This is a genomic window from Capnocytophaga periodontitidis, assembly GCF_016126015.1.
In the GTDB taxonomy this organism is placed as follows: Bacteria; Bacteroidota; Bacteroidia; order Flavobacteriales; family Flavobacteriaceae; genus Capnocytophaga; species Capnocytophaga periodontitidis.
This window is the reverse complement of the sequence record NZ_JAEFDB010000001.1, coordinates 629,488-687,158: the sequence shown is the minus strand read 5'-3', so window position 1 is coordinate 687,158 and position 57,671 is coordinate 629,488. Positions and strand designations below refer to the sequence as shown.

General features: G+C 37.6%; 44 protein-coding genes and 1 pseudogene (2 of these 45 only partly in view). 11 read left to right on the top strand and 34 right to left on the bottom strand.

The features are described 5' to 3' along the window. The 8 genes from rpsA to I7X29_RS03320 all read right to left on the bottom strand — a co-directional run. A protein-coding gene (gene rpsA, locus I7X29_RS03355) for a 30S ribosomal protein S1 (RefSeq protein ID WP_198466073.1) crosses the window boundary here: on the bottom strand, nucleotides 1–1,238 show its 5' portion. 523 nt of this gene lie to the left of the window's left edge; only the first 1,238 of its 1,761 coding nucleotides appear in the window; its start codon is at nucleotides 1,236–1,238; its stop codon lies beyond the left edge, outside the window. 208 nt (nucleotides 1,239–1,446) lie between these two features. After that, nucleotides 1,447–2,286, bottom strand: coding sequence for a leucine-rich repeat protein (locus I7X29_RS03350; protein WP_198472820.1), 840 nt, complete (start codon nucleotides 2,284–2,286; stop codon nucleotides 1,447–1,449). A 78-nt stretch (nucleotides 2,287–2,364) separates the two neighbouring features. Next, nucleotides 2,365–2,904: a DUF4136 domain-containing protein gene (locus tag I7X29_RS03345; protein ID WP_198472819.1), complete on the bottom strand. Its 540-nt coding sequence runs from the start codon at nucleotides 2,902–2,904 to the stop codon at nucleotides 2,365–2,367. Nucleotides 2,905–3,080: 176 nt separating this feature from the next. Next, complete coding sequence (locus I7X29_RS03340) at nucleotides 3,081–3,431, bottom strand: heavy-metal-associated domain-containing protein (protein WP_198466070.1); 351 nt, start codon at nucleotides 3,429–3,431, stop codon at nucleotides 3,081–3,083. Nucleotide 3,432: 1 nt separating this feature from the next. Further along, nucleotides 3,433–5,688, bottom strand: a complete 2,256-nt coding sequence (locus tag I7X29_RS03335; RefSeq protein ID WP_198472818.1) for a TonB-dependent receptor — start codon at nucleotides 5,686–5,688, stop codon at nucleotides 3,433–3,435. 88 nt (nucleotides 5,689–5,776) lie between these two features. Next, a complete protein-coding gene (locus I7X29_RS03330; protein WP_198472817.1) occupies nucleotides 5,777–6,241 on the bottom strand; it encodes an HYC_CC_PP family protein in 465 nt (154 codons plus the stop codon). Nucleotides 6,242–6,373: 132 nt separating this feature from the next. After that, a complete protein-coding gene (yidC, locus tag I7X29_RS03325; RefSeq protein WP_198472816.1) occupies nucleotides 6,374–8,203 on the bottom strand; it encodes a membrane protein insertase YidC in 1,830 nt (609 codons plus the stop codon). A 21-nt stretch (nucleotides 8,204–8,224) separates the two neighbouring features. Next, nucleotides 8,225–9,844 (bottom strand): CTP synthase, encoded by a 1,620-nt coding sequence (locus I7X29_RS03320; RefSeq protein ID WP_088594149.1) that lies wholly within the window; start codon nucleotides 9,842–9,844, stop codon nucleotides 8,225–8,227. A 180-nt stretch (nucleotides 9,845–10,024) separates the two neighbouring features. Here I7X29_RS03320 and I7X29_RS03315 point away from each other — a divergent pair, with 180 nt between their 5' ends. Then, nucleotides 10,025–10,840 (top strand): M48 family metallopeptidase, encoded by an 816-nt coding sequence (locus I7X29_RS03315; protein ID WP_088594150.1) that lies wholly within the window; start codon nucleotides 10,025–10,027, stop codon nucleotides 10,838–10,840. 74 nt (nucleotides 10,841–10,914) lie between these two features. Then, complete coding sequence (locus I7X29_RS03310; protein WP_198466066.1) at nucleotides 10,915–11,742, top strand: purine-nucleoside phosphorylase; 828 nt, start codon at nucleotides 10,915–10,917, stop codon at nucleotides 11,740–11,742. A gap of 67 nt (nucleotides 11,743–11,809) precedes the next feature. Here the strand turns inward: I7X29_RS03310 and I7X29_RS03305 are convergent, their stop codons facing one another. Next, nucleotides 11,810–12,226, bottom strand: coding sequence for an acyl-CoA thioesterase (locus I7X29_RS03305; protein WP_198472815.1), 417 nt, complete (start codon nucleotides 12,224–12,226; stop codon nucleotides 11,810–11,812). 201 nt (nucleotides 12,227–12,427) lie between these two features. On the opposite strand from I7X29_RS03305, the gene dnaA reads away from it, so the two are divergent. After that, on the top strand, nucleotides 12,428–13,849 hold the full coding sequence (gene dnaA / locus I7X29_RS03300) for a chromosomal replication initiator protein DnaA (RefSeq protein WP_198472814.1): 1,422 nt from the start codon (nucleotides 12,428–12,430) through the stop codon (nucleotides 13,847–13,849). Continuing rightward, complete coding sequence (locus I7X29_RS03295) at nucleotides 13,849–15,021, top strand: alanine dehydrogenase (protein ID WP_198472813.1); 1,173 nt, start codon at nucleotides 13,849–13,851, stop codon at nucleotides 15,019–15,021. The genes dnaA and I7X29_RS03295 overlap by 1 nt, the downstream gene beginning before the upstream one ends. A 214-nt stretch (nucleotides 15,022–15,235) precedes the next feature. Here the strand turns inward: I7X29_RS03295 and recQ are convergent, their stop codons facing one another. From recQ to I7X29_RS03280, 3 genes are all read right to left on the bottom strand, one after another. Then, entirely contained in the window at nucleotides 15,236–17,425 is a 2,190-nt protein-coding gene (recQ, locus tag I7X29_RS03290; protein WP_009413644.1) for a DNA helicase RecQ, read from the bottom strand. 361 nt (nucleotides 17,426–17,786) lie between these two features. Next, nucleotides 17,787–18,230, bottom strand: coding sequence for a GDSL-type esterase/lipase family protein (locus I7X29_RS03285; RefSeq protein ID WP_198472812.1), 444 nt, complete (start codon nucleotides 18,228–18,230; stop codon nucleotides 17,787–17,789). Between the two features lie 80 nt (nucleotides 18,231–18,310). After that, nucleotides 18,311–18,904, bottom strand: coding sequence for a master DNA invertase Mpi family serine-type recombinase (locus I7X29_RS03280; RefSeq protein ID WP_198472811.1), 594 nt, complete (start codon nucleotides 18,902–18,904; stop codon nucleotides 18,311–18,313). A gap of 133 nt (nucleotides 18,905–19,037) precedes the next feature. On the opposite strand from I7X29_RS03280, the pseudogene I7X29_RS15305 reads away from it, so the two are divergent. Together I7X29_RS15305 and I7X29_RS03275 are read left to right on the top strand one after the other, a co-directional pair. Further along, a pseudogene (locus tag I7X29_RS15305) lies at nucleotides 19,038–19,421 on the top strand (Eco57I restriction-modification methylase domain-containing protein); the annotation flags it as partial. 63 nt (nucleotides 19,422–19,484) lie between these two features. After that, nucleotides 19,485–20,243 carry a TaqI-like C-terminal specificity domain-containing protein gene (locus tag I7X29_RS03275; RefSeq protein WP_317191523.1) on the top strand — a complete coding sequence of 253 codons (759 nt, stop codon included), beginning with the start codon at nucleotides 19,485–19,487 and terminating at the stop codon, nucleotides 20,241–20,243. Nucleotides 20,244–20,264: 21 nt separating this feature from the next. Here the strand turns inward: I7X29_RS03275 and I7X29_RS03270 are convergent, their stop codons facing one another. The 18 genes from I7X29_RS03270 to I7X29_RS03185 all read right to left on the bottom strand — a co-directional run bounded on the left by I7X29_RS03270 (nucleotide 20,265) and on the right by I7X29_RS03185 (nucleotide 44,710). Further along, entirely contained in the window at nucleotides 20,265–23,534 is a 3,270-nt protein-coding gene (locus I7X29_RS03270; protein WP_198472809.1) for an Eco57I restriction-modification methylase domain-containing protein, read from the bottom strand. Nucleotide 23,535: 1 nt separating this feature from the next. Further along, complete coding sequence (locus tag I7X29_RS03265; protein WP_198472808.1) at nucleotides 23,536–26,835, bottom strand: helicase-related protein; 3,300 nt, start codon at nucleotides 26,833–26,835, stop codon at nucleotides 23,536–23,538. Nucleotides 26,836–27,137: 302 nt separating this feature from the next. Continuing rightward, nucleotides 27,138–27,758 carry a recombination mediator RecR gene (recR, locus tag I7X29_RS03260; RefSeq protein ID WP_198472807.1) on the bottom strand — a complete coding sequence of 207 codons (621 nt, stop codon included), beginning with the start codon at nucleotides 27,756–27,758 and terminating at the stop codon, nucleotides 27,138–27,140. Nucleotides 27,759–27,773: 15 nt separating this feature from the next. Further along, nucleotides 27,774–28,241 (bottom strand): low molecular weight protein-tyrosine-phosphatase, encoded by a 468-nt coding sequence (locus I7X29_RS03255; protein ID WP_198466058.1) that lies wholly within the window; start codon nucleotides 28,239–28,241, stop codon nucleotides 27,774–27,776. 89 nt (nucleotides 28,242–28,330) lie between these two features. Continuing rightward, entirely contained in the window at nucleotides 28,331–28,915 is a 585-nt protein-coding gene (gene nadD, locus I7X29_RS03250; RefSeq protein WP_198466057.1) for a nicotinate (nicotinamide) nucleotide adenylyltransferase, read from the bottom strand. Beyond that, a complete protein-coding gene (gene gmk / locus I7X29_RS03245) occupies nucleotides 28,912–29,478 on the bottom strand; it encodes a guanylate kinase (protein ID WP_198466056.1) in 567 nt (188 codons plus the stop codon). Before gmk ends, nadD begins: the two co-directional genes overlap by 4 nt. 31 nt (nucleotides 29,479–29,509) lie before the next feature. Next, nucleotides 29,510–30,364, bottom strand: coding sequence for a YicC/YloC family endoribonuclease (locus I7X29_RS03240; RefSeq protein WP_009413655.1), 855 nt, complete (start codon nucleotides 30,362–30,364; stop codon nucleotides 29,510–29,512). A gap of 5 nt (nucleotides 30,365–30,369) precedes the next feature. Then, the gene (locus tag I7X29_RS03235; RefSeq protein ID WP_198472806.1) at nucleotides 30,370–31,323 is read right to left on the bottom strand and encodes a transketolase family protein; all 954 of its coding nucleotides are present in this window, start codon (nucleotides 31,321–31,323) and stop codon (nucleotides 30,370–30,372) included. Between the two features lie 71 nt (nucleotides 31,324–31,394). Beyond that, complete coding sequence (gene rimM / locus I7X29_RS03230; RefSeq protein ID WP_198472805.1) at nucleotides 31,395–31,925, bottom strand: ribosome maturation factor RimM; 531 nt, start codon at nucleotides 31,923–31,925, stop codon at nucleotides 31,395–31,397. A gap of 9 nt (nucleotides 31,926–31,934) precedes the next feature. Continuing rightward, complete coding sequence (locus I7X29_RS03225; RefSeq protein ID WP_002678283.1) at nucleotides 31,935–32,468, bottom strand: 30S ribosomal protein S16; 534 nt, start codon at nucleotides 32,466–32,468, stop codon at nucleotides 31,935–31,937. Nucleotides 32,469–32,565: 97 nt separating this feature from the next. Beyond that, on the bottom strand, nucleotides 32,566–35,082 hold the full coding sequence (locus I7X29_RS03220; protein ID WP_198472804.1) for a TonB-dependent receptor: 2,517 nt from the start codon (nucleotides 35,080–35,082) through the stop codon (nucleotides 32,566–32,568). Nucleotides 35,083–35,157: 75 nt separating this feature from the next. Next, nucleotides 35,158–37,329, bottom strand: a complete 2,172-nt coding sequence (locus I7X29_RS03215; protein WP_198472803.1) for an endonuclease MutS2 — start codon at nucleotides 37,327–37,329, stop codon at nucleotides 35,158–35,160. Beyond that, the gene (locus I7X29_RS03210) at nucleotides 37,330–37,926 is read right to left on the bottom strand and encodes a lipoprotein signal peptidase (RefSeq protein WP_009413660.1); all 597 of its coding nucleotides are present in this window, start codon (nucleotides 37,924–37,926) and stop codon (nucleotides 37,330–37,332) included. It lies immediately after the preceding gene. 9 nt (nucleotides 37,927–37,935) lie between these two features. Next, entirely contained in the window at nucleotides 37,936–38,958 is a 1,023-nt protein-coding gene (hemE, locus tag I7X29_RS03205) for a uroporphyrinogen decarboxylase (protein WP_198472802.1), read from the bottom strand. 217 nt (nucleotides 38,959–39,175) lie between these two features. After that, on the bottom strand, nucleotides 39,176–39,925 hold the full coding sequence (gene tpiA / locus I7X29_RS03200; RefSeq protein ID WP_198472801.1) for a triose-phosphate isomerase: 750 nt from the start codon (nucleotides 39,923–39,925) through the stop codon (nucleotides 39,176–39,178). A 31-nt stretch (nucleotides 39,926–39,956) separates the two neighbouring features. Beyond that, nucleotides 39,957–41,048 (bottom strand): redox-regulated ATPase YchF, encoded by a 1,092-nt coding sequence (gene ychF, locus I7X29_RS03195; RefSeq protein WP_198472800.1) that lies wholly within the window; start codon nucleotides 41,046–41,048, stop codon nucleotides 39,957–39,959. Nucleotides 41,049–41,109: 61 nt separating this feature from the next. Then, the gene (locus tag I7X29_RS03190; RefSeq protein ID WP_198472799.1) at nucleotides 41,110–42,501 is read right to left on the bottom strand and encodes an MATE family efflux transporter; all 1,392 of its coding nucleotides are present in this window, start codon (nucleotides 42,499–42,501) and stop codon (nucleotides 41,110–41,112) included. Nucleotides 42,502–42,574: 73 nt separating this feature from the next. Then, complete coding sequence (locus tag I7X29_RS03185; RefSeq protein ID WP_198472798.1) at nucleotides 42,575–44,710, bottom strand: S46 family peptidase; 2,136 nt, start codon at nucleotides 44,708–44,710, stop codon at nucleotides 42,575–42,577. 259 nt (nucleotides 44,711–44,969) lie between these two features. Here I7X29_RS03185 and gldA point away from each other — a divergent pair, with 259 nt between their 5' ends. Next, a complete protein-coding gene (gene gldA / locus I7X29_RS03180) occupies nucleotides 44,970–45,869 on the top strand; it encodes a gliding motility-associated ABC transporter ATP-binding subunit GldA (RefSeq protein WP_198472797.1) in 900 nt (299 codons plus the stop codon). A 27-nt stretch (nucleotides 45,870–45,896) separates the two neighbouring features. Here gldA and I7X29_RS03175 read toward each other — a convergent pair whose 3' ends face one another. Further along, nucleotides 45,897–47,486 (bottom strand): peptide chain release factor 3, encoded by a 1,590-nt coding sequence (locus I7X29_RS03175; protein ID WP_198472796.1) that lies wholly within the window; start codon nucleotides 47,484–47,486, stop codon nucleotides 45,897–45,899. A 177-nt stretch (nucleotides 47,487–47,663) separates the two neighbouring features. Between I7X29_RS03175 and I7X29_RS03170 the strand changes: the two genes are divergently transcribed. The 4 genes from I7X29_RS03170 to I7X29_RS03155 all read left to right on the top strand — a co-directional run bounded on the left by I7X29_RS03170 (nucleotide 47,664) and on the right by I7X29_RS03155 (nucleotide 53,480). Beyond that, a complete protein-coding gene (locus I7X29_RS03170; RefSeq protein WP_198472795.1) occupies nucleotides 47,664–48,107 on the top strand; it encodes a hypothetical protein in 444 nt (147 codons plus the stop codon). Between the two features lie 135 nt (nucleotides 48,108–48,242). After that, complete coding sequence (locus tag I7X29_RS03165) at nucleotides 48,243–49,688, top strand: SWIM zinc finger family protein (RefSeq protein WP_198472794.1); 1,446 nt, start codon at nucleotides 48,243–48,245, stop codon at nucleotides 49,686–49,688. A gap of 120 nt (nucleotides 49,689–49,808) precedes the next feature. After that, nucleotides 49,809–51,638 (top strand): HEAT repeat domain-containing protein, encoded by a 1,830-nt coding sequence (locus I7X29_RS03160; RefSeq protein WP_198472793.1) that lies wholly within the window; start codon nucleotides 49,809–49,811, stop codon nucleotides 51,636–51,638. 9 nt (nucleotides 51,639–51,647) lie between these two features. Beyond that, nucleotides 51,648–53,480: a HEAT repeat domain-containing protein gene (locus I7X29_RS03155; protein WP_198472792.1), complete on the top strand. Its 1,833-nt coding sequence runs from the start codon at nucleotides 51,648–51,650 to the stop codon at nucleotides 53,478–53,480. A gap of 31 nt (nucleotides 53,481–53,511) precedes the next feature. Here I7X29_RS03155 and uvrA read toward each other — a convergent pair whose 3' ends face one another. From uvrA to I7X29_RS03140, 3 genes are all read right to left on the bottom strand, one after another. Continuing rightward, nucleotides 53,512–56,349, bottom strand: a complete 2,838-nt coding sequence (uvrA, locus tag I7X29_RS03150; RefSeq protein ID WP_198472791.1) for an excinuclease ABC subunit UvrA — start codon at nucleotides 56,347–56,349, stop codon at nucleotides 53,512–53,514. Between the two features lie 136 nt (nucleotides 56,350–56,485). Next, the gene (locus I7X29_RS03145; RefSeq protein ID WP_198472790.1) at nucleotides 56,486–57,457 is read right to left on the bottom strand and encodes a hypothetical protein; all 972 of its coding nucleotides are present in this window, start codon (nucleotides 57,455–57,457) and stop codon (nucleotides 56,486–56,488) included. Nucleotides 57,458–57,503: 46 nt separating this feature from the next. Beyond that, nucleotides 57,504–57,671: the 3' portion of a hypothetical protein gene (locus I7X29_RS03140; RefSeq protein WP_198472789.1), read on the bottom strand. 78 nt of this gene lie beyond the right edge of the window; the window shows 168 of its 246 coding nt (coding positions 79–246); its start codon lies beyond the right edge, outside the window; it ends in the stop codon at nucleotides 57,504–57,506.

Here is a 57,671-nt window from a genome sequence, read left to right as displayed (position 1 = left end):
TCGATACCTTCTTCGAGTTCTACGAATACACCAAAATTAGTGAAATTGCGAACAGTACCTGTATGTTTAGAACCTACTGGATATTTTTCAGTAATGTTAATCCAAGGGTCTGGGGTAAGTTGTTTGATACCCAAAGACATTTTGCGCTCGTTGCGGTCGAGAGTCAAGATAACAGCTTCTACTTCGTCGCCGAGTTTTACGAAATCTTGAGCAGAACGCAAGTGAGTACTCCAAGACATTTCAGAAACGTGTATAAGACCTTCTACACCATCAGCAATTTCTACGAAAGCACCGTAGTCGGCAATTACCACTACTTTACCTTTTACTTTATCGCCTACTTTAAGGTCATCAGCAAGAGCGTCCCAAGGGTGTTTGCTAAGCTGTTTTAGACCTAATTGGATACGTGATTTGTTGTCGTCGAAATCGAGGATTACTACGTTCAATTTTTGATCTACAGAAACCACTTCGCTTGGGTGGTTGATGCGAGCCCAAGAAAGGTCGGTGATGTGAATCAATCCATCTACGCCACCAAGGTCTACAAATACGCCATAAGAAGTGATGTTTTTCACAACACCTTCGAGTACTTGACCTTTTTCGAGTTGGCTGATGATTTCTTTCTTTTGTTCTTCAATATCTGCTTCGATGAGCGCTTTGTGAGAAACCACTACGTTTTTGAACTCGTGATTTACTTTCACAATCTTGAATTCCATTGTTTTGTTTACGAATTGCTCGTAATCGCGGATAGGTTTCACATCGATTTGTGAACCAGGGAGGAATGCTTCGATGCCAAATACATCTACAATCATACCGCCTTTGGTACGGCTTTTTACGAAACCATTTACGATTTCGCCGTTTTCGTGTGCTAAGTTGATTCTATCCCAAGCCTTAAGCGTACGTGCTTTGCGGTGAGAAAGTACTAACTGACCGTTTTTATCTTCGCGGATATCAATAAGTACTTCTACTTTGTCACCTACTTTGAGGTTAGGGTTGTAGCGGAACTCGTTGAGAGAGATAACGCCTTCAGATTTAGCGTTGATGTCGATAATTGCCTCTCTGTCGGTAATACGAGTTACAACACCTTCTACTACTTCATTGTCTTGAGTGTCAACGAAATTGTTTTTAACCAATTCTTCGAAGTTTTTTAATTGGTCTTCTTGTACGCTGTCAATACCTTCTTGGTATTTTTCCCAGTTGAAGTTTTGTAAAAATTCTTCTGGATTTTGAGTGTTTTCAGCCATTTGCTGATGATAAAATTTGTATTTCCTGATAGTAATTAGAGTATTATATAAGAGGATTACTATAGGAAAGAGTTAAACTTAATTGATAAAATAAATACTCTATCTCCCCTAAAATCGTGGCAAATGTAGTGATAATCTTCTAAATAGCCAAAAGTTTTTGTAAGAATATTTCTGTGTAACTTTTTATATATCTGATAATCAGTATATTTTATTTTATAAGGTGTACATATTTTCTCCAATTTTCACTATTGCGATACAAACTTATATCACTTGTGGCAACATAAATAGCTTGTAGTTTTTCGTCGTTGTAGGAAAAGTCACCTTCTAATCGTGGAGGTATTTCACTTTCAATACTTATAGACTCAATACAATTTTTACCAAAGAGGAATTCACCTATAAAGCTCACACGGCTTGGGAAGCTAAGGTGGCGCAATTGGTCACAATCTTCAAAGGCGGCTTTTTGTATGGTAGTGAGCTGTCCATTGAAGTTTACTTTGCTGAGTTTGTTGCAATTGTAGAAAGCATCTCTGCCTATGGTTGTAACATTTCTCAAAATGGGATCGGCTTGCATATCTATAGCAGTAACTTGAGTGTCAAACCATTTTAGTAAAGTTTTACCATCCTCACTGAGAAGATATTGTTGGGTAATTTTCTTCTCGGTATGAACAGAAGGAGTTACTTGTATGGGAAAAAATATAATGGGTGGAGGGGTAGTTGTAGAAGGATTATTGAAAAATGTGTTATTTACACGTTTTTTAGGATCTCCACCATACACATTTTCTCCTGCACTTCCTTCTTTAAATAACAAAAGAAAAGGGTTATATAAAGGGATCAAAGATAGCCATCCACTTTCACCTATATCGTGACTACGCTTTGCTGATTGTGCAAAATAGAAGATGAAAAGAGGAATAAAAAAGATTAGCGAAAATGAACTGTCAAAATCGAATACTTCATTTAAAAATTTAAAAATTATATAGAAAATGATAAGGGAGAGTCCAAATTCAGTACGCCTAATACGTCCATCAAAAGAAAAAGGGTTTTTAAACATAGGTTACAAATTACGAATTACTATATGAAAAATTAAAACTTTGTCGGGGTCATTAGACTCTGACAAAGTTAGTGATTGTTATTTTTTATTTGCTGAAGGTGGATATTGTTCTAATATCTTGTTTACAAAATTTTTGATAGCCTCTTCCTTCTTATCCATCGATTGTGGCAAATAGCCTGTGCCTTTTCCTTGCCATACCAATTCACGCTTCTTTGCATCAATAATCTCAATGTAAAGAGTACCCTCAGTATTTCGGCTTACATTATAAGTGGCGCCTCCCCAAAATGGCCCCCAGCCCATTCCCCAGCCCCAATAATAAGGACTGTTGTCATACACATCTACATTCTCTCGGTCACGAGTGAAGATATTTACTAAAAAATCAGGGTTCTCAGAAAGTGTTAGCCCTTTAGCAGTAAGATTTTGCTCTATAGCACGTAAAATACGTTTCTTATCCAAGTCGGATATTTGTACTTTATCAATACCTTCCTTAAAAAAAGCAAAAGATTTCATAGCTGAAAAATCGGCTTGACGATCATAATCAGTAGCTACATAAATGCTCGCACAAGAAGTAAGCCCCAAAGCTACTGCTAACATTAGTAGAATAGTTATCTTTTTCATTTTGTTGTGATTTAGTGTTTCTTTCTTAACAGCAAAATCTATACCGAAATGAGACTATCTAAAAAAGTGATGTTGTAGAAGTGATTTATAAATCCCCTCTACAACATCACTAAAAGTATCTGATTATCAGTATACCATAATCATATTTTCAAAAAACTTTTTAGGCTACCCAAATTTTAAGGTAATCTTTCGTATAAACAGCAGTGGTGTAAGTTTTTGTACACTTCATCGTCAGCGCGTTCTTTACCAGCGTCGTGTCCTACTTTGGCAATAGCTTTCTGCACATCACTTTCACTGCATTTGCGCTCGTCAAAAATAAGGGTCATATTGCCGCTCTTGATATTCCAATTAGCGCTCTTTACGCCCTTTACGCTATAAGCCGCTTTTTCTATACGCGCCTTACACTGTTCACAGTTGCCTCCTACAGCAAACTCTACTTTTTTACTTTTGTTAGGTGCTTGTTGTGCACTTGTGATAGTGAGTCCAAAAAAGCTCAAAGCTATCCATAATAAAATACGTGTTTTCATCTTATAATAATTTAAATCTTAATCCTGCATAATACATCTGTCCAAAGGCAGGAGCGTACTGCATTGTACTATCAAAATATGCGCCAAAAGGATTATTGGCTGCCAAAATACCATTCTCTTGTTTATAATTGGTGATGTTTTCCCCTCCTATATATACCTCGAATGTCTTAGAAAATACTTTGGTGATTTGAGCATTGAGTGTAGCAAATGATGGCGCATAATCGTTTAACCTATAGGCTATAGGGTTCGTAGCGGTTGTAGGCAAGCGTTGTTCTCCTAACCAGTTGAAGGTTACATCAAACTTCCATTGAGAATGCTTGTTCTCGTGGCGCTCAGGAGTCTCGTAAGCTACATTGGCAAACCAGCGATGCTTTGGGGTAAGAGTCTTCTCCATTTGTCCTTTAGTAAACTGCGTTTGCACATCATAATACTTATAGGCAGCTTTGAAGTCCAACCCTTTAGCTGGAGTAATACTAAATTCCGCTTGTAGAGAGTTCGCAAAACTATTCCCATTGAGGTTGTAAAACAAGGCTTGTTGGGCTGAGTTATCCAAATCTACTACCACTTGATTGTCAAAATCTGTGCGGTAGAAATCTACTGAAAACTCTGCACTTTTACCTAATATTTTAAATGCTTGTAAAAAGCTCACTCCGTAGTTCCAAGCGATTTCGGGATTCAATCCATAGAGCTTGCCTCCATCACCTCCTATAATGGTAAGCTGACGTGCAGATGCCAAGAGTTGTTGGTTCTCTGCTATCACATTAGCAGCGCGTTTGCCTCGCCCTGCCGATACTCTGAAAGTCGCTTGTTTCCAAGGATTATAACGCACATGCAAACGTGGCGTAATAAAGTTTCCTAAATGATTATGACTATCAGCACGTACACCTGCCACAAAACTGAAGTTACTCAAATTGTCATAAGTGTATTCAAAGAAGGCACCTACTGAGCGATCTACACGCGAAAAATCTCCTGCAAGAGCCGAAGTAGTGAGCTCCTCATTATAGTCGTCATAAGTTCCGTTGAGTCCTGTGGCAAATTTGTGTTTGGTATTGGTGATTATAGAATTGTATATCAAATTGCCATACCAGCTCTTTTGGTGTATATCATAGCGGTTCAACCCAAAATAAGAGTCTTGACGATGAGACTGAAAAGAGTTCTGCAACCCTATGCTCTTATAAGGTGTGTCTGGGAATACATACCCTATTTTATTAGATGCACTAAAGCGTTCGGAGTTTACTTCACTGCCCCATGCATTGGTAGTTCCTTTGTCGGTTAGCCGATTAAAGCGCAACTCTCCTGCTTGGCGCTCATCTTTCATATAGTGGAGATTCAAAAAACCTACCCACCCTTTTTCTGCATTCGCATACTGCCAACGATTCAACAAGTTGATTTGATTACCTATGGGGTTATCTATGAAACCATCGTGATTGTGGTCGGCTTTCTGCTGGCGTACATTGCCGTGTGCAAAAAGGGTAGTCGCCCACTTATCAGATAATTTTTGATTGATATGAGCATTGAGTTCATAACGATTATCTTCTGAAGCATACAAGTTTAAGAAGAAAGGACGACTACTGATAGGCTTTTCTATCTCATAGTTGATTTGTCCCGAAATACTCTCATACCCATTAATCACACTTCCTGCTCCTTTGGTTATCTGGATACTCTCAATCCACGTACCTGGTACAAATGAGAGTCCGTAGGCTTGCGAAGCACCGCGCATTGTAGGGATATTCTCCTCTGCCATTAGTATGTACGGACTGGTTAAGCCCAGCATCTTTATCTGTTTGTTACCCGTAACAGCATCCGAGAAGTTTACATCAATCGATGGGTTAGTAGAAAAACTCTCAGATAGGTTGCAACAAGCTGCTTTTAGTAGTTCTCCACTACTCATTGTGTGAACATCAGCTACTTGCCATTGCGATTTCATCGTATTAGCACGCTTCTGGCTTACTACTACCTCTTCCAAAGCCAATTCTGGTTCCAATTGAATATGTAAAGACGCATTACCGCTTACTTTTACGGTTTTCTTTTTATAACCAATATAGCTTACTGCCAAAGTATTAGAAGCATCTGTGCGTTTCAGTGTAAAAGCTCCTTCATTATCAGTAGATACACCTATTTCAGTACCCTCCCAATACACATCTGCCCCTATAAGAGGTGCGTTGTTTTCGTCTACCACTTTTCCTTTGCTAAAATGTTGGGCAAAGACAGACAAGGGCAACAACAGCCCTATTAAAAAAATATATTTTTTGTACATTATTTTTCTGTTTTATTCAGTTTAGAAATTAGATTTTAAGAATTAGAAAACAGAGATAATAAACTCCTTTCTTATTACCTCTTATCTCTTATTTTTTATCTGAATAAAACACTCTTTGGCAGTACAATTCATAAAGAGGTGGCGCATTCAACTGCGTAAAGAAATCTCTCGTGATGGCTTTCTTTACAGTCTGAGGAATACTTACCACTTCCAAAGTAGGAAAAGCCAAAGAACTTACTACAAAAGGTTGTGGTTGTAATTCCAACGCTTTTACTACTGAAGTACTATCAGAAATAGAAGATGATATAGCTGTATCGTCACAGCATTTTTTATGTGAAGTTTCTGTTTTACTCTCATCATTATCGTCGTCCTCAGAAGCACAACAAGAGTCCATATCAGCACAATCACTTACTTCTTCATCTACAGAAGAAGTGATATATTCTAAAGAAACTGACGATAAGTGGTCTTGACAATAATGAAAAGAAATAGCCCATCCTGAATTAGAAAACAAGATGAGTACTGATAATAATATGTTGATAAATTTTCTTTTCATTGTTTGAAAACGTTATTAGCAAAAACTATACCATTATATAGTTTTATATAAAAACTTTGCCAAAGATCGTAGTGCAATAGCAATAGAGAACTTTGGCAAAGTGTATTTGTTTTTTAATCGTTAATCTATAGACTAACGTTTATTTTGTTGAGCTTTGCGTTGTGCTTCAGCTTGTTCCATCATCTCACGCATTTTAGCTTGGAATTTACTTTCTTTTTTAGGTTTTTTCTTATTTTCTTGTATTTGAGCGTGAATCTTCTTCTCGTCTATAATCCAATACTTGATAGCTAACATAATTCCTATAGTCAATAAGTTAGATATAAAGTAGTACAAACTGAGTCCGCTGGCGTAGTTGTTGAAGAAGAACAGCATCATTATAGGAGATAGATAGATGAGGAACTTCATATTAGGCATACCAGGTTGTTGAGGCTGTACAGTTTGAGCCATAGTCATCAATGAATAAACTAATATAGCAATAGAAGCTAACAATGGGAATAAACTCACGTGACTACCATAGAAAGGTATAGAGAAAGGAAGTTCGAAAATAGCATCGTAAGATGACAAATCGTGAGCCCATAAGAAACTTTTTTGTCTCAATCCAAATTCGGTAGGGAAGAAGTTAAAGAGCGCTAAGAACACAGGCAATTGTAAAAGAGCTGGGATACAACCACTGAGTGGATTTACTCCTGCTTTGCTATACAGAGCCATAGTTTCTTGTTGGCGTTTCATAGGTTCGTCGTATTTTTTATTGATTTCGTCAATCTCAGGGCGTAATACCTTCATTTTAGCTTGAGAAACATACGATTTATAAACGATAGGCGATAGCAATATACGCACGATAAAGGTCATCAATATAATTACTAATCCTACAGAAAAATAATCAGCAAGGAAATTGTAAAGAGGAATGAATAACCATTTGTTCAACCAACCGAAGATACCCCAACCTAATGGAATGAGTTCAGTAAGTTCGTATTTATCGTTATATTGTTTGAGAACGTTGTAATCACTAGGACCGAAATAGAAGTGCAGTGATTCACTCAATTCTCCACTTTTAGCTTTTACAGGTAAAGAAGTAAGGAAGTTTTTAGTGTATTTTACTTCTTTTCCTTCATTCATAGCAATATTGTGAGAAACGAAATCACCTTTCTCAAACGGATTGTCGGAGATAAGAACAGAAGTAAACAAGTGTTGTTTATAAGCCACCCAACTAACTTTTTCTTCTTTTTGTTCGTCGTTACCAGCTTGGCTCATACGATTGATACGGTCACCTTCATATTGTATAGCAGCTTGAGTGTAACGGTTTTCATAGGTTACACTTTTCTCCATACGGCGAGCTTGTAATTTCCAATCGATGTTCATAGGTTTAGAAGTGTTTACAGCTCCTGCTAAACCTTGAGAACGCACTACTAAGTCGAGCATATATCCCTCTTTAGGCAAGGTGTATACATATTCTAAATAAGTATTTTTGGAAGTTTTAAGCTTCATAGAAAGCACTTGGCTATCATTGTTTTCACTTAGGGCAGGCTCAAAATACAAATCTTTGGTGTTTAATTTTTTGTCCTGAGCAGTAGTAAAGTCAAGACTAAAAGTAGCATTCCAATCTTTTACTAAGTAAACAGGCAAAGAATCATAGGTTTTGAATTCTTTGAGCAACACCTCTTTAAGCTGTCCGCCACGGTTACTGATAGTGATTTTAAGGTCTTTATTTTCTAATACAGTTACCTCATTTTTAGCAGAAGGCAAGGTAGTTGAATAGGCAAAGTTTCCCAAATCGGTAGGTTGAACAGTAGAAGTGTTATTTTGAGTATTGGCAGCAGTTTTATTAGCTTGTTGTTCTTGTTGAGCTTTGTGCTTGGCTAATTCTTCTTGAGAAGGTTTATTATTGTTCATAAACCACATTAAGAGTACAAAAATTAAGGCAAAACCTATAATACTCTTTACATCGAATTTTCTTTCGTCCATATAATTGTTTTTATCTGTTGTTTAGTTCTTTTTTAGTTTATTGTTCAAAGCAGCTTTTACAAAAGCCACAAATAGTGGGTGAGGATTGGCAACAGTACTTTTGTATTCAGGGTGGTATTGTACCCCTACAAACCAAGGATGATTAGGTAATTCTACTACCTCAACTAAACCTGTATCAGGATTGATACCAGTGCATTGTAAGCCAGCTTTCTCAAGTTGTTCTTTGTAGTCGTTATTAAATTCATAGCGGTGACGGTGGCGTTCAGAAATATCTTTTTTACCATAGGCTTCATATATCTTGCTACCTTTGGTGAGTTCACAATCCCAAGCGCCCAAGCGCATAGTACCACCTTTATGAGTAATCTCCTTCTGATTTTCCATCAAACTAATCACAGGGTAAGGTGTTTGTTCGTTCATTTCGGTAGAGTTGGCGTCTTTAAGTCCTGCTACGTGGCGTGCAAATTCAATGACTGCCATTTGCATTCCAAGACAAATACCCAAGAAAGGAATGTTATGCTTGCGTACATACTCAATAGCTTTTATTTTACCTTCAATACCACGACCGCCAAAACCGGGAGCGACGAGTACAGCATCTAAATGACCTAATTTAGCTTCAATATTCTCTTCGTTGAGATGTTCGGAATGAATACTCTCTACATCTACGCGCACTTCGTTAGCAGCTCCAGCGTGTATAAAAGCTTCTAAAATAGATTTATAAGCATCTTGTAATTCTACATATTTACCTACTAAACCTACTTTTATGCGGTGTTTAGGATTCTTGTAACGTTGCAAAAAAGTGTTCCATTGGGTGAGGTCGGGTTCGTTTTTACAAGGAAGATCTAATTTCTTGAGAGCTACTTTATCCAAGCCTTCTAAGAGCATTACATTGGGTACATCGTAGATTGTAGGTACATCAATAGATTGGATTACAGCCTCACGTTTTACATTACAGAAGAGCGCTAACTTATAACGAAGGTCATCGGAGAGTTCGTGCTCAGTACGACAAACTAATATATCGGCTTGGATACCGCTTTCCATCAAGGTTTTTACACTGTGTTGCGTAGGTTTGGTTTTGAGTTCACCTGCAGCTGCGAGATAAGGTACTAAAGTGAGATGTATCACGATACCATTATGTTCTCCTAAATCCCATAAAAGTTGACGTACAGACTCTATATAAGGCAAAGATTCTATATCACCCACTGTGCCTCCAATTTCTGTAATTACAATATCATACTCACCCGTTTTGCCAAGTATCTGAATACGTTCTTTAATTTCGTTGGTAATGTGAGGAATTACTTGTACTGTTTTTCCTAAGAACTCACCACGGCGTTCTTTTTCAATTACACTTTGGTAGACGCGTCCAGTAGTTACATTGTTTGCTTGAGAGGTGTGTACGTTTAGGAACCGTTCGTAATGACCTAAGTCGAGGTCAGTTTCAGCTCCGTCTTCAGTTACAAAGCACTCGCCGTGTTCATAAGGGTTGAGAGTACCAGGATCGACATTGATATAAGGGTCGAACTTTTGTATGGTTACCCTATAGCCACGAGCTTGCAAGAGTTTGGCAAGTGAAGCTGCAATGATGCCTTTTCCCAAAGAAGAGGTTACCCCTCCAGTTACAAATATATATTTGGTATTTGCCATTTCTATCTAATTTGCGCGCAAAGGTACGAATTAATTAACAATTAACAAGTAACAATGGACAAAAATTAGGGATTAGGAGATAGGGATAGAGAATTGAATAATTTACAATTTGTTAAATAATGTTAATTGATGATTGTCAGTTATTAATTATTTATTATCTTTGCCCTCAAATAAATTTTTATGAAGAAATTAATCTTAATCACATTACTTTTAATGATCTCTTCTTGTAAAACGAATCCTTTTACAGGGAAGAGTACCCTTAACTTTATGCCTAATAGCAAAGTTTTTCCAATGGCATTTAGTCAATATTCCACCTTTTTAAATTCAAATAAGGTGTTGAAAGGCACTAATGATGCTGCTATGGTAAAGCGAGTGGGCGAACGTATAGCCAAAGCAGCCAAATTATGGCTCGATACCAATGGTTATCAAGGTTATTTAGATGATTATCGCTGGGAGTACAACTTAGTAGATAGTCCTGAAGTAAACGCTTGGTGTATGCCAGGGGGCAAAATTGTAGTTTATACAGGGATTTTACCTGTAACAAAAACCGAAGCAGGTTTAGCTGTGGTTATGGGACACGAGGTTGCACACGCTTTAGCTGATCACGGTGCACAACGTATGAGTGCAAGTACCTTACAACAAATAGGAGCTATAGCAGGTTCTATAGCTTTACAAAGCAGCAAATATGCCGCTTATACAGACCAGTTTATGCTGGCTTATGGCTTAGGTTCTAATTTAGGAGTGATGTTGCCTTTCAGCCGTTCCAATGAAACAGAGGCTGATGCTATAGGTATTCAAATTATGGCAATTGCGGGCTATGATCCTTCTGAAGCTCCTGAGTTATGGAAACGTATGGCAGCATTAAAAGGAGGTAAATCAACCAGTTCGTTACTTAGTACGCACCCTTCTGATGCTTCACGGATTAAAAATCTTACCGCCTTAGTGCCTAAAGCAAGAGCAGAAGCTGCTAAATTTGGTGTTACTAATTTTCAATAATTAGTAAATTTATCAATAGTTCCCATTCCTCCAAAGGCAGACAATCTACAAAATCGACAAAAAAATAAAGAAATATGCAACAAATTTACGACAAAATTAACGAGACGGCTCGCATCATACAGTCGTACATTACAGAACACACTCCAGAGTTTGCTATTATTTTAGGGTCTGGACTTCACAAATTAGAAGATGAAGTGGAAGTGATTTCGGAAATTAAATACAACAATATTCCTAACTTTCCTAAATCGACTGTAGCTGGACACAAAGGCAAACTTATTTATGGCAAAATAGAGAACCGTTATGTGTTGATGATGGCAGGGCGTGTGCACTATTACGAAGGCTATACAATGCAAGAAGTAACTTTTCCGATACGTGTGTTTGCACAATTAGGTATCAAGCGACTCATCGTTTCTAATGCTTCGGGAGGAGTGAATCCTAATTTTTCTATAGGAGATGTAATGGTGATTCGCGATCATATCAATATGTTTCCAGAACACCCTTTGCGAGGTAAGAACTTAGACCAGTTTGGGGTACGTTTTCCCGATATGAGCAAACCTTATAATCACGCTATGATAGCTGAATTAGAAAAAACAGCTAAAGAGCATAATATCAAACTTCAAAAAGGTGTGTATGTAGGGTTGCAAGGACCTTCGTTTGAAACGCCAGCCGAATATGGTATGGTGCGTATTTTAGGAGGTGATGCAGTAGGGATGAGTACTGTACCTGAAGTGATTGTAGCACGTCATCAAAATATGGAGGTGTGTGCCCTTTCAGTTATCACCGATTTAGGAGGTCCAGAAATTTCGCCAGATGTATCACACGAAGAAGTACTCAATGCAGCTAATATAGCAATGCCTAATGTAATTCTTTTAGTGAAAAATCTCATTAAAAACTACAGATAGTCTTTAGCTTTTTAGTCGTTAGTCGTTAGTAAAGAGATACTAACGACTAACGATTCATTATTAGCGACTAATCACTCATCTTCTCTTCAATCAGTTTTAATACCTTTTCAGGACAGCGCACTGGTCTAAAAGTTTTTGCATCTACAAATACTAATATGGTGTTAGCTATGGAAAGTAACTCTCCTCTTTCATTAAGAATCTCATAATCAAACTCAATTTTTGTAGAAGGCAATTCTTTTAGTTTGGTGCGAATGATAATCAACTCATCATATAGGGCTGGTTTTTTATATTGAATTTGCAAAGAAACCACAGGCATCATAACCCCTTCTTCTTCCATTGCTTTATAGGTAAAACCAATAGAGCGCAACCATTCCACTCTTCCCAATTCGAGGTATTGAGGATAATTTCCATAATATACTACCCCCATTTGGTCGGTTTCTGCATAGCGAGTACGCAGTACATAATCGAAGTGTAATTCTTTCATAATTAGATAGATATAAACATTAACAAAAGATTAACATCGTTCCCTTATAAAATAAATTCAGAAAAACAAATGTTAAATATTTTTTTTATTCAAAAATTATTCACAATTTTGCTGACTGAAAAAAGAACAGTTTTATCACCGGCAAAATTAGTAAAAAAATCTAATAATCAAATTTTTAGCTAAAAAGTAGCACCCTAAAAAATGAAAGAAGCAGCTGAAAAAGTTTGGAGTAAGTGTCTTGAATTTATAAAAGACAACATCACTGAGCAACAATTTAATACTTGGTTTGTTCCTATTATCCCTGTTGAATTAGAAGGGAACGCTTTGAAAATCAAAGTTCCAAGTAGATTCTTTTATGAATGGTTAGAAGAAAATTTTATTTCTCTTCTCAAATCGGCAATGACATTTACTTTGGGAGTAAACTCCCGCCTTGTGTATATTGTTGATAATCCACTTACTAAAGAACAACTTCCAAGTACAAATCGTCCAGAATTAGCAAAACAGACTTTGACTTTAGCTACTGAGACCAAAGACCCTGGGCTTAAAAATCCTTTTGTAATACCTGGAATTCGTGAGATAACTGTTGATCCTCAACTCAATTTACATCAAAACTTTGATAATTTTGTAGAAGGTGCTTCTAATCGTTTGGCACGTTCTGCAGGTATGGCAGTAGCCAATAAACCTGGTGGAACGGCTTTTAATCCACTATTTATTTTTGGAGGGGTAGGCTTAGGAAAAACTCACTTAGCTCACGCTATAGGGGTGGATATTAAAGAAAAATACCCCAAGAAAAAAGTGCTTTATGTTTCTGCTGAAAAGTTTACTCAACAGTTTATCAGTGCTTCTACAGCTAAAGACAAGGATAAAAATACTCTTAACGACTTTATTCACTTCTATCAGCTCATCGATGTACTTATCGTAGATGATATTCAATTCCTTTCGGGGAAGGTGAAAACTCAAGATGCTTTCTTTCATATCTTCAATCACCTACACCAAAACGGCAAGCAGGTAATCCTCACTTCGGATAAAGCTCCTGTAGATTTATTTGATATAGAACAACGTCTTCTTTCTCGTTTTAAATGGGGGCTTTCGGCTGAATTACAAACTCCTGATTACGAAACACGTTACAAGATTTTAGAAAATAAATTCTATAATGATGGAGCCGAAATAGGAGAAGATATAATTGCTTATTTGGCTGAAAATATACGTACGAATGTACGTGAATTAGAAGGGGTGAGCAACTCATTGATTGCACAAGCAGCGTTTAATCGCAAAGAATATTCTATAGAACTCGCACAAAGCATTATCGATAAATCGGTGAAAAATAATAAAAACGATTTGACTATTGACCACATTCAGCAAATTATAGCCGATTACTTCAATTTAGATATCGAATCACTACATTCCAAGACCCGTAAACGCAATGTAGTACAAGCTCGACAATTGGCAATGTTTTTCTCGAAGAAATACACTAAAAACTCACTTTCTACCATTGGAAGCCAGATAGGGCAACGTGATCACGCCACAGTGCTACACGCTTGCAAAACAGTGGAAAACTTAATAGAAACCGATCGCGCTTTCAAGAAATATGTGAGTGATTTAGAAACTAAATTCTCAGACTAATGCAAACCATATCTCAACTATTACCACAAGAAGAACGCTTAGCGGTGAGCAATGAGCAACAATCGTTGAAAATAGGACTTCCTAAAGAACGCACTTTTCAAGAGAAACGAATTTGCTTAACGCCTGATGAAGTGGCGGTATTAGTAACTAATGGTCACCAAATTCTCGTAGAGGCTGGGGCAGGTGAAGAAGCTCACTTTCCTGATGCTGATTACAGCGAGGCAGGTGCCGAAATTGTGTATGATACCGAAGCAGTTTTTGCTTGTCCAATGGTACTGAAGGTTGAGCCTCCTACTACTGAAGAACTCGCTTACTTCAATCCTCAAACAGTATTGTTTTCAACTTTACAACTCAATACACAAGATATATCCTATTTTGAGATGCTTACACAAAAGCAGATTACTGCTTTAGCTTTTGAATATATCAAAGATGAGGCTGAAAACTATCCTATACAACAATCGGTGGATGAGCTTACGGGTATAGCTGCTGTGCTTACTGCTTCAGAACTCATCACAGAAGAAAATCGACTTCTATTTGGAAATATTACAGGAGTACCTCCTATAGAGGTGGTACTTTTGGGAGCTAATAACATCACAGAAGCTGCTGCTAAAGCTGCCTTAGGATTAGGTGCTAATGTAAAGATATTTGCTTCCTCCCTTACCGATTTAAGGAAACTACGCACACATTTACCTTCTTCAGTATATACCGCAACCTTACAACCTCAATTACTTCGAGAATCTTTGAAGCGTTGTAACGTACTTATAGGAGCTATGACGGGAACTCATCGCTCACCTATAGTTGTTACAGAAGATATGGTACAACAGATGTCACGAGGCGCTGTGATTGTAGATACAAGTATAGGCAATGGAGGTTGTGTGGAAACAAGCGGACTTACAACTTTAGAACAACTCACCTTCACTAAATACGAAGTTGTACATTGCGGGGTACCTAATCTTTCTTCACGTTATGCCCGTACAGCTTCAACGTCGTTGAGTAATATTTTATTGCCTTACCTGCTGAAAATAGGAGAGGAGGGAGGAGTAGAAAACCTCTTACAAATAGATAAAGGTTTTAGAAACGGACTTTATTCTTACCACGGAATCCTTACCCATAGTACTGTTTCAGAATGGTTTGGATTGCCTTGTAAACCACTACATTTATTGTTTTTATAAGATATAAAAAGAGGGTGTCCAAAAAGTTTTATTTATGTGGGCGTTTGCAAAACGTCCCATAACATACTACAAAAATTATTGATAATCAAATTAATGGGTTTTGCCAAAGGTGCGATTCGCACAGACAATTTTAAACTTTGGCAAAGTGTAACGATAAAAAAGAGAATTAAGCATTTTTGCCTAATTCTCTTTTTTTATTTTATGTGTACTTCTGTTAATTTGCTACTTCACTGATAAATTTCAATCGGTAGATTCTTAGTTCATCATCTTCGTATTCACCGGCAAATTCTTTAGAAGCTAAAGATATTTTATCACTTTCAGCTTCCATAAAGTATTCGTGAAGCTCTTCTTGTTGTTCTTCATCAAAGATTTCGTTTACCCAATAGTCAATATTTAGCTTGGTACCGCTGTATACGATTTGTTCCATTTCTTTGAGAAATTCGTCCATCTCCAACCCTTTGGCTTGGGCGATGTCGGGCAATGGCAATTTGCGGTCTATATTCTGAATGATAAACAATTTTAGAGCCGAGTTAGACCCTGTAGTTTTTACAATTAAATCCTCAGCGCGTACAATATCATTTTCCTCTACATAACGCTCAATGAGTTTTACAAACTCACTACCGTATTTTTTAGCTTTGCCTTCTCCTATTCCGTGTACATTGGTAAGTTCCTGAATGGTAATAGGATATTTGAGAGCCATATCTTCGAGTGAAGGGTCTTGGAATACCACAAACGGAGGCACCCCTTTCTGTTTGGCTACCTTTTTGCGCAAATCTTTTAGCATATCAAGAAGTACAGGGTCGGCTGCTACAGCATTAGCACTGTTGATATCTTCCGGTTCTTCTTCATAACTATGGTCTTCAGTCATCATAAATGAAGGCACTTCTTTTAAGAATTCCTTTCCTTTATCGGTGATAAACATTACTCCGTAAGTTTCTATATCCTTGCGTATGAGTCCGTTTACCATTACTTGACGAAGGAGAGCCATCCAATAAGCATCGTCTTTATCTTTACCAATGCCAAAGAAGTCTTGCTCATCAATACGATGTGCTTTGATAAGAGCACTCACTTTACCGATAAGTGTATTTACAATTTCTTTAGCTTTGAACTTCTGTTTGGTAGCAATAATCACGTTGAGCAATTTTACTACATCATCTTTAGCTTCCTTCTTCTCTTTAGGAAAACGCACATTGTCGTCCATATTGGCACCTTCGCCATTTACCTCGTCAAACTCTTCACCAAAGTAATGCAAGATAAATTTACGACGTGAACTAGAGGTTTCGGCGTAAGCTACGATGTCCTGCAAGAGCGCTTGTCCTATCTCTTGCTCGGCTATAGGCTTGCCTATCATAAATTTTTCGAGTTTTTCTACATCTTTATAAGAATAGAAAGCTAAGCAATGCCCTTCACCACCATCACGACCGGCACGTCCTGTTTCTTGATAGTAACTTTCAATACTTTTTGGGATATCGTGGTGGATTACAAAGCGTACATCGGGTTTGTCAATACCCATACCAAAGGCGATGGTTGCTACCACCACATCTACCTCTTCCATTAAGAACATATCTTGGTGTTTGGCGCGTGTTTTGGCATCTAATCCCGCGTGGTAAGGTACCGCCGAAATACCGTTTACTTGTAAGGTTTGAGCAAGATCTTCTACCTTTTTACGGCTGAGACAGTATATAATTCCTGATTTTTTGCTGTTCTGTTTTACAAAACGGATAATATCGGCATCTACATTTTTGGTTTTAGGACGTACTTCATAATAGAGATTAGGGCGGTTGAATGATGATTTAAATACATTGGCTTCGAGCATTCCCAAATTTTTGAGGATATCCTCTTGCACTTTTGGGGTAGCTGTAGCTGTAAGCGCGACGATAGGGATATTGCTGCCCAGACGCTCAATAATGGTTTTGATATTGCGGTACTCAGGGCGGAAATCGTGTCCCCATTCAGAGATGCAATGCGCCTCGTCTACAGCGACAAAGGAGATAGGAACAGTTTTGAGAAAGTTAGCATATTCCTCTTTGATGAGGGACTCGGGGGCGACATATAACAATTTGGTTTTGCCAGCGCTGATATCCTCCATTACCTCGCGGATTTCGTTTTTGGTAAGAGAAGAGTTGAGTACGTGGGCAATACTATCGGTAGATGAAATACCACGCATCGCATCTACTTGGTTTTTCATCAAGGCGATAAGGGGGGAAATCACAATAGCAGTTCCCTCCAGAACTAAGGCAGGCAATTGGTAGCACAATGATTTACCACCACCTGTGGGCATAATTACAAAGGTATTTTCTTTGTTGATCACGCTGGTAATAATTTCTTCTTGATGCCCTTTGAACGCTTCAAACCCAAAGTAGTGTTTCAGGGCATTGTGTAAATCATTTTTTGTCATTTTCATATTAAATATTCTCCTGTTTTAGTGTTGAGTTTTTCTGTCATCAGATATATTTTACAAATATACGACATTTTTCTAAACCACAAAAATTTTTAATAAAAAAAGTGTTGCCCGTCAATTTCATCGAAAGAAGACAATCTGTAAAGAAGATAACTTGTGATTTAATACAAGTTGCACGGGCAGGTGCGAGCCGCACGGGCGATAATGGGAGGTGCGAGCCGCACGGGCAGGGATGGGAGGTGTGGGAGTAATGGGAGGTGTGGGAGAAGTATAGTTTTTATCTCCCACAAAGCCAGCGAGGGCTCACAGCTGGGTATGTGAACACGAATTTGCACGAAATAAGGACTGTAAAAAACTCTTTGCTTTACATTATCTCACGAATTTTCACCTGACGGTGAATTATTTTGTAAATCTTCGTTTTAGGCGATTCGTTTTGTATTTTCTCAACAATTCGCTTCATATTCTGCACAATAGTTTCCACCTCTATCCCACGAGAAATATCATTAATCCCGATGAGGATAAATATTTTGGTAGGTTTGCCTTTTACAATGGGGTCTAATCGGTCGTATACCTCTTCGGAAGTATCACCGCTAATCCCTCTGTTTTTGACTCGTTTTCGTGGGAAAAGTTCATTCCATTCAGCACCATTGGTAATACTATTGCCAATAAAAACAATGTCTTTTGGGGTGATAGCCAATTTGCTGAACAAACTAGCACGCTGCACATAAAAAGTTGAATACTTTTGAGTTTGAGCCTCGCTAAGTTGAGTGAGCAATACTGTAAAAAAAGCAATTAAAATACGTTTCATATCTTTGTAAATATTTTAAGATAAGTGCTGCAAATGTATTATAAAAAAGTTGAAAAGCCTAATAAAATCGGATAATACATTTATAATCGTTCTTTTACAAAAGTACTTACTGTAAGCCTATGCACCCCAAGAATACGCCCAATAGTCGAATACGATACTTTTTTCTCTAAAAGTTCCTTAATTTTCTTTTCTTGCCCTGTGAGTTTCGTTTTAGCGGACTTACTACCTTTAGGGCGACCGAGAACTACTCCCTCTGCTTTCTTGCGTGCCAACGCCTCTTTGGTACGCTGACTGATAAGGTTACGTTCAATCTCAGCAGATAGCCCAAAGGCAAACGCCAACACCTTGCTATTGATATCACTCCCCAAGCGGTAATTATCTTTAATTGTCCACACCTGAATATCGCGGTTCATACACTCATTAAGTACCCCCATAATCATCAAGAGGTTACGCCCCAAACGCGACAATTCTGAGCAAATAAGCACATCGCCTTTTTTCATTCTTTTAAGGAGTTTGCCGAGTTTTCTATTCTCTACTCTTGTCATACCCGAAATAGTTTCTTCTACCCAAACATCAATAGTTAGGCTGTTTTTCTCACAGAAATTACTAATTTCAAAACGTTGGTTTTCTACTGTTTGCTTATCGGAACTTACCCGAATATATCCATAAATCATTGTATAAGTAAATTTGATATTAATTTTAAATATACAAATTTTGTTAGAAATAATTGTATAACTTAAATAATATTGTCAATTTCTATAGATAAAAAGGAGTTAGGTATTTAGGGCAAATAATTTAGACAATTCTGGGTTTGACATTGTTATTGGGAACCCACCGTATGGATCTGACATTGATAAATGGGTTCCTATATTAAAAAAAATATATCCTGAAACTACTAAGAGTTTTACTGAAATATATAAAATATTTTTTCAAAAAGGAATAGAGCTTTTAAATAAAAAAGGTATATTAGCTTATATCACTCCTAATACATATTTATTACAACCAAGATATAAAGATTTACGCAAATTTTTATTACAATATGATTTGAATATAATCATTAATTTAGGTGAAAATGTGTTTAATAATGCTGTAGTTTCTACTGCTATTATAATTCTTGAAAAGAAAAAAGAAAGCAGTAAAATAAAAATAGCAGACCTTTCTACAAACTCAAAATTTTTAGGTTCATTTGATAAAATAGTTTTCTCAGAGATAGAACAAACAACTTTTAACGATACTGATAGCAATATATTTGGCATGAACATTAGGAGAAAAGCAGAAAATGAGTATTCTTTAGGCGAGATAATGGAGCTAAAAGATGCAGGAATTAACTATCAAAGAGTAAATGTGGGATTATCTGATAAAGGGAAATCAGATTTATCAAAACGTCTTTTATATAAAGGAGAAAAAGAAACTGAAAGTGATAAGGAATTTTGGAAAGGAGAAGATATTAATGCCTATTATATCATAGAAAATACAAACCGTTTTGTAAGAAATGATATTAAACTCAATGAAAATGAAAGAGTCATTTTAAATAGAAAATATTTTAAAATAATTCCTAAACTTATTTGGAGACAGACAGCTCAATATCCTATTTGTACAATAGATTATATAGGCATTTGGTTTGGACGAAGTATTCAAGCAGGAATTATAAAAGATTCTTTTATTAATAGAGTGTCATATGAATATCTTTGTGGTTTATTAAATTCTAAATACTTAAGGTATCTATATGAAAATAATGTAAGAGAAACAGGAAAAGTATTCCCTCAAGTAAAATTAGAAAAACTAAGACCTTTATCTATTATTATTTCTGAGAATCAATCTCCTATTGTTAATTTAGTAAATGAGGCTATTAAGGCAAAAAGAGAGAATCCTAAAGCTGATATTACAAATATAGAAAACCAAATAGATATCTTAGTCTATAAACTTTATAACCTAACGTATGAAGAGCTAAAAGTAATAGATCCTAATATTGAAAGTATTATATCAAAAGAAGAATATGAAACAAAAAAGTGAGTTAAAAAACTCACTTTTTTGTTAATCATTATCAGATAGTCTAAATTCAATTTCATAGTTTTTTATAAAATCTATTTCCTCTTGTGTAAGACCATACAAAGGGCAAATAAGATCATCTATTTGGTCTATGATGTGCTTTGATTTCTGAATTTTATATTCCTTAAATTCACTGATATGATAGCTTGAATCTTCTGTTACAGTCCTATTCTTAGCATTATTTTCTATATCAGCTAAGTATTTTTGATAAAGTTTTTCTAATGCTACAATATCTTTATCATTAAGATAGGGTATTGTAAAATTCTCTATTTCATAACTTTTCCAATTAAGATTGTCAGAATAAATCTGATAAAACCAAAAAGAAAGATTACTACTTAGTATTCCTCCAATAGAATTAGATAATTTAGAAGAAAATAATAGCATTTTTTCAGCAGAAGAACCTGTTGAATAATTTGTGACAACTTTAAAATATCTTCCTCCTGCAGCTCTATAATATATAGGACTTCCTTTCTCTGATAGATATTTAGATATAGTTTTTTGATTGAGTATTTTTGTTAAAATATTTCTTTCTATATTATAGCTGATTTTTGGAATACGCCCTAATAACATTAGATCTTTTGTTTCAACAAATTCTAAGTTATTGATAAGCTGTTCAAGATTAAAGTTTTTTCCTCTTCTATACATTTTAGTAGATAAAATACTCTCACAAGGTGTATTTGTTTTCACATATTGAATAATGGAAGTATTTACCATTGCATTTTCAAAAACAGGTTTAGGACGAACCGCATAAGAGGATAGCTTTATTGCTCTACAATTATTTCTTAATAGTTTATGAATTCCTGTTACAGCTTCACTTGATGTAATAGATATAGGCACTATAAAACCTAAATTTCCTCCTTTTTTCAATAGGTTATAGCCTAATTCAATAAAGAGTGTATACGTATCTAATGAACCTTTCTGTATTCCTTTAATGGTTTGAGCTGATATATATTTCTTCTTTAAAACCTCTTTGTCTTCTTGTGAAAGTTTAGCTCCATATGGTGGGTTCCCAATAACAATGTCAAACCCAGAATTGTCTAAATTATTTGCCCCTTTAAATACATCAGCAAAATATATATGCCACAAAAAAAAAGGTTTTTCATCTGTTTCTTGTAGTTTTATTATTTCCTTACGGCTTATATCTAATTTTGCTATCTCCTGCTCTAAGGATTCTTTTTCTCTTTCTTGCTTAAGAGTCAAAGTAGTATTTTTATATTTAGGAGTAATTTCTAACTTTAATCTTTCCAAATGATTTCTACGCAACTCCAAATTATAATCTATATGCTCCTGTATTTTGTTGTTAATTTGTTTTTTTAAACTCTTCTTTGTTTCAGCATCTGTAATACTAAAATATTTTTTGATATCTTGTTGCAAGCTTTCAGTAAAGTCTTTTTTGGTAAAGGTTATTCTAAGTTGTGGTTCTACATAGTTCCCAAATAGGTCTTTTTGTGCATTTTCAACAAGCATTAAATTGTTATTATCCTGTAAAAGGTTACTCAGATCTACTCCGTGATAGCTTTCTAACAAGCTATTTCCTTGCATAATCTTAAAGTCTAAGTTTGGAAGTGGCTGTGGAAGTTGTTCATCTACTACCAAACTTAACCAAAAGCGCAAGCGGGCTATGTCTACTGCACCTGCATCAATATCAACTCCATAGATATTTTGCTCAATGATATGTTTTTTAATCTGAGCATCGGTCTGTTCTGTTGTCACTCCTAATTGTTGCAAGGTAATTTTGATATAGTATATTTCTTGCAAAAGTCCCATAGGGAAGGCTCCAGACCCAATAGCAGGGTCACATATTTTTACGTTTTCTAAAGAGGTAGTAATAACATTCCCTTTTTCTTTTATATATTTTCTTTCCTCTTCATTAAGGGGTTGATGCTCTATTATTTTTGTAATAACATCTTTTGCTTTTTCTGATTGATTATTATCTGAAACTATTTTAGAAAGTAAAAAGGTTTTTAGACTTTCTTTACACATATAATGTACAATTTCTTTAGGGGTATAGAAAGCCCCCTTATCCTTATTATCTTCCAAAAGATTTTCAAAGATATGCCCTAGCATCTCAGGGTCTACAGCTACAGTATGTTCATTAGGAGCATCTTCATAGACGGTAAAGTTGTAGGAGTTAAAGGTATCAAAAAGTTCAGTAAAAATAGAGTAAGGCAAATTTACCTTATCAAAGTGTTGGTCTTGTGTTTTATCAAATAACCCTCCATTAAGATAAGGGAAACGCAAGTTATTTGTTTCACTCTCTGACTTTTTATCTGTAAAACATTCAAAAAATAATGGTAACAAACGTTTTTCATAAAAATAAGGTTGGTCTTCTTTAGGTGTTTCTTTATACAATTGGCATAAATAATCATAATTACCTTCTCCCCAATTTTTACCCTTAGGTACTGCTAACCAGCCTTTCTTTTGTATAAAGTACAAAAAGACAATCCGTCCCATCATTCGTTTTACAAAATCACGAACAGCTTTTTTATTTCCATTAAAAAGATTAGGATATTCCTTATTTTTAAAAGGTTGTGTTTCACTATCAGGATGTGGCATAGGATAATCTTTATAGTTCTTATAACCATCAAAATTAGGGTGTGGTTCGTGTTTCTTTATCTCAATATATTTTTTTGTTTTTTTATCCATTTCATAACGAACTCCTGTAATATGTTGTACAAAATCTTCATAGATATCCTTATATCTATCAAAGAAATCATTATTAAGTGCCTCTACTGCGAAGGCATTTTTAAAATCTTCTAACGAAAGTTCTTTTCCTACTAAAAGTTGAAGTCTATCTGTGGCTGTTTTTGTCTTTTCTCCTTCTCCTAACAAGTAAGTAAAGCGTTTTTCATTCGTAATTTCCTTAATAATCTTACCTTTCTCATCTACTTCTTTTATAATTTCGGAAATATATGACAATCGCCATTTATTTTCTTGTACAAAAACTACCAACACACCATCTACGTTATATTTGTAGATATTTTTCATCAATTGGCGAAGTCCTACTTTGTTGCGATATAGCAACATATCTTCACTAATATTTACTTGGTAAATACCAATAAGCCTCCCTTCGGTAGTTTCATAATTACCTAATTCATAAGCTTCTTTCACTTTTTCACTTTTAGAAAGCTCTATTCTTTGAGGTTTTTGCAATATAACTCCTGTACCTGAATTATGAGCAAAAAGTTCTTTCAAGAAGCTAATCCAATCTTCCTGACGATAAGGAGATGAGAGTATTTGTATTAAATCTTTCATACTATTTAATAAATGTTTCAGTGATTACTATTTCGGGTAATATATCCAATGCTTTTTCCTTATTATTTTTTATACTATCAAAAGATGATACTCCGTATTTATTAGCTAAATTCAGAATAAGTTGTTGTGCATTTCCAAATGTTATTTTTTGTTTATCTAACTGCTGTCTTATCTTCTTTATATCAGTAGGTATATTTGTAAAAGTACCTTTGTCAATAAGTTTGATAAGCTGATCGCAAGCTATTTTTAGTTCTTCGTTATTTAAAGTTCCTTTTATATCACGTAAGAATTTCTTAGCTTGCATTGTATTTCCATCTGCTTTATCAGTCGGGGTTACAGTTTCAATATTAGCTTGTATGGTATCGTTTTCGAACTTACTTTGTGCCAAATTTACATCTTTATAATGAGATGCTGGCACCTCAAAACCTTTCTCCAAAACAGTAGCTTCGAAGCGTTCGGCTGCTTCCAAAAAGTCAATACTTTCTATTTCTTCTTTTCCGTTCACTCTATAAAATTCACTTTTATAAGGTGATTTCATAAAAATGATAGAACCATTTTTTACATCATCAAATGGAGTGTTTTCGTTTTTACGAGCTGTACGGGCTTTGAAAGGAATGTTAGAAATACGTTTAAATTCCTTAGGGTTATTATCTTTAAATTCACGAATAAAACGCAGATAGTGCAAACGTTTGTCTTCTTCTCCTTCACCTCCTTCTTTAAAAAGCTCAAATTGTTCTACTAATTCTTCTTTAGAGAATACTTGTGCATCTTCTCCAAAAGCAGAATGGAAACCTTGCAGTTTAACATAAGCATTTTTGTACAACTTTATTTCTTCATCACCTTGTGCTGAAGGGTAAAAAATATAGTTATATACAATACCTGATTCACTTCCTATTCGGTTGATACGTCCGAGGCGTTGCATTAGCTTAGTAGCATTCCAAGGGGTATCATAATTTAACAATACATTAGCACGATGTAAGTTGATACCCTCAGCAAGCACATCGGTAGTAATGAGTATTTGCAAATCATTTCTTCGCTCTTTTGTATAGTTAGCATCAAAGTTAGCTTGAATATCATCAAATATTTTACTTCTATTTTCTGAAGAAACTTTCAATATTTTGTTAGGAGCTATTTTAGTTGAAAGTTTTTCTGTTAAATAATCAGCTGTATCATTACTTTCAGTAAAAATAATTAACTGTTGTGAAGGATTCTTTTCTTTATCAAGTAAAGTACTATTTAGAATACTAAATAACTTATCTATTTTAGGGTCATTCTTTATTTTTTCCCATTTTTCAAAAAGTGTTTTCAGTGAACTTGCATCTTTTTTTAATCCTTCTAAGAGAGCAGGATCAAAATCATCTGCCGAAAAGATATTATTTCTTGCATTTTTTGCATTTTTCTGAAGGATTATCTCTTCTATTTCCTCTTCCGAAAAACCTTTTTCATATAGAGTGTTGATATTTAAGTCAGGCGCAATATAAACTCTGTCATTTTCAAACATTTCAATCATCCGTTGGGTTGATTTTAATAAGTTCTCTAATGTTTTCTTAAATGCTACAAAACTACTTTCCAAACGCTTCACCATTAAAGTTTTCATAATACCCGCTAACGATTGAGATACTAATTCAGCTTTTTCATAGTATTTTTCTTGTATCTCTTTGTTCAAAAAGCGAATAGCCTGATAACGATAATAACCTATTTTATCATCATTTGTTAAGTTAAATATTGTATCATAAAACAATCTACCAAGAGGAATATCAAATTGGTATTCGATAGTTTGTAAAGGTGCAATTTCAGGGAAAATAATACCTTGGTCTTTTAAATCATCTAAATATTTAGGATATTTCTTAAGGTCTTTTCGTGTCCTGCGCACTGTAATCTCAGCTATTACTTTTTCACGAATTTGCTTATAGATATTCCTTACTTTTCCCATATCAGGAGTGGTAGTATTCATAATATCTTTGTATTCACGAATCAATGGAGCAAAGAAGTTTTGCAAATTATTTACTTTTTCCAAAGTACTTGTACGAATATCTTGGAATAGTTGTACTTGATAATAAAGATCTTCCGGACGGTTATTAAGAGGGGTCGCTGAAATAAGTATTACTTTTTTCTTATCTCCCTCTATAAGTCCTTCAGCTTTTCGTGGGGTTTTACAAATTCGTTGTAAGTAATCAAAACCTTGCGATCTATGATTGCGGTATTTATGCGCTTCATCTACTAAAATTAAATCATATTCATCTATTTCCCAATAGTTATCCAAATCTTTTTCATCTACTATTTTATTGAGACTACCATTGGTAATAAACTTAGTATTCTTATCTAACCTAAAATCTCTAAAAGTTTGCTTCCAGCTCTTTTCTACTGCTGGAGGAGTAACTACTAATATTTTAGTTTGTGCAAAACCATTGGCTATACAAAAACGTTTAGCTATCATCGAGGCTATAACTGTTTTTCCTAATCCAACCACATCAGCTAAGAAAAAACCATTGTGTTTTTGTAGCATGTCAAATCCTTGGTTTACAGCATCTATTTGATAACTTAACTTTTTGTAGGTTGAAGGCAAGTCACCCACTGTATTAGGATCGTAATCAATATTTTTTCCAAAATACTCTATAAGTAGTTTTATAAATATTTCAAAAGGAGTAAACGCTTGTCCAATATAAGTTTTCTTAATTAGTCCTTCTACATCAGCAGGAAGTAATACATCAGAGTCTTCCCATAGTTTATCAAACTCTTTTTTTGCAAATTCTACATCATCAAAGTCCTTTAAAGCTATATTCAATTCATAGTTAGGAGCTTTTTTACTACCAATACCTGCATCAGTAAGATTAGAAGAGCCCATTACTACCCAACCATCAGTGTATTCACTATGTTCTTTTGGTAAAATAATATAAAATTTAGCATGAATAGATTGACTATTGTGTACCCTTACTTCAATACGCTTATCTACAATATCTTGAATAAACTGCAAGATACTTTCTTCTACTTCTTTAGAGTATTGAGCTTCTTTTACATCCTCAATAAACCACTTTTCAAACTCTTCTTTAGTTTTATCCGAATTTTTAAAGTAGAGAATTCCTCTTTTTTGAGCATCAGCTATAAGAGTATCTACATTGATACCCACTAATATCTTAACTTCTTCTACTTCTTTTAGCATTTCACGCATTTTGAAGTAGCCTGAAGAACGAAAATAAGCTGAAACAGCTTTGAAAGCAGCTGGCTTCATTGCTTGAATAATACCCTCAAACTTTTTGAATAAGGTATTCCCTTCAGTATTGGTAAAAAACTTTGAACTCATAATCAAGTTGTTATATATTTTGTATAAAATAAAGATGTCTTTATTTTATACAGTGCGGCAAATGTAGTGTAAAAAAGTTGAATAACCTAATGAAATTAGTTTTTTTTGAGAGAGTTTTAGAGAGGATAAGTTTGATAGTAGGATGAGGTAGGACGAGTCAGACAAGTAGGATGGGGCGGAGTAATGTGAGGTGCGAGCCGCACGAGCAGGTAGAGGGAGGGGCAGACGGGTCAGACGAGGCGAAGTAAAGGAGAAGTAGGAGCTGCGCGTAATAATGGGGGAGAGGGACTTGGGGGTGAGGATTATACTGCTTTGATGGCTTTTTCAAAAGGGATGCGATGGGCGATGCTGCGACCTAAGGTTACTTCATCGGTGTATTCGAGTTCGCTGCCTACAGCTATGCCGCGTGCTATGGTGGAGATAGTGATGTGATAGGGCTCTACTTGTTTGTAGATATAGAAGTTGGTTGTATCACCTTCCATAGTGTTGCTCAGGGCGAGAATGAGTTCTGTTACTTTGCCTGCTTTTACTTTTTCTATCAGTGATGCGATGTGTAAATTGGAGGGGGTAATCCCATCAATGGGGGATATTTTGCCTCCTAAGACGTGATACTGCCCTCTGAATTGTCCTGTGTTCTCTATTGCCATTACATCGCGGAAATCCTCTACAACACAGATGATGCCTGTGTCACGAGTGGGATTGGCACATATTTCGCAAAGGTCGACATCGGAAATGTTATGGCAGTTTTTGCAATACTGTATATGGGTGCGCAAAGCTACAATGGCTTGTGCTAACTGCAAGGATTGCTCTTCGGGTTGTTTGAGCAGGTGTAAGGCTAAACGCAAGGCGGTGCGCTTGCCTATAGAGGGCAATTGTGCTATTTCGTATACGGCGTTTTCTAAGAGTTTAGATGAGAAGTCCATTTTAGGAGATAGTAGTTAGGGGTTAGGAGATAGTTTGTGAGCAACTTTTGTGCAAGCCTCATCAATGAGCTGATAGACGTTTTCAAAATCGGCTTCTGTACCATAATAAGGGTCGGGGATTTCACGTTGTGCCATTCCTCCTAAAGCATCGGCTAAAAAATGTACTTTAGCGCGTTCTTTTTCGTTCTTAGCAAGACGGATCACGTTTTGGTAGTTACTTCTGTCCATTACGAAGATATAATCGAAGTGTGAGAAATCTTTGGCAGAAAATTGTCGTCCTCTAAGCATAGAGATGTCTATTCCGTGTTGTTTACCAGAAGCAATAGAACGATCATCAGGGGCATCACCGACGTGATAATTGGCAGTACCAGCTGAATCTACTTCAAAGTTATCGGAAGGGAGCTTGCTTCTCATCACACCTTCGGCTAAAGGTGAACGGCAAATATTACCTAAGCAAACCATTAGTATTTTTGTTTTTGACATTTTGTTTTAATTTTATTGATGATCAAATTACTGAAAAATGAAGTTTTGGGAGTATCTCAGAGAGACTTGGAGAGAAATTGATAAATTTTTTATCTATAGAGTCCCAGTTTATCGATATATTGCCATACTTTTTCAGGGAGTAATGGACGTATATTGCGCCCTACTTTGAGTTCTTCACGTATAAAAGTAGCAGAGAGTTCAATAATAGGGGCATTTATACGAGTGATTTGTGGGTGATTGATTAAGGATTGGGGGATATCTCCCTCTGAAATACGAGGATATACATAAATAGGGTAATTAGCTAAAATATACTCGTAGTTTTTCCATTTGTGAAAGCTCTTTAGGTTGTCTTCACCCATAATTAAGGCAAAGTTAGCTTGAGGGTGTTTTTCTTCCAAATAGGCTAAAGTGTTTACTGTATAATTGGGTTGAGGCAACTGAAATTCGATGTTTGAAGCTCTTAACTTGGGATATTCTTCTATTGCCAAATTTGTCATTTCTAACCTCAAGTGGTTGTCTAACAGCGATTGTTTTTCTTTAAAAGGGTTTTGAGGAGTTATGACTAACCACAATTCGTCCATTGCACTGTGTTCTACCAGATGATTAGCAATGATGAGATGCCCAATATGGATAGGGTTGAATGATCCAAAGAATAAGCCTATTTGTTTTTTCATCGATTGATAAATTCGGTTACTATACGTTCAGCCTCTTGTAGGGCTTGTTGCAAATCGTCGTTTTTGATAATTACATCAAATTGATGGGCAGTTGCCATTTCTTGTTCAGCTTTGTTGAGGCGCATTTGTATTTTTTCTTCTGTTTCGGTTTTGCGATTGCGCAAACGCTCTTCTAAGGCAACGAGGCTTGGTGGTTCTACAAAAATTGCCAAGGTTTGGTCAGGATATTTTTTTTTCAAGCGGAGACCTCCAGCAACATCAAGGTCAAATACTACATTTTTACCATTTGCCCAAAGACGTTCTACTTCAGATTTTAGGGTGCCATAGTAACAGCCAGCATATACTTCTTCCCATTCCATAAAATCATCGTGCTGTATGCGATTTTTGAACTCATCGGCTGAAAGGAAATAGTATTCTTTGCCGTGTTGTTCCACACCGCGAGGTGCGCGAGAGGTAGCCGAAATAGAAAAGGCTAAGTTAAGTTTTTCAAGAGATAACAAGTGTTTTACTATGGTAGTTTTGCCACTCCCTGAGGGAGCTGAGAAAATAATTAGTTTGTTCATTTTTTAATTAGCAAATTGGTAAATTAGCAAATTATAATACGTTTAATACTTGTTCTTTAATTTTTTCGAGTTCGTCTTTCATTTGGACAACTAACTGTTGCATAGGGGCAAAGTTAGCTTTAGATCCTAAGGTATTTACCTCTCGTCCAATTTCTTGAGCAATAAAGCTCAGTTTTCGTCCGTTAGATTCTTCGCTATGGAGGGTTTCTAGAAAATAGTCTAAGTGCTTTTTGAGTCGGATTTTTTCTTCGGTAATATCCAATTTTTCTAAATAGAAAATAAGTTCTTGTTCAAAGCGATTGGCATCTACATTTTGGATATCGGCAACTGCTTTTTCAAGGCGTTCGCGTATCAAAGCTAAGCGCTCTTCGTCAAGACCTTGTACTTCTTGTAATAGGCGGTTGATATTGTTAATTCGTAATACAAAATCTTTCTCTAACACTTTACCTTCCTGAGTACGAAAGTTTTGCAAATCGGCAATGGCAAGGTTGATATGTTGAAAAATAACAGAAAGTTCTTCTTCAGAAATACTTTCGGAAGTGGTTTGCAAGGCATCAGGCATACGCACTGCCATTTTAAGCAACTCGGTAAGGTCGCCATCCACAATCGCACGCATTTGTTCTATGTACGATTTTACGATGTTAGGATTGATTTTAGAAGGTGTTTGAGTACCTGTATTTTCTATGAAGATGCTAAAATCTACTTTTCCGCGTTGCAATTGTTCAGCAATAAGTTTGCGAAAGTCGAGTTCTTTTTCGCGATATACCTGAGGAATACGCGTGTTGATATCAATACTTTTGCTATTTAAAGATTTGATTTCTATACTGATATGTTTATCGGCAAGAGATAACACGCTCTTTCCGAATCCTGTCATTGATTGTATCATACTATTTATTTTCTTTTCAGTACTTTTTGAACTGCTTTTAAAATACCCTCTTTATCTAACCCATATTTTTGCATAAGTTGAGTAGGTGTACCGCTTTCACCAAAGGTGTCGTTTACGGCAACAAACTCTTGTGGAGTAGGGTAGTGTTGTGTAAGTACACGAGCTACACTTTCACCCAGACCTCCGTAGTAATTATGTTCTTCACAAGTAACGATTGCTTTGGTTTTCTTTACAGAATTGAGGATGATTTCTTCGTCTAAAGGTTTGATAGTATGGATATTAATCACTTCGACAGAGATATCTTGTTGTTCTAAGGCTTCACAAGCTAAAAGCGCTTCCCAAACTAAATGACCTGTAGCAACGATGGTAACATCAGAACCTTCGTTTAGCAAGATTCCTTTGCCTATTTCAAAAGTTTGGTTTTCAGGAGTGAAGTTAGCCACAGTAGGACGACCGAAGCGGAGGTATACGGGACCTACATAATCGGCAATAGCAAGGGTTGCTGCTTTAGTTTGATTGTAGTCACAAGGATTGATAACCACCATATTAGGCAACATTTTCATCAGTCCGATGTCCTCCAATATTTGGTGAGTAGCCCCGTCTTCGCCTAAGGTAAGTCCGGCGTGAGAGGCGCATATTTTTACATTTTTATTAGAATAGGCAATTGATTGACGTATTTGGTCATAAACACGACCTGTAGAGAAAGCTGCGAAAGTGCCTGTAAAGGGGATTTTACCACCGATAGTAAGACCAGCAGCAATGCCCATCATATTAGCTTCAGCAATACCTATTTGGAAGAAACGGGTAGGGTTTTCTTCAATAAATTTTTCCATTTTTAGGGAGCCAATCAAGTCGGCACAAAGGGCTACTACGTTAGGGTTTTTGCGACCTAATTCGGCAAGCCCAGCGCCGAAGCCACTTCGGGTATCTTTTTTTCCTGTATCGATATATTTTTTCATTGGAAAAATGAGTGTTAATGTTATTGAGCGACAAAGGTAATGCTTTTTATTAATTTCTCCTAATAAAAAGTTTAATTTACATATAAATCGATAAGACCGTCGGGGGTTTTTACGATGATTTTTTGGTTAGGGCGATCTACTTTTTCAATAAACTCATCGTTCATAGGGATGAGAATTTCTTTACCGTTTTCATTTTCTATTTCGAATAACGGTTGAAAAGTAGTATCGTTGATACTCACAATTTTACCTACTTTCCCATATTTTACATCTTCAACCTCAAATCCTATTACTTCGTGGTAATAGAACTTATTACCCGAAAGTTTAGGAAGAGCTGCTAAGGGCAAGTAGATTTTGTGTTTTAGCAAAGCATCGGCATCGGCTTCGCTATTAACTTCTTCAAATTTTACACGAAGTAAATCGGATTTGTGCAAAGAGCTTTTTTCAACAAAAAAAGGAACCAGATTATTGCCTAAAGCAATAAAAACTGATTCCAATTCTTCGTACATTTCGGGGTCGTCAGAATCTAATTTGATGAGCACTTCCCCTTTAAAGCTAAACTTTGACACAATTGTTCCTACATAAAAACAATCTTTAATGGTCATATTATGAGTCTATGCTTCAGTTTCGTTGTTTTCTTCGGCAGGAGCTTCAGCTTCAGCTTGTTCAGCGGTAGCTTCGGCAGCAGCCTCAGCAGCTTTAGCAGCAGCGTCGTTTTTACGTTTTTCGTTAGCTTCTTTTTCAGCACTTAACGCTTTAGCTTTAGCATCTGCTTTTTCTTTAGCTAATTTTTGTTCTTTAGAAGATACTTTGTTAGCTTTTTCGTCTAACCAAGCTTTGAATTTAGCTTCAGCTTGTTCTTCGGTAAGGGCACCTTTGGCAACACCGCCTAACAAGTGATATTTAAGCAATACACCTTTGTAAGAAAGGATACGACGAGCTGTATCACTTGGTTGAGCACCGTTTTTCAACCATTTTACTGCTGCATCTACATCAATTTCGATTTGAGCAGGGTTAGAAACTGGGTTGTAAGTTCCTAATTTTTCAAGGAATTTACCATCTCTTTTTGCACGTGAGTTGGCGGCTACAATCCAATAGAAAGGTTTGCCTTTTTTACCGTGACGTTGTAATCTGATTTTTACTGGCATAAAAAAATTTAATTAGTGAGGTTCACGACCTCGGTTATTAATTCGGGCGCAAAGATACAATCTTTTTTGATATGTGCAAAACTAAATTGTAAGATTTTTACCAAGTGTAAGTTATACCACCTACAAAGTTACGTCCGACACCAGGAATAAAGTTTGTTTTATCGACAATGGAGGGGGTAGGTTGCAAGACTCTGTTGCCTACTTTTGCAGGAGGAGGAGTTACTTGGTCTTGAATTAAATAGCTGGATGCATAAACTGTATCGGCTAAATTATTACCTTGGAAGAAGAACGTCCAGTTTCCTTTTTTAAATCCTATTTTAGCCCCTAACAGTTGATAGGCATCTTGGTAATAAGTATTTTTATGGTCGGTAGGGGTATCTTCAGGGAGTGCTTCAATATTGAACTCGGCAAAGAATCCAGAAGGGTGTTTGTAGTCTAAAGCGCCATAGATGTAATGTTTAGGGATACCTGCTATTTGGTTGCCTTTTAGAGCGCCTCCATCAAAGAAGAAATCGCTATAATTGTAGTTTACAAAAAGGGTAAAGGCATCACCTTTGCTTGAAAATATACGTTTGGCAAAGGTAGATTGCAATGCTACCTCAACTCCTCGGTGGACAGTGGTATAAGGAGCGTTTACAGTAATACCATTGATGCCAATTTCGCCATCGGTGAGGGTAAAAATCTCATCTTTTACCCAAGAGTGATAGGCACTTACATTCCACACTAAGGCATCATCAATATTTCCTTTAGTTCCAATTTCGGCAGTCTGTGCTTTTTGAGCTTTCAATTCAAAGGCTGCAATATTTTTAGCACTGGAATTGGCATTGCTACTATTAGGGAAAATTACTTGTGTACCACTCATTGCAGCACCTCCTGTTAAGCGAATGATTTCAAGGAAGGTAGGGGGTTCATAGCTAAAGCTATAATTACCATATACTTGGGCATTATCGCTAAACTTATAAATCACACCTGCTTTGGGATTGACAGCGTTGTACGTATACTCACTATCAAGTTTTTTTATAGGAGAAGGGCTTTGGACACGGCGCAAATTTTGACCAGCAAAGAAGGATATAGGTCGGCTGCTACCCTCAAATTTATCTTCTACCTTTCGGGTGTCATAACTACCTTGTACGGCTACATTCACAAGGAATTTATCGGTGATTTTGTATACATCGGAAATGTAGGCTACAGCGTGGTTTGATAAGAGGTCTTGTTTAGCAAATAATGTGCCAAAACTTCCTTTTTCGTTGATGTTTCGCAATTGATGCATTTTGCCTTGGCTGAGTTGTACTCCTATTGACAAATCGTTTTTACGAGTATTATAATCATAAGTAAGGCGCAAACCATAATCGTTGTTGTAATCGTGACGTATATTGGTAGCTATGGGATATACAAAGGCATCATCAGCATATTGGTAATACAAAGTAGCAGTGAGCAAACTATGGTTGTTAAATTTATAAGCCGACTTACTACCAAAACGTGCAATTTTGCTTGATCTATTAGGTTTATCGCGTTGTACATTAGGTCCGAAAGCATAGGGAACGGTGAGTTTAGGAGCTCCATTTATTTGTTTGCTATCACTTTCGTATTGTTGTTTGGTAAGAGGACCTGGAATATCGAAATACAAATCGGTAAATGAGGCATATAGGCGAGTTTCAAACTTATTGGTAAACTGTCTGCCAATATTCAGCAAAGCGTTGAAGCGTTTGGAAGAGTTGTAGGTGCGGTATCCATCGCTTTTGCTATACGAGGTAGAAATAAAGCCATCGTTTTTGCCAGAAGAAAATCCTGAAGAAAGACTACTGTTGAAGTAATTGAAACTACCTGCTTCCATTTTTACACTAAGAGGAGAGGCGTTATAGCCATTTTTGGTCACGAAGTTCATAGCACCTCCTAAGGTAGCTCCGCCATATTCCATAGCATTAGCTCCGCGGTATACTTCTACTAAATTAGAAGCTTGAGGTTCTAAAACACCTATAATGTACGATCCATCAGCGAAATTAATAGGAATACCATCTTGATATAGGGCAACCCCACGCGATTGTGGATTGCTTTGTATTCCTGAACCTCTGATATTGAGGCGAGGCTGGTCGTTACCACCGAAAAACTCTTGAATAACTACCCCTGGTTGACGCACAAGAGCATCTTTGAGGGTTTGAGAACGCTTTTCGGACAAATCCTTTAAGTTGGCTATATTGGTACCCCCAGGAACTTTATCTAATTTTTTTCGCGATAAACTCTCGGAGTTAGCAATCAAGCTAGGGTTATCACTCACTACTACTTCTTCCAAAGCAATAGCCTCCTTTGGGAGTGTAAAATCTACGTAAGTGACGCGGTTTTCGTTGTTTTGAAGCGTAACAACGATCGTTTGTTTTTCAAACCCTTCTTTGATAATTTCTAAGGTTACCTCTTTGCCATTAGGTGTAAAGCTGAGTGTATACAGTCCATTAGCATCGGTTTGAGTGGCAATGTTAGGGTTCGTCTGCAATTGGATAGACACCCCAGCTACAGGAAACTTGTTTTCATCTAAAATAGTTCCTTTGATTTTGTGATGTTGCCCAAAAAGCAGTGGGCTCATCACGAGCATTACAAATAATATGATGTGTTTGAACATAAAATATAGTTATTAATTTAGAATGATGCAAAATTAGCAATTATATTTTATGTAGCAAATAAAATTTCGATAAAATTATCTTATTTTCTGTACGAGTTCCAATTCGTCCAAAGAAACAGAGGTAGTAAACGCCCCGTAATTTACTATGGCTTTGCCTTTTTCAATCTTATCGATACTTCCCACGCTCCGGCTGTCTTTAATGCGCACACGGTCGCCTACTGAAAGGGCGCGTTGTAGCTTTTCCTTTTCGGCGCGTTCTTGGGCAATACGCTCTTTCTTTTCTTCTTTGCGTTGCTGGCGGATAGCCTCCATTTGTTTATGAACTTCTTCGGTAGTAGTTTTTTTCTCCTCTTTTTGCTTGGTACGTTCCTCTTTGCTCATTTGTTTACGCTTGGCGTTTTCCATTTCAATGAGTTTGAGAAATTCGGATACCAAAGGGCGACGCTTACCATCGTAGAAATAACGTTCGGCTATCTGGTCTACCTTACTACCTAAGGTAATCATACGTTGGTTTTGGTCATAGAGCTCTTGATAATTTACGAGTTTGCTTTTTATTTTATCATTGAGTTCTTCCAAACGTTTGGCTTCTTCGCGGGCTTTGGTTTCCTCATCTTTCAGGGTTTCGGCAGTTTTTTCCATTTTGGAGCGTTCTTTCTGCAATTTGGCGATAGTGGCATCAAAACGCACTTTTCCTTTCTCTATTTTTTTCTTAGCCCGATTGATGAGGCTAAACGGAATGCCGTTTTTCTGCGCCACTTCAAAAGTGAAAGAACTTCCCGCTTCGCCTATTATTAGCTTATAGATGGGCTCTAAGGTTTTATCGTTGAAAAGCATATTGGCATTGCTGGCGTGAGGCAATTCATCTGCCAGCATTTTTAAATTGGTGTAATGGGTGGTAATCACCCCAAAAGCCTTTCGGTGGTAGAACTCTTCTAAGAATATTTCAGCCAAAGCACCTCCTAATTCAGGGTCGCTACCTGTCCCGAACTCATCTATCAAAAACAAGGTGCAGTGATTGCACTTCTTGAGGAAGTAATTCATATTTTTGAGTCGGTAGCTGTATGTGCTAAGGTGGTTTTCAATAGATTGGTTATCGCCGATATCGGTAAGAATGCGTTCAAACAAACACATTTTAGAACGATGATGCACCGGAACGAGCATTCCACTTTGTAACATTAATTGCAATAAGCCAATGGTTTTAAGCGTAATACTCTTTCCGCCCGCATTAGGTCCCGAGATGACGATAATACGATTTTCATCATTCAGTTCTATGGTTTGAGGGAAGGTAGTAACACCTTTTTTGGCATTGCTCAGGTACAGCAAAGGGTGATATGCTTCACGGAGGAATAGTTCGCGCTCCTGAGTGATTTCTGGCAAAAGTGCGTTCATTTGGTGAGCGTACTTAGCTTTGGCACAAATAATATCAACGGCTGTGATGTATCGCTGATAGTCTTTCAGCAGGTCGGCAAACTGACTGATGAAGGCGGTAAGTTCTCTTAATATACGCTGGATTTCCTCTTTTTCGTCATAAAGCAGATTGGAGAGTTCTCGAGAGTAGATTTCGGTTTGTCGCGGTTCTATATACACTATGCTACCCGTTTTTGAGCTCCCCCATACGGTACCCTGTACTTTTCGACGGTACATCGCTTTCACTGCCAGCACGCGACGGTTTTCTACTACGGTCTCGCGGATATCATCCAGATAGTCGGCAGTGTTATACTCGGCGAGAGCACGGTTGAAACTTTCGTTTAGTTTTCCTTTCAAGGCACTCAGCTCGCGACGTATATTGCCAAGCGTAGGAGAGGCTTCGTTTTTTATCTCGCCGTACTTGTCCAACACTTTATCGATAGCGTTCAGCAGTTCGGTAGTATACTCAATACTATCAGCGGTTTCGAAAAGGGTAGGGTATAGCGTTTTGAACTTCTTAAAGAAGAGAATTTGGGTGTTTACAACCTCGCTGATACGATGAATCTTCCTAATGCTCGACACTTCTAACAAGGCGTTTTCAATAGATAGAAGTTTAATTTCGGAAGTGATAGATTCGCAATAGTGTGAAGGGATTGTGTTGTTATTATCAAAAGACGATAGGTATTCATTGGTTTGATTCAGTGCCAATAACAGCGTCTCCTGATTGTCGAAAGGTTTGATACGTAAGGCGTATTTCTTGCCGAGTTCAGTAAGGCAAAGGTCAGACAAATGAGAGAGTACAATGGGGAACTCTAAGTCTTCAAGTGTTTTTGTATTCATTTAGTTTTTAGGAAATATCTTTTTGTGATATAAAATCATCAGCCCCACTGCTATACATATTGCAGAGTCAGCCACATTGAACACGGGCTCGAAGAAACGAAAGCGTTCGCCTCCCCAAAAGGGTACCCAGCTGGGAAGTGTAGTATCGATAATAGGGAAGTAGAACATATCCACCACTTTGCCGTGCAAGAGGGTTCCGTAAGGATTTTCGGCAAATAGGGTAGCAATGTTACCATAACTATGGTCGAAAATTATGCCGTAAAACACCGAATCGATGATATTGCCCAGAGCTCCTGCCAATATTAAAGAAATGCAAATGATAAGTATCTTAGGTTGTTGCTTTCTCACTGCCGATACCAGCCAATAGCCGATACCTATTACCGCTACAATGCGGAAGAGGGTAAGAATGAGTTTGCCGTATTCGCCGGGGATTTTAGTACCCCAAGCTGCACCTTCGTTTTCTACAAAGTAGATTTGAAACCAACTGAAAACGGTTACGGCTTCGTTGAGGATAAAGTGTGTTTTAATGTATATTTTGCTCCATTGGTCGATGATAAGTACCAACAGAATAATAAGGAATGCGTGTTTTAATTTCATATTTTTTTCTTAATGATATTCTTTTACAGCTTCTACAAAGGCGATAGCGTTTTCAACGGGAACATTAGGCAGGATGCCGTGTCCTAAGTTGGCGATGTAGTGGTCTTTACCAAAAGCATCGATCATTTCTTTTACTTTTTTCTTAATTTGAGTAGGACGAGCGAGCAATTGTGAAGGATCGAAGTTACCTTGTAGTACTTTATTGCCACCCGTGAGCTGACGTGCTGTTTTTGGGGCACAAGTCCAATCGACACCTAAGGCAGCAGCTTTAGAAGTAGCCATTTCGGGGAGGGCATACCAACAACCTTTAGCAAATACTATCACTTTGGTAAGCGGAGCAAGAGTTTCTACTATTTGGTTAAGGTATTGCCAAGAAAAAGTACGATAGTCGTCAGGGGCTAAAACGCCACCCCAGCTATCGAACAATTGTACGGCATCGACACCTGCTTTTACTTTTTCTTTGAGGTAGAGAATGGTAGTATCGGTAATTTTTTGCAATAGTTGATGCGCTAATTCAGGTTGTGTGAAGCAAAATTCTTTGGCAGTAGCATAGTCACGTGAACCAGCACCTTCGACAGCATAGCAGAGTATCGTCCAAGGAGATCCAGCAAAGCCGATGAGAGGAACACGGTTGTTGAGCATTTGTTTGGTAAGTTTGACAGCTTCTATCACATACCCCAAACGTTCTTGGATATTAGGAATTGTTACTTGCGCTACATCCTTAGCGGTACGAATAGGGTTAGGCAACCAAGGTCCGACACTTTTTTTCATTTCAAAAGGTATGTTCATCGCTTGGGGTACTACCAATATATCGGAAAATAAGATAGCGGCATCTACACCTACTATATCGACAGGTTGTACGGTAATTTCGGCTGCTAACTCGGGGGTTTGGCAACGCGTGAAAAAGTCATATTTGTCGCGTAGGGCTCTAAATTCAGGAAGGTATCTACCAGCTTGACGCATCATCCACACGGGAGGACGCTGGGTAATTTCGCTGTTGAGTACTCTAAGGAATAAGTCGTTTTGTAACATTTTTTAGTTTTAAAAAAATAGACTTTGAGGCTGTCCAAAAAGTTCTATATTATAAGGGCGTTTGCAAAACGCCCTTACAGAACATACCCCAAAAAAGTAATTGATTATTAGAGTAATCAACTTTGCCAAAGGTGCGAGACTTTGACAAAGTGTAGGGGTAAAATACGATTTTGAAACTTTTCAGACAGCTCCAAAGTTTGTGTATTAACAATAACAATTAAATACTTTTGATGATAGTAACAAAATCATCGGCTTTGAGGGCAGCGCCTCCGATGAGACCGCCATCAACGTCTTCTTTAGCGAAGATTTCTTTAGCATTATCAGGTTTTACGCTACCACCATACAAGATAGATACTTTATCGGCTACTTCTTTACCGTATTTATCGGCGATAGTTTTGCGGATGAAGTGATGGATTTCTTGCGCTTGTTCTGGGGTTGCAGTTTCGCCTGTACCAATTGCCCATACGGGTTCATAAGCCAATACGATGTGTTGCCAAGCCTCAGCAGGCAAGTGGAACAAGCCGTTTTTGATTTGGCTACCTACAACATTGAAGTGTTTGTTAGCTTTACGATCGGCTAATTCTTCGCCAATACAGAATACTACACGCATATTGTGTTTGAGGGCAGTGTCTACTTTTTTAGCCAAACTTTCGTCGGTTTCGTTGAAGTAAGCACGGCGTTCGGAGTGACCTAAAATAGTGGTTTTTACACCAATACTATTCAACATTTCAGCTGAAATCTCACCAGTATAAGCACCGCTTTCGGCAAAGTGCATATTTTGGGCAATCACTTCGATTTTGCTACCTTTAGCAGCTTCTACTGCTGGGATAAGGTTTACAAAGGTAGGGGCAATCATTACCTCGGCATCAGTTTGAGGTACTTTTTTCAATAGGTCGGAAATGAGGGCTAACGATTTGTTGAGGTCGTTGTTCATTTTCCAGTTACCTGCTACAATTTTTTTTCTCATATAATGAAATATTAATAATTAGCAATTTTGGTTATACATTGAAGCGGAAGTGCATAATATCACCGTCTTTTACAATATATTCTTTACCTTCAACGCGCATTTTTCCAGCTTCTTTGACTTTAGCTTCACTACCATAGGTGATAAAATCATTATAAGCGATTACTTCGGCGCGGATGAATCCTTTTTCGAAATCAGTATGGATAACGCCAGCAGCTTGAGGAGCCGTATCTCCTTTGTGGATTGTCCAAGCGCGTACTTCTTTTACTCCTGCGGTGAAGTAAGTTTGCAAGTTTAGCAAATGATAAGCAGCTCGAATCAATTTAGAAGCACCAGGTTCGTCTAATCCTATATCTTCCAAGAACATTTGGCGTTCCTCATAGCTTTCTAATTCGGTGATATCAGCTTCGGTGGCTACAGCTAAAACGATGATTTCGGCTTCTTCATTTTTTACCGCTTCTCTTACACGTTCTACATAAGCATTACCATTTTTAGCTGATTTTTCATCGACATTACACACGTATAACACAGGTTTAGCAGTGAGCAATTGAAAGCTCTCTAATAATTCTTTTTCATCGTCAGCTACTTGTACAGCGCGGGCAGAAACGCCAGTAAGCAAAGCGTCTTTCACACAATTGAGCAAGTCCATTTCCTTAGCGGCTCTTTTATCACCAGCTTTGGCAGCACGGGTTACTTTTTCGAGGCGTTTTTCGACAGTTTCGAGGTCTTTTAGTTGTAGTTCTATATCAATAGTTTCTTTATCGCGGATGGGGTCTACACTACCATCTACATGTACGATATTGTCGTTTTCAAAGCAGCGCAACACGTGGATAATAGCATTACACTCACGTATATTTCCTAAAAATTGGTTGCCTAAACCTTCACCTTTGCTCGCGCCTTTTACAAGACCTGCGATGTCTACAATTTCTACGGTTGCAGGTAATACACGTTCAGGTTTTACAAGAGTTTCGAGTTTTTCTAAACGGGGATCGGGTACGTTTACTACCCCTAAATTAGGTTCTATAGTGCAAAACGGGAAGTTGGCACTTTGAGCTTTAGCATTTGATAAACAATTAAATAGAGTAGACTTTCCCACGTTGGGCAGTCCAACAATTCCTGCTTTCATATTCGTTTTTTAAATTAAAGAGCGTGCAAAGGTAATAATAATTTGTCAATTAGGCAATTTGTTAATTGGGTAATTTATGACGGTTGGTAATGAGTCGCAAGCTGATATGGTTGAACCTATACAAGAGGCATATAGCAGCAGCAGTGAGCCCTGTGAGTAATCCTATCCAAATACCCATAGTACCTAAAGAAGTGTGAAGCCCTAAAAAACAAAGAATAGGGAAGGCAATGAGCCAATAGGCTATAAAGGTAATGACCATAGGAATTTTAGCATCTTGGACTCCACGCAATGCCCCGAGAGCTGTAACTTGTAATCCATCGGAGATTTGGAAAATAGCAGCTATCAGCAGTAGGTTTGCGGCTTCGCTTATTACAGCTGCATTGGTAGTTGCTTTTTCGATATTGTCCATTTCCAAATACAATGAGGGTAACCAATCGCGTAATAAGGCTAAGAGTCCTGCAAAAAAGACTTGGGTACACAACACTAATAAGAATACAGAAAAGGCAACCCGACGTAAATTGACATAGTTTTTAGCTCCTAACTGATTACCGACACGTATCATAGCTGTGATACCTAATCCGTTAGCAACCATAAAAGTCATACTTGCTAGGTTGAGAGCTATTTGGTTAGCTGAGAGTTGGTTTTCACCCAATACACCGCTTATCCATATAGCAGCAGAGAAAATACCTGTTTCAAAAATCATTTGTAATCCTGTAGGAAGTCCAATGTTGCTTATCTTTCTTATCATTGATTCAGTTATGTTTTTGAAACTGATATGGGTAACGTATTCTTTAGTTTTAGGTAAATACTTGAGCATATAATAGAGCATTATAGGCATTGCTATACGCGAAATGAGCGTTCCTACTCCAGCACCTAATACTCCTAATTTTGGGCAACCCCAATTGCCATAGATGAAGAGATAATTACCAAATATATTGATAAGGTTTGCCAATAGGGTAACATACATTGCATATTTGGTCATAGAAAGACCATCGGCGAATTGTTTGAAAGTGCTGAATACGCCTAAAGGTATCAATGAAAAGGCAACCAAATGAGTATAGGGAACTGCTAAAGCGATTACATTTTCACTTTGTCCTGTGATTCTCATCACCGGTTCTACAAAGAACATCAGCAAGAAAAGTACCGTGCTGAGTATGATATTGAGTAGCATACTGTGGTTGAGGATGGATTGCACGGTTTGTTTATCGCCAGCTTCATCGTTCATTGCTACCAAGGAAGTAGTTGCTACCGAGAAGCCTATAGCGAAGGACATAGCGATAAAGATAGCGGTATTTCCCAAAGCCGCGGCACCGAGCTCGGTAATGCCTACTTTGCCAACCATTACGTTATCGACAAAGCCTACAAAGGTGTGCCCCAACATTCCTAAAATGACAGGGTAAGCAATCTTGAAGTTGTATTTAAATTCTTTTGTGTAGTTTGATAAGTTAGGCATCAGGTGTTAGGGGATAGGGGATAGGGGATAGGGTTACCCTATCCTCTAACTCCTAATTTCTAATTTTTACTCTTTATTGTACTGTTTCAATTTCGTTGATGATGTTTTTAGCATTGGCATAAATATCAATTACCCAAAGTACATAGCGGATATCGACATTGATGGTGCGCTGTAGTTGTTTATCAAAAATTACATCGCCAGCCATTGCTTCGATATTACCATCGAAAGCGAGACCTATGAGTTCTCCTTTGCCATTCATCACAGGTGATCCAGAGTTACCACCTGTAATGTCGTTGTTGGTAAGGAAGTTTACGTGCATAGAGCCATCTTTGTCTATATATCTACCAAACTCTTTCTTTTTATAAAGGTCGAGCATACGTTGAGACATATCAAATTCAGGGTCGCCTTTTTTATATTTAGCCATTAAAGATTTGAAAGTGGTATAGTAGTTCTTTTTCACATCGGGGTTGCGTTTATCGGCAGCCAATGGACTTACTGTACCATAGGTAAGGCGCAAGGTGGAATTAGCATCAGGATACAAGATTGTGCTAATTTTAGAATCGCGCATTCCTTTTACGAACTTGCGGTAGGCTTTGGCATAGCTATCTTCTAAGTCTATAATCTCTTGAGAAGGTAAACGGAAGTCTTCGACAAGGGCTTCAGCGAGTTGTAACAAAGGGTCTTTTAAGAGTTCTTCTACATTGCGTTGTGTATTAGCTTGTAAGGCTTCTTTACTGCGGTAAATGCTACCTGCTAAGAGTTCATTGACATACTTGAGGAAGTTACCTTTGTATTTTGTTTTAACATCTTTTAGCAAAGCAGGTACGTTATTCCCCTTGTTTGCATAGAGTTGCAACATATCAGCAAGGATTTCTTTTTCGACATTAGCGTTTATCTTATCGTAATTAGCAAGAATGTTGTCAATTCTGTTTTGCAAGTCGGTTTCGGGCATACCACCACGTTGGGCGGCAGCGACAGTGTTGATGTATAGGGAAGGCATTTTGATAAAGAAAGAAGCGCGGGACAAGATACTCACATAGTTCTCATCGGCAGAGCGCAAGTTTGTCTTTTCAAAATATTTAGCTAAAGTGTTGAGCACTTCGCCGTATTCGGCTTTATTTTCGGTTTTATTAGCCCATTTTCCAAAAATAGCTTCGGTTTTGCGTTTTTCAGCGGCTGTTTTATGGGCTGTAAGAGCATCAATCATACCTTGGCGGTTTTTCCAATAGTTGGCTAATTGAGAGTATAAAGAGGCGTATTGCAAGCGTACGGCATCGTCTTTATCCATATAGCGTTTCATTGCATCCATTGCTGTTTTGGAGGCTTCGACCCAAGCAGGATAAGTATATTTTACTTTTTGATCAACCCAATAAGAGCTTTCCCAACGGTTGGTGCGTCCAGGGTATCCCATAATCATCGCAAAGTCCTTATCTTGTACGCCTTTGAGGCTCACTTTGAGGTAACGTTTGGCTTTTAGAGGAATGTTGTTAGGAGAATAGTCGGCGGCATTTCCATCTTTATCAGTGTATACACGGAAGAGAGAGAAATCACCTGTTTGGCGAGGCCATTCCCAGTTGTCGGTATCACCACCGAATTTTCCGATGTTTTCAGGAGGTGTACCTACGAGGCGTACATCTTTGAAGTCTTGATATACAAAGTAATAATATTCATTGCCTTGGAAGAATGAACGCACAGAAACTACATATTTACCACCTTCGCTGTTTTCTTTTTGTATTTTAGACATTTCTTGGTTGAGAGCGGCTTCGCGTTCTTTTTCGCTCATTGAGGGAGTAACAGCAGCCAACATACGGTCGGTTACATTGTCCATACGGACGAAGAAACGGACGAATGATTGTTTAGGGGAGAGTTCTTCGGCGTGAGAGTGCGCCCAGAATCCGTTCTTTAAGTGGTTGCTTTCGGGGGTTGAAAGTTGGGCAATATTGCCATAGCCACAGTGGTGGTTAGTGAGTACTAAACCATCTTTGGAGATGATGCTCGCAGTACAACCTCCATTGAACTGCACGATAGCATCTTTGAGACTGTTGTTATTGATGCTATAAATTTCTTGAGCAGTGAGTTGTAAGCCTAACTTCTGCATATCTCTTTGGTTGAGACGTTCGATGAACATCAAAAACCACATTCCTTCATCAGCTCTTGCTACGGGAGTGAGCAACAAGAAAGCTAATATTACAAGTGTTATTTTCTTCATAAAAAAGTGATATAATGATTTATTAGGGGGCAAAGGTACGAGATAATTAGTAAATTAGCAAATTTGATGATTAGCCAATTGTACGAGGTATATGAGTAGTTTATGGGAATTATGGGAGTTGTGGGATAGCCCCCGATCCCCCGAAGGGGGACAATCTGGAAAAGAGAGTGGTGGGAGTGGTGGGAGAAATTAAAATATATTTAAAAATAATTTGTTAGAATAAAGAAATATTGTACTTTTGAGCCCAAAATAAAATGAAATGTCAGTAACAGTCAATCAATTAACAAAGATATATGGACAGCAAACGGCTGTAAATGCTATTAGCTTTGAGCTCCAAAAGGGAGAAATTACCGGTTTTTTAGGTCCTAATGGAGCAGGGAAATCTACAACAATGAAGATGATAACGGGGGCATTGATGCCTACCAGTGGCTCGGTTACTATTAACGGGATTGATACGCTTCAGCATCCTATTGAGGCACAAAAGACTATTGGCTATTTGCCTGAGCACAACCCTTTGTATACCGAAATGTATGTGAGAGAATATTTGCGTTTTACTTCAGATCTATATCCAAATGTACCTAAGAGTAGGGTAGAGGAGGTGATTGCCCTTACGGGACTCACACCAGAGAGCAATAAGAAGATAGAGGCACTCTCGAAAGGTTATCGCCAACGTGTGGGACTCGCTTCAGCTCTTATTCACAATCCTGAGATACTCATTCTCGATGAGCCGACAACAGGACTCGACCCAAATCAGTTGATAGAGATACGCCATATCATTAAAGAGCTTGGCAAAGAGAAGACGGTTTTGCTTTCGTCACATATTATGCAGGAAATTCAGGCGGTTGCCGATAGGGTAATCGTACTGCACCAAGGCAATATAGTGCTTGATAAGAAGATGAGTGAGCTGCAAGGCAAGGAACAAGTGATAGAAGTAGCGTTCGATTTCCGTGTAGAGGAACGCCTTTTACGCGCTTTGCCTAATGTGTCGGCAGCGCAAAATGTATATGATTTCTTATATCAAATCACCTTTGACACTGAGGAAGATATGCGTCCTGTTGTGTTTGACTTTGCTAAGGAGAACGGATTGAAAATCCTCCAAATCAACCATAAACATAGAGACTTGGAGGAAACGTTTATTCAGGTAACAGGGGGTAGGTAATAGGTGTCAGGGGACAGGTGTCAGGTGTTAGTACTCGGATGTGAAGTGTAGCTTCAGGTTCGGGTATTTTTGTTTTACCATCTCGATAGAGAATGCAGAGTCGGCGAGGAAGACTAATTGGTTCTGTTTGTCGCGCGCTAAGAACTTCTGTTTTACGCGTAGGAAATCGAGATATTCGGGGTCTTTAGGGTTTTCGGGCGCTTCTACCCAGCAGGCTTTGTAGATAGGAAAGTTTTCATAACTACACTTCGCTCCGTATTCGTGCTCCAATCGGTATTGAATGACCTCATATTGAAGCGCTCCCACCGTTCCGATGACCTTGCGGCCATTGAAATCTAACTTGAAGAGCTGCGCTACGCCTTCGTCCATTAACTGGTCGATGCCTTTTTCTAACTGTTTGGATTTCAGTGGATCGGCATTGTTGATGTAACGGAAGTGCTCAGGAGAGAAACTTGGTATTCCCTTGAAATGTAGCATTTCGCCTTCGGTGAGTGTATCTCCTATTTTGAAATTTCCTGTGTCGTGCAAGCCTACAATATCTCCTGCATAAGATATATCCACTACTTCTTTCTTTTCGGCAAAGAAAGCATTCGGGCTGGAGAACTTTAGCTTCTTGCCAAGACGTGTGTGCAAATAGGGTTTGTTGCGTTCAAAAGTGCCTGAAACAATCTTTACAAAAGCCAAACGATCACGGTGGTTAGGGTCCATATTGGCGTGAATCTTGAAGACGAAACCTGTGAAGGAAGGTTCATCGGGGTTTACGATGCGCTCTTCGCTGGCTTTGGGGCGTGGTGAAGGGGCGATTTCGACAAAGCAATCGAGTAGCTCACGTACGCCAAAGTTGTTGAGTGCAGAGCCAAAGAAAACAGGTTGCTGCTCTCCATTGAGATAGGCTTCGCGGTTGAATTTTGGGTATACTTCATATACTAACTCTAAATCGGAGCGGAGATTTTCGGCTGATTGTTTGGATATTATCTTCTCTAATTCGGGGCTGTTGATGTCGGTAAAGGCGATAGTTTCTTCTATGTTCTTTCGGCTATCGCCAGAGAATAGGTTGATATTCTTCTCCCAAATGTTATAAATTCCTTTGAAATCATAGCCTATACCTATGGGAAAACTCAGTGGTGTTACCTTTAAGCCGAGTTTTTGCTCTACTTCGTCCAACAGGTCGAAGGCGTCTTTCCCTTCACGGTCTAACTTGTTGATAAAGACAATCATAGAGATGTTACGCATACGGCATACTTCGACGAGCTTTTCGGTTTGCTCTTCCACCCCTTTGGCGACGTCGATAACTACGATGACACTATCGACGGCGGTGAGAGTGCGGAAGGTGTCTTCGGCGAAATCCTTGTGACCAGGGGTGTCTAAGATGTTTATTTTATGTTCTTTATAATTGAAAGCGAGTACTGAAGTGGCAACGGAAATGCCACGTTGACGTTCAATTTCCATAAAGTCGGAAGTAGCTCCTTTTTTTATTTTATTTGATTTTACGGCGCCAGCTTCTTGTATAGCCCCTCCGAAGAGTAGAAGTTTTTCGGTGAGGGTAGTTTTTCCGGCATCAGGGTGAGATATGATGCCAAAGGTACGGCGCTTTTGTATTTCTTGTTGTAAAGACATAGTGTTTATTTGTTGATTAGCTGATTAGCTGATTTGTAAATTGGGGGCAAAGGTAAGAAATATTTATAAATAGAAAATAAGAAACAGAGTGAATTTATTGATAATTTAAGGGTAAAATTTTGTAATTGAAGATTTTATTATATTTTTGTGCACTTTTTTTAAGTAATAAGTTACATTATGAATAAAGTAAAGATTCTATTATTACTATGTATTGGTGGTCTTTTTGGCTGTCAATGGTTTGGTAGTCAGGAGCCTAAGGAAGGTGTGCCTGTTGTTGATTCACTTGTTGTAAAAGATACTTCGGCTTATATCAGTTTAGAAGAAGCTGAGGATAGAGTGCTTGCTTTGCCTTTGGCTAAACGAGTGGCTAAGTATATAGAGACAATTTCGGATGGGAAGAGGGGTATTAGTTATTTTTCGGATGCTGCTACTATTGACGGTGAAGAGTTTTATGAGATTAGGATAGGGTATGATAGTTCTATTCGGTTTGAAACGTATTATATTCTTTATGTAAATAGGAATAATGGTGATGATATTCGGATTATAGAGCCTATTTCGGGAGATATTATCCCTATTTCAGACTTTAAGGATGATAAGAAATATGATGAAGTACCTGAATAACATAGAGCTTTGTAGGGGGAACTACACTTTGGATGGTTGATTGATATTAGATAGAGTTCAAAAGAGTAATATTTGCTTTTTAGATTGTTTTTAGTATCTTTGCGCTTTAAAGTATATAAAAATCACAATAAAAATATGATAGAAGTAACGCAACAGAAGATTGAAGAGCTTGCCCCTAATGCTGAGGCGGCTAAAAAAGGACGTGAGTTGGTGAAGAAAAATAAATTCAGCAACTTAAAAATCAACGCAGAAAAGAACCTTATATGGGGTGAATGCGCAGGGAGTGGGAAGAATCCTTACTACTGCTCTGCCGATTATGTAGACCCTAATAACCCTGTATTCCGCTGTAACTGCCCGAGTCGTCAGTTTCCGTGTAAACACTCTGTGGGTTTGCTTTACTGTTTTGAAACGAATGCAGGTCAGTTTACCGAAGGAGAAGTACCTGATGACATTCTCTCTAAGCGTGAGAAGATAGAGAAGAAACAAGAGAAGAAAGCTCAAGAAAAGGAATCTATCAAAGAGAAAGCCGAGAAGCCTAAAAAAGTGAATAAGGCTGCTTTTACTAAGAAGATAGATGCTCAGCTCACAGGTATTGAAACTGCCCAAAAGTTGTTGCGCGATATGGTGAATACAGGGCTCTCATCAGTGGATGCTAAAATGCGTGCGACCCTCAAGACACAGATAAAAGACTTAGGAAACTACTACATAGGCGGTATTCAAACGGCTTTCAACAATCTGTTGCTTTCTATTGAGGAAGTAAAGAATGAGGAATATACTGCGGTGGTAGACAACTTAAACTATCTTTCGGCTTTGCTTAAAAAAGCTACTGACTACCTCAGGGCGCGCAAGGAAGACCCAGAAGGGACTCCTGAACTGTCTTCAGCAATTGAAGAGCAAATAGGCTATGTGTGGAAACTCGTTGAGTTGATGCAGTATGGGCAATATGAAGAGAATGCTTCTTTGGTGCAATTGTCGTTCAACAGTTATGACAATGAGGCGCGCAAAGAGTATGTAGATAAGGGCGTATGGCTCAATCTCAAAACGGGTAAAATCTATAAAACATTGAACTATCGTCCTTATAAAGCTGCGAAGTATATTAAAGAAGACAATAGTGTGTTCAGCGTGTTACAACTAAAAGATCTTTACATCTATCCTGGGGATACCAATCCGCGTATTCGTTGGGAGGCTGATGGAGCTTCAGAGCGTCCGCTATCACAAGCTGACCTTGCAACAGTGAAAGCTTTTGCTTCGGGGCAATTTGCCGAGACTATAAAGGCTGTAAAGAACACTATTAAGAATCCGCTAATGGATAAACACCCCGTAGTGCTTTTGTCGTTGCATAAGACTTATAGAGTAGGGGAGGACTTGGTAGTAGAAGATGCCAATGGTTTTGCTATCACCCTAAGAGATATTAAGGAAGGCGCTGTATCACCAACGGGCAATTTGAAGTCGTTTTTACCAGCAAATGCTGAGGGGCTTTCCCTTGTGGTAATGATGCACAACGATGTAGCCAGCGGATTACTATCAGCGCAACCACTTTCACTCATCACAGCAGAGAAAGTAATTAGACTACTCTACTAATACTAAATTATACGATAGCTAAAAAGCCCCCGTTCCCTCGAAAAGGGATAATCCGCAAAAGTAAATAATTATTTCAAAGCGGACTTTGGGTTAATTGTTAATTATCAATTGTCAATTATTATGAAGCCTTTATACGATTTACAACAAGAACTGAATCGCTTGTTTATAGCGGGAAGTAAGTTTGCCAAGAACGACCCACGCTTGCAGAAGCACGTTCCTATACTGAAAAAGTTAGGCGAAAAAGCCCCTGTTTTCAATAAATTAGCCCAAGAAGTAGAAGCTTTGCTACAAGTAGAGAGCACACAAACTGCCGAAAAACTATTGGGTGTTTCTACTTTGCTCTATTCAGTGCTCTATACTCAAGGTGTTACTTTAGAGACAGAGACTACAAAAGAAAGCCAAATCCCTACCATACAATTGGCGGATGTGAATACTACCTATTCCTATTTACAGCTGAAACCTGTACTACAAGCCCTTACCCAAAGCAACTCAGGACGTTTGGAAATATTGCAAGATGCCTTTGAACGCAAGGTATTTGACGATTCACGCACTTATGGATATTTGAGTTATGCTTTGGCTGACAAGTATTCAGAACTTACTTATTACGTTGAAAATACTATCATTCCTGCTTGTGGGAAAGCGATGATACCTTTCCTTATTGCCGACTTCCGTTTAGAAGACAAAAATGAGAATGTACGCCGATTGCGCTTGTTATACCAATTAGGATATGCAGGAATAGGCACCTTAGTAGACAAAATATTTAGTGAAAATCTCCCCAATCTGCAAGCAGAAGCTATTGATATTATAGCAGACAAGAAGGATGAACAAACCGAAGCATTTATCATCAGTTTGACGGGTGATAAGAACAAAGCAGTACGAGGAGCAGCATATAGCGCCTTAGCAAAACTTGGTACGCAACGCAGTATTGATAAGCTCTACGAATTGTACAACACCAATAAGCAGAAAGGCAATGCAGAGCTCTTGGCAGAAGCTATGGCCAAAGTAGCTGCTCCTGAGTATTTCCTACCATTTGTGGAGAAAATACAAGAGCGTTATCAGCAGTTATTAACCATAGATGATTCAGATGAGAAAGCGCTTAGTGCAGCTTTTGAACGCTTTGTTATTGATATAGATATTTTAGCAAATAAGGATTGTGAAGGAGTATATAGGCTCTTTGCGGAGATGTTGCAGAACAAAGAGTTTAATACACGACGCAAGAAAGTGTTCAAGAATACGTATGACCCTACCGCTAACAATATGACGGGGGTATTAAATACCTTGAACAGCGATAAAGTACTCGCCTTTTATGATACCCATAAGCAACTTCTCTCCTATACCAATGGCTATAGCGATATGTGGATTAACTATTTCTATAGTGCTTTCAAGAATGAGAACTACAGCAAAGAAAAACTCTTTGAGGTATTCAGTTCTCAATTGGGAAAATCGGCGGCGACGGATAGTATTTTAGAGGCTTTTAGCGGTATAGCAGGAGCTTATGCTTATAACGCTCGCAAAGAATCGGAAGTGAGAGTAGATAGGTTAGATCCTCGCTGGGTAGACACTTTGTATTCTTTCATCAATAGTCTTAAAAAGCTCAACAACAATTATACCTATAGAGCACTCTTTATACTTGATGCTTTAGAAGGAACAAGCCAAAGATTAGATGATTTGTTATTGAAAGCTCTGTCTCAATCATATTCAGATGATATGATATGGTTGTTCCACTTGGTATTAAAGCGCAATTTCCCTAATAAGTTTGAGGTGATTTATCATACCTTAGAGAGAGTAAAAGCAGGTAATTCTTATTACTATCTTTACTATCTTTCTAATGCAGATTTCTGGAATAAGTTTCCTAAGGAATATGTAGAGAAGTTTAGAGCTTTAGCAAAGAAGAACAAGCTAAATGTATTTGAAGACATAGCAGATGAGATTGAGAAATCAGTTAAATAGCAGATTAAAATGAAACCCTTATACGATTTACAACAAGAACTGAATCGCTTGTTTATAGCGGGAAGTAAGTTTGCGAAGAATGATCCACGCCTACAGAAGCACGTTCCTATACTGAAAAAGTTAGGTGAAAAAGCTCCTGTATTCAATAAATTAGCCCAAGAAGTAGAATCTTTGCTACAAGTAGAAAGTACACAAGCTGCCGAAAAGTTATTGAATGTTGCTACTTTGCTCTATTCAGTACTCTACACACAAGGCGTTACTGTAGAGGCTGAAGCCCAAAAGAGCGAGCAGGTTCCCACTATCGCTTTGGCAGATGTGAATACTACTTATTCCTATTTACAGCTGAAACCCGTGTTACAAGCTCTTACTGAGAGCAAGTCGGGACGCTTAGAGGTACTTAAAGATGCTTTTGAACGCAAGCTGTTTGACGATTCGCGGACTTATGGTTACTTGAGTTATGCTTTAGCAGATAAATACACTGAACTTGCCGATTATGTAGAGGAAACTATTATCCCTACTTGTGGGAAAGCAATGCTCCCCATCCTTTTATCAGACTTTCGTTTGGAAGACAAAACAGAGCACGTACGCCGATTGCGTTTGTTACACCAATTAGGTTATGAAGGAATAGATGCTTTGGTAGATAAAATATTTGCCGAAAACTTGCCTAACCTACAAGCTGAAGCCGTCATTATACTTTCAGATAAGAAAGATGAAAAGACAGAAGACTTTATCATTAGTTTGGCAAGTGATAAGAATAAAGTGGTACGAGGAGCAGCTTATAAAGCGTTAGCCAAACTCGGTACGCAACGCAGTATTGACAAACTTTACGAATTGTACAGCAATAACAAACAGAAAGGAAATGCGGAACTCTTAGCAAATGCTATTGCTACAGTTCCGCTACCCACGAACTATCAGTCGTTTGTTCAAAAAGTGCGTGAATACTTTGAAGCGTTACTTGCAATGGATGACTCTGACGAGAAAGCAGTAGTAGCAGCTTTTGAACGTTTGCCTATAGAGTTGGAAGTGTTGAAAAATAAAGATTACCCTGAGACTTATGCACTTTTGGGAGAAATGTTTGGTAATAAACTCTTCAATGCGATGGCTAAGAAGCGTTCGGTTACTAATTATCATATTATACCACGCCTTGTAGATGTATTAGATACATTTAAACAAGAGAAAATCATACCTTTTTATGAACAATACACTGATACATTAGTACATAGTGATTGGGCATATCCTCTTTTTACTGATTATTTTTATCGTATTCTTAACGGAGAAGCCGAATATAGCAAAGAGAAAATCTATGAGATTTTTGCTCCTCAATTTGGAAAAGTACTTGCTCCTTATGATGCTATAGAAGGATTAGCAGGAACTAAAGGGATATATGCTGTAGGTTTTTTCTATAAAAAACTGCATCCTATTACGGCTGATAAAATAGATTCACGTTGGGCAGACTTGTTTTACAATTATCTGTTAAATCTCAAGAAATATGATGATAATTACAGTTTAGAAGCACTTAAAGTTCTTTCAGTTTTAGAAAAAAATAGTTCTCGACTTAATGAGCTTGTTTTGAAAATACTTCCTAAAGTATCTATTTATAGGGGAGAGTTTCTGTATCGCTTTATTATGAAGAGCAATATACCTGATAAGTTTGAAGTGTTATATGAGTCAATAGCAAAGATCTCTAAGACTCATTTATATTATTACCATACAATGGTAGAAGATACTGAGTTTTGGAAGCCTTTCCCTAAGGAATACATAAAGAAGTTCCGCGAATTATACGAGAAAACAAAGAGCGATTTCTTCAAAGAAATAGCGGAGCAAATAGAGAAATCTTTATAAAGAAGAGGCGTGCTATTAAAGCACGCCCTTTTTATTTTAGGTACTCGGCAGTGAAACTCTTCTTGTTTTTAGCTACCTCTTCAGGAGTACCAAAGGCTATTACTTCGCCACCTGCTTTACCCCCATCGTGCCCTATATCTATGATATAATCTACTTTTCTGATAACATCGAGGTTGTGCTCTATTACCAGAACAGTATTGCCTTTATCTACTAAACGGTCGAGTACTTCGAGGAGTACTTTTACATCTTCGAAATGGAGTCCTGTGGTGGGTTCATCTAATATATAAAAAGTATTGCCCGTGTCTATTTTAGAAAGTTCTGTGGCTAACTTCACCCGTTGGGCTTCTCCTCCTGAAAGGGTAGTAGATTGTTGCCCTAAAGTAATATAACCTAAACCTACCTCTTCAATAGTTTTTAGCTTGCGGTATATTTTAGGGATAGGTTCAAAGAATTTTACGGCCTCACTTATGGTCATATCAAGTACATCGGCAATAGATTTCCCTTTGTATCGCACTTCAAGCGTCTCGCGGTTGAAACGTTTTCCTTTACAAGTTTCGCAAGGCACATAGACATCAGGAAGGAAGTTCATTTCAATCACCTTTAAGCCTGAGCCTTCGCAGGTTTCGCATCTACCGCCTTTCACGTTGAAACTAAATCTACCTGGTTTATAGCCACGTATTTGCGCTTCGGGTACTTGGGTGAAGAGGTTGCGTATTTCACTGAAAACACCGGTGTAGGTAGCAGGATTTGAACGTGGTGTACGCCCAATAGGTGATTGGTCGATATCGATTACCTTATCAATATGTTCTAAGCCTTCAATACTTTTGTAAGGCATCGGTTTTTTTACGCCATTGAAGAAGTGAGCGTTTAAGATAGGATACAGTGTCTCATTAATAAGCGTTGATTTTCCACTTCCTGATACACCTGTTACCCCTATCATTACCCCTAAAGGAAACTTTACGGTTACGTTCTTCAAGTTGTTGCCTGTACAGCCTTTTAGAATAATTTCTTTGCCGTTGCCTTTGCGCCTTTGGGTTGGTATTTCAATTCGCTTTCTCCCGCTCATATAGTCGGCGGTGATGGTATTTGCTTTTAGCAACTCTTTAGGCGTTCCTTGGAAGATTATATCCCCTCCATTTACGCCCGCTTTCGGTCCTATATCTACTACATAATCGGCTTCTTGTATCATTTCTTCATCGTGTTCTACCACAATTACTGAGTTGCCAATATCTCTAAGTGATTTTAGCGAGTTGATAAGCCTTTTGTTATCTCGCTGATGCAAACCGATGCTAGGTTCATCGAGTATATAGAGTACTCCAGTGAGTTGTGAACCTATCTGTGTTGCCAGTCTGATGCGCTGTGCCTCCCCTCCAGATAACGACTTAGAACTTCGGTTAAGAGCTAAATAAGTAAGCCCTACATCTATGAGGAATTGGAGTCTGGTGGTGATTTCTTTGATGATTTCTTCAGATATTTTGCGTTGTTTGGTAGAGAGATGCTCAGGTAATGATTTGAACCACGCCAATAAATCTGTAATATCTAAGGCAGATAGTTCAGCTATATTTTTATCAGCTATTTTAAAGTAAAGCGCCTCTTTGCGCAAGCGAGTGCCGTGACATTCTTCACAAGGAATGGTATCCATAAACTCTTCTGCCCAGCGCTTGATAGCTGCCATATCGGCATTTTCGTGCTGACTTTTGATGAAGTTGATGATACCTTCGAAATCAATTTCAAAATTGCGCGTAATGCCTAATACATCCGATTTGATAGCGTATTTATCTTTACCACCATAGAGAATAATGTCCATTGCTTCTTTAGGAAGTGCCTCAATAGGATCGGAGAGTTTATGACCGAACTTTTGGACGATGAGCTCTAATTGTTTGAAAATCCAAGTGTTCTTTTGCTCTCCCACTGCTGTAATTCCTCCATTCTTGATAGAGATAGAAGGGTCGGGGATAATCTTGGAGAGGTTAATTTCTTGCACTTCACCCAACCCATTGCAGTGCGGACACATTCCTTTAGGAGAATTGAATGAGAAGGTATTAGGTTCAGGAAGAGGATATGAAATGCCCGAAGAAGGACACATCAAATGTCTGCTGAAATAGTGAGCTTTTTTTTGGTCATGTTCTAAAACCATTAGCACATCGTCGCCGTAGTTCATTGCAATTTTAATACTTTCTTGTAGGCGTTTTTGGGTGTCGTCAGTATCATCAATTAGCATACGGTCGATCACGATTTCAATATCGTGTGTTTTGTAACGGTCGAGCTTCATACCTTTTTCGATATCACGAATTTCGCCATCGGTACGCACCTTTACAAAGCCTTGTTTGGCAATCTGCTCAAAGAGCTCGCGGTAATGTCCTTTTCTCGATTGAACCACGGGCGCTAATAGGTTAATGCGTTTGCCTTTGTATTCTTTGGTAATGAGTTCCTGAATTTGGTTATCGGTATAACTTACCATCTTTTCGCCTGTAGCATAGCTATAAGCATCGGAAGCACGGGCAAAAAGCAGGCGCAAGAAGTCGTAGATTTCGGTGATTGTACCCACTGTAGAGCGCGGTGATTTGGAGGTAGTTTTCTGTTCGATAGCAATCACAGGCGATAGTCCGTCGATTTTATCTACATCGGGGCGCTCTAATCCCCCGAGAAACTGACGAGCATAAGCCGAGAAAGTCTCGATATAACGGCGTTGTCCTTCGGCATAAATAGTATCAAAAGCCAATGAGGACTTGCCACTACCAGAAAGCCCAGTGAAGACAACAAGTTTTTCGCGGGGAATGGAAAGGTCTATATTTTTGAGGTTATGCGCCCTTGCGCCTTGAACTTCAAGGTTTTCTACAGGGGTGATATTTGTAGTTTTCTTCTTCATTTTGAAATGATAATATTATCAAGGGGCAAAAGTACGGAAAAAATTGGTATAATAAATATTTTGACAAAAACAAAGGTTTCTCTAAGATAGCTCCAAGGTTCTTCCAAGGTTCTTTCAAGCTTTTTCTAAGGTAGGGTTAAAGAGTTGTTTTAGCTAAAGAAGGCTGTTTATATATCCAATTATGAGCATTAGCAAATGTTATAAATTTATCATTTTCTTTTGCACTTTTAAATGTTATATAAGCTACTTTTAAATTAGGAAGTTCCTTTAATCTATAAAAGTCTTCAGCTTTAAGTTTCTCTAAATCTGTAATCATCAGATATTTTAGTTGCTTCAATTCAAAAAGAGCTTCTATACTTTCAAGATTCTTTAAATGAACACATTCGAGATGAAATATATTTTCTTTATTTTTAAAAGAAGTAAGCCTTGTAATATGAGGCATATACCTCAATCGCACATCAGAAACCACAGGTAATGAAGCAATATTTTCTATACTAACATCTTTACAGTTCTGTAAAGAAATATATTCTATATTAGGAAATTTCTCTATAATCAATTCGTTATGAATAAGTTTATTATTAACTGTAAGTTCTTTAATAGGTAAATTATTGAGTTTAGAAAAATCTATCTCTTGAGCGCTCAAGTGTTCTAGCTTTTCAAATGTATTGAGTACAGCGTATTGTCTTATAGACAACCCAGTATGTAAACTTAAAGAAGATAAGTTTTTAAACTTAGCCAAAGGAACTAAGGATATACCTTTTTTTACATTATCATATATCGTAAATTCTTCTAAATCATTGATATGTGATAACTCTGATAAATCCTCTATAAAGCCATTGAATACAATTATTTTTAGTTTCTTTAAATTGGTTAAATAACGTAATTGTTTTAAATTTTCCTGATTCATCTCTGTACTTTTATTTAAAGACAGCCAAAGTTTCTTATTGTACTTCTTTAAATATGAATTAATAGATGACAAAAGCTCTTCATCACCTAATAGGTTACTAATATACAAATGTTCAGTATTTTTTATAGCTTCCTCTAAATTAGTAGTGTTATTTAGTTCATTGATTTTCAATCTCTGATTGTAATGGGTTGTATTTTGCATATTTTTGTTTGTTTTGTTTTATACTATGTACAAAATATTCTTTGTTTCAAACACGATCATATTCTATAGCATCTAATAGGTCAGCTATTTTATCAGCTTTATCGCGAGATTCTTCATTGTTATTCTCACCTTCTTCATAATACTTCACAAATAAATGTAGTAATGTAGCTTTTATTTCTTTATCAGAAATATTTTTACTCCTTGCTAAAAGTAC

Coding starts and splice junctions, on each gene's coding strand:
- I7X29_RS03350 (WP_198472820.1), bottom strand. CDS start 2,286: ATGTTTAAAAACCCTTTTTCTTTTGATGGACGTATTAGGCGTACTGAA.
- I7X29_RS03345 (WP_198472819.1), bottom strand. CDS start 2,904: ATGAAAAAGATAACTATTCTACTAATGTTAGCAGTAGCTTTGGGGCTT.
- I7X29_RS03340 (WP_198466070.1), bottom strand. CDS start 3,431: ATGAAAACACGTATTTTATTATGGATAGCTTTGAGCTTTTTTGGACTC.
- I7X29_RS03335 (WP_198472818.1), bottom strand. CDS start 5,688: ATGTACAAAAAATATATTTTTTTAATAGGGCTGTTGTTGCCCTTGTCT.
- I7X29_RS03330 (WP_198472817.1), bottom strand. CDS start 6,241: ATGAAAAGAAAATTTATCAACATATTATTATCAGTACTCATCTTGTTT.
- yidC (WP_198472816.1), bottom strand. CDS start 8,203: ATGGACGAAAGAAAATTCGATGTAAAGAGTATTATAGGTTTTGCCTTA.
- I7X29_RS03320 (WP_088594149.1), bottom strand. CDS start 9,844: ATGGCAAATACCAAATATATATTTGTAACTGGAGGGGTAACCTCTTCT.
- I7X29_RS03315 (WP_088594150.1), top strand. CDS start 10,025: ATGAAGAAATTAATCTTAATCACATTACTTTTAATGATCTCTTCTTGT.
- I7X29_RS03310 (WP_198466066.1), top strand. CDS start 10,915: ATGCAACAAATTTACGACAAAATTAACGAGACGGCTCGCATCATACAG.
- I7X29_RS03305 (WP_198472815.1), bottom strand. CDS start 12,226: ATGAAAGAATTACACTTCGATTATGTACTGCGTACTCGCTATGCAGAA.
- dnaA (WP_198472814.1), top strand. CDS start 12,428: ATGAAAGAAGCAGCTGAAAAAGTTTGGAGTAAGTGTCTTGAATTTATA.
- I7X29_RS03295 (WP_198472813.1), top strand. CDS start 13,849: ATGCAAACCATATCTCAACTATTACCACAAGAAGAACGCTTAGCGGTG.
- recQ (WP_009413644.1), bottom strand. CDS start 17,425: ATGAAAATGACAAAAAATGATTTACACAATGCCCTGAAACACTACTTT.
- I7X29_RS03285 (WP_198472812.1), bottom strand. CDS start 18,230: ATGAAACGTATTTTAATTGCTTTTTTTACAGTATTGCTCACTCAACTT.
- I7X29_RS03280 (WP_198472811.1), bottom strand. CDS start 18,904: ATGATTTATGGATATATTCGGGTAAGTTCCGATAAGCAAACAGTAGAA.
- I7X29_RS03275 (WP_317191523.1), top strand. CDS start 19,485: ATGAACATTAGGAGAAAAGCAGAAAATGAGTATTCTTTAGGCGAGATA.
- I7X29_RS03270 (WP_198472809.1), bottom strand. CDS start 23,534: ATGAAAGATTTAATACAAATACTCTCATCTCCTTATCGTCAGGAAGAT.
- I7X29_RS03265 (WP_198472808.1), bottom strand. CDS start 26,835: ATGAGTTCAAAGTTTTTTACCAATACTGAAGGGAATACCTTATTCAAA.
- recR (WP_198472807.1), bottom strand. CDS start 27,758: ATGGACTTCTCATCTAAACTCTTAGAAAACGCCGTATACGAAATAGCA.
- I7X29_RS03255 (WP_198466058.1), bottom strand. CDS start 28,241: ATGTCAAAAACAAAAATACTAATGGTTTGCTTAGGTAATATTTGCCGT.
- nadD (WP_198466057.1), bottom strand. CDS start 28,915: ATGAAAAAACAAATAGGCTTATTCTTTGGATCATTCAACCCTATCCAT.
- gmk (WP_198466056.1), bottom strand. CDS start 29,478: ATGAACAAACTAATTATTTTCTCAGCTCCCTCAGGGAGTGGCAAAACT.
- I7X29_RS03240 (WP_009413655.1), bottom strand. CDS start 30,364: ATGATACAATCAATGACAGGATTCGGAAAGAGCGTGTTATCTCTTGCC.
- I7X29_RS03235 (WP_198472806.1), bottom strand. CDS start 31,323: ATGAAAAAATATATCGATACAGGAAAAAAAGATACCCGAAGTGGCTTC.
- rimM (WP_198472805.1), bottom strand. CDS start 31,925: ATGACCATTAAAGATTGTTTTTATGTAGGAACAATTGTGTCAAAGTTT.
- I7X29_RS03225 (WP_002678283.1), bottom strand. CDS start 32,468: ATGCCAGTAAAAATCAGATTACAACGTCACGGTAAAAAAGGCAAACCT.
- I7X29_RS03220 (WP_198472804.1), bottom strand. CDS start 35,082: ATGTTCAAACACATCATATTATTTGTAATGCTCGTGATGAGCCCACTG.
- I7X29_RS03215 (WP_198472803.1), bottom strand. CDS start 37,329: ATGAATACAAAAACACTTGAAGACTTAGAGTTCCCCATTGTACTCTCT.
- I7X29_RS03210 (WP_009413660.1), bottom strand. CDS start 37,926: ATGAAATTAAAACACGCATTCCTTATTATTCTGTTGGTACTTATCATC.
- hemE (WP_198472802.1), bottom strand. CDS start 38,958: ATGTTACAAAACGACTTATTCCTTAGAGTACTCAACAGCGAAATTACC.
- tpiA (WP_198472801.1), bottom strand. CDS start 39,925: ATGAGAAAAAAAATTGTAGCAGGTAACTGGAAAATGAACAACGACCTC.
- ychF (WP_198472800.1), bottom strand. CDS start 41,048: ATGAAAGCAGGAATTGTTGGACTGCCCAACGTGGGAAAGTCTACTCTA.
- I7X29_RS03190 (WP_198472799.1), bottom strand. CDS start 42,501: ATGCCTAACTTATCAAACTACACAAAAGAATTTAAATACAACTTCAAG.
- I7X29_RS03185 (WP_198472798.1), bottom strand. CDS start 44,710: ATGAAGAAAATAACACTTGTAATATTAGCTTTCTTGTTGCTCACTCCC.
- gldA (WP_198472797.1), top strand. CDS start 44,970: ATGTCAGTAACAGTCAATCAATTAACAAAGATATATGGACAGCAAACG.
- I7X29_RS03175 (WP_198472796.1), bottom strand. CDS start 47,486: ATGTCTTTACAACAAGAAATACAAAAGCGCCGTACCTTTGGCATCATA.
- I7X29_RS03170 (WP_198472795.1), top strand. CDS start 47,664: ATGAATAAAGTAAAGATTCTATTATTACTATGTATTGGTGGTCTTTTT.
- I7X29_RS03165 (WP_198472794.1), top strand. CDS start 48,243: ATGATAGAAGTAACGCAACAGAAGATTGAAGAGCTTGCCCCTAATGCT.
- I7X29_RS03160 (WP_198472793.1), top strand. CDS start 49,809: ATGAAGCCTTTATACGATTTACAACAAGAACTGAATCGCTTGTTTATA.
- I7X29_RS03155 (WP_198472792.1), top strand. CDS start 51,648: ATGAAACCCTTATACGATTTACAACAAGAACTGAATCGCTTGTTTATA.
- uvrA (WP_198472791.1), bottom strand. CDS start 56,349: ATGAAGAAGAAAACTACAAATATCACCCCTGTAGAAAACCTTGAAGTT.
- I7X29_RS03145 (WP_198472790.1), bottom strand. CDS start 57,457: ATGCAAAATACAACCCATTACAATCAGAGATTGAAAATCAATGAACTA.